At 70.6% G+C, this 43,965-nt stretch carries 34 protein-coding genes and 11 pseudogenes; 22 read left to right on the top strand and 23 right to left on the bottom strand.

What is annotated here, in order from left to right; all coding sequences use genetic code 11:
* Positions 1 to 220: 220 nt before the first annotated feature.
* Positions 221 to 328: pseudogene (locus tag IE273_RS35340) on the top strand (SDR family oxidoreductase); the annotation flags it as partial.
* 559 nt (positions 329 to 887) lie between these two features.
* Entirely contained in the window at positions 888 to 1,451 is a 564-nt protein-coding gene (locus IE273_RS35345; RefSeq protein WP_189819217.1) for a hypothetical protein, read from the top strand.
* Between the two features lie 502 nt (positions 1,452 to 1,953).
* Here the strand turns inward: IE273_RS35345 and IE273_RS35350 are convergent.
* The 5 genes from IE273_RS35350 to IE273_RS35370 form a co-directional block, all read right to left on the bottom strand.
* Entirely contained in the window at positions 1,954 to 4,881 is a 2,928-nt protein-coding gene (locus tag IE273_RS35350) for a glycoside hydrolase family 2 TIM barrel-domain containing protein (RefSeq protein ID WP_189819218.1), read from the bottom strand.
* Positions 4,878 to 5,741 carry a carbohydrate ABC transporter permease gene (locus tag IE273_RS35355; RefSeq protein WP_189819219.1) on the bottom strand — a complete coding sequence of 288 codons (864 nt, stop codon included), beginning with the start codon at positions 5,739 to 5,741 and terminating at the stop codon, positions 4,878 to 4,880. Before IE273_RS35355 ends, IE273_RS35350 begins: the two co-directional genes overlap by 4 nt.
* A 14-nt stretch (positions 5,742 to 5,755) precedes the next feature.
* Positions 5,756 to 6,712: a carbohydrate ABC transporter permease gene (locus tag IE273_RS35360; RefSeq protein ID WP_189819220.1), complete on the bottom strand. Its 957-nt coding sequence runs from the start codon at positions 6,710 to 6,712 to the stop codon at positions 5,756 to 5,758.
* Positions 6,712 to 7,998 (bottom strand): ABC transporter substrate-binding protein, encoded by a 1,287-nt coding sequence (locus IE273_RS35365; RefSeq protein ID WP_189819221.1) that lies wholly within the window; start codon positions 7,996 to 7,998, stop codon positions 6,712 to 6,714. Before IE273_RS35365 ends, IE273_RS35360 begins: the two co-directional genes overlap by 1 nt.
* Positions 7,999 to 8,059: 61 nt before the next feature.
* A complete protein-coding gene (locus IE273_RS35370; protein ID WP_189819222.1) occupies positions 8,060 to 9,082 on the bottom strand; it encodes a carbohydrate kinase family protein in 1,023 nt (340 codons plus the stop codon).
* 127 nt (positions 9,083 to 9,209) lie between these two features.
* Between IE273_RS35370 and IE273_RS35375 the strand changes: the two genes are divergently transcribed.
* The 9 genes and pseudogenes from IE273_RS35375 (at position 9,210) to IE273_RS35415 (ending at position 18,897) form a co-directional block, all read left to right on the top strand.
* Entirely contained in the window at positions 9,210 to 9,980 is a 771-nt protein-coding gene (locus tag IE273_RS35375; protein WP_189819223.1) for a DeoR/GlpR family DNA-binding transcription regulator, read from the top strand.
* Complete coding sequence (locus tag IE273_RS35380) at positions 9,977 to 11,314, top strand: 6-phospho-beta-glucosidase (protein WP_189819224.1); 1,338 nt, start codon at positions 9,977 to 9,979, stop codon at positions 11,312 to 11,314. Before IE273_RS35375 ends, IE273_RS35380 begins: the two co-directional genes overlap by 4 nt.
* 44 nt (positions 11,315 to 11,358) lie before the next feature.
* On the top strand, positions 11,359 to 14,403 hold the full coding sequence (locus tag IE273_RS35385) for an alpha-mannosidase (RefSeq protein WP_189819225.1): 3,045 nt from the start codon (positions 11,359 to 11,361) through the stop codon (positions 14,401 to 14,403).
* A 6-nt stretch (positions 14,404 to 14,409) separates the two neighbouring features.
* A pseudogene (locus tag IE273_RS35390) lies at positions 14,410 to 14,568 on the top strand (alpha-L-fucosidase); the annotation flags it as partial.
* A 433-nt stretch (positions 14,569 to 15,001) separates the two neighbouring features.
* A complete protein-coding gene (locus tag IE273_RS35395; RefSeq protein ID WP_189819226.1) occupies positions 15,002 to 15,646 on the top strand; it encodes an AAA family ATPase in 645 nt (214 codons plus the stop codon).
* Between the two features lie 292 nt (positions 15,647 to 15,938).
* A complete protein-coding gene (locus tag IE273_RS35400) occupies positions 15,939 to 16,157 on the top strand; it encodes a hypothetical protein (RefSeq protein WP_189819253.1) in 219 nt (72 codons plus the stop codon).
* Between the two features lie 441 nt (positions 16,158 to 16,598).
* A complete protein-coding gene (locus tag IE273_RS35405; protein WP_189819227.1) occupies positions 16,599 to 17,498 on the top strand; it encodes an aminoglycoside phosphotransferase family protein in 900 nt (299 codons plus the stop codon).
* Positions 17,499 to 17,921: 423 nt separating this feature from the next.
* Positions 17,922 to 18,131, top strand: a complete 210-nt coding sequence (locus IE273_RS35410) for a hypothetical protein (protein ID WP_189819228.1) — start codon at positions 17,922 to 17,924, stop codon at positions 18,129 to 18,131.
* Positions 18,132 to 18,207: 76 nt separating this feature from the next.
* On the top strand, positions 18,208 to 18,897 hold the full coding sequence (locus IE273_RS35415) for a restriction endonuclease (protein WP_229887860.1): 690 nt from the start codon (positions 18,208 to 18,210) through the stop codon (positions 18,895 to 18,897).
* A gap of 524 nt (positions 18,898 to 19,421) precedes the next feature.
* Here IE273_RS35415 and IE273_RS35420 read toward each other — a convergent pair.
* Together IE273_RS35420 and IE273_RS44090 are read right to left on the bottom strand one after the other, a co-directional pair.
* On the bottom strand, positions 19,422 to 19,976 hold the full coding sequence (locus IE273_RS35420) for a hypothetical protein (RefSeq protein WP_189819254.1): 555 nt from the start codon (positions 19,974 to 19,976) through the stop codon (positions 19,422 to 19,424).
* Between the two features lie 439 nt (positions 19,977 to 20,415).
* Positions 20,416 to 20,565: pseudogene (locus IE273_RS44090) on the bottom strand (HNH endonuclease); the annotation flags it as partial.
* 244 nt (positions 20,566 to 20,809) lie between these two features.
* Here IE273_RS44090 and IE273_RS35425 point away from each other — a divergent pair.
* Positions 20,810 to 21,571 carry a polysaccharide deacetylase family protein gene (locus IE273_RS35425; protein WP_189819229.1) on the top strand — a complete coding sequence of 254 codons (762 nt, stop codon included), beginning with the start codon at positions 20,810 to 20,812 and terminating at the stop codon, positions 21,569 to 21,571.
* Between the two features lie 3 nt (positions 21,572 to 21,574).
* Here IE273_RS35425 and IE273_RS35430 read toward each other — a convergent pair whose 3' ends face one another.
* The 4 genes from IE273_RS35430 to IE273_RS35445 form a co-directional block, all read right to left on the bottom strand.
* Complete coding sequence (locus IE273_RS35430) at positions 21,575 to 21,898, bottom strand: hypothetical protein (protein ID WP_229887861.1); 324 nt, start codon at positions 21,896 to 21,898, stop codon at positions 21,575 to 21,577.
* Positions 21,899 to 21,930: 32 nt separating this feature from the next.
* Entirely contained in the window at positions 21,931 to 22,224 is a 294-nt protein-coding gene (locus IE273_RS44095) for a hypothetical protein (protein WP_229887863.1), read from the bottom strand.
* 570 nt (positions 22,225 to 22,794) lie between these two features.
* Positions 22,795 to 23,532, bottom strand: a complete 738-nt coding sequence (locus IE273_RS35440) for a dienelactone hydrolase family protein (protein WP_189819230.1) — start codon at positions 23,530 to 23,532, stop codon at positions 22,795 to 22,797.
* A gap of 320 nt (positions 23,533 to 23,852) precedes the next feature.
* Complete coding sequence (locus IE273_RS35445) at positions 23,853 to 24,356, bottom strand: hypothetical protein (protein ID WP_229887865.1); 504 nt, start codon at positions 24,354 to 24,356, stop codon at positions 23,853 to 23,855.
* Positions 24,357 to 24,977: 621 nt separating this feature from the next.
* Between IE273_RS35445 and IE273_RS35450 the strand changes: the two genes are divergently transcribed.
* From IE273_RS35450 to IE273_RS35465, 4 genes and pseudogenes are all read left to right on the top strand, one after another.
* Positions 24,978 to 25,667 (top strand): hypothetical protein, encoded by a 690-nt coding sequence (locus IE273_RS35450; protein ID WP_189819231.1) that lies wholly within the window; start codon positions 24,978 to 24,980, stop codon positions 25,665 to 25,667.
* The gene (locus IE273_RS35455; RefSeq protein WP_189819232.1) at positions 25,664 to 27,793 is read left to right on the top strand and encodes a bifunctional serine/threonine-protein kinase/ABC transporter substrate-binding protein; all 2,130 of its coding nucleotides are present in this window, start codon (positions 25,664 to 25,666) and stop codon (positions 27,791 to 27,793) included. The genes IE273_RS35450 and IE273_RS35455 overlap by 4 nt, the downstream gene beginning before the upstream one ends.
* Before the next feature lie 2 nt (positions 27,794 to 27,795).
* The gene (locus IE273_RS35460) at positions 27,796 to 29,943 is read left to right on the top strand and encodes a bifunctional serine/threonine-protein kinase/ABC transporter substrate-binding protein (RefSeq protein ID WP_189819233.1); all 2,148 of its coding nucleotides are present in this window, start codon (positions 27,796 to 27,798) and stop codon (positions 29,941 to 29,943) included.
* Positions 29,944 to 30,104: 161 nt separating this feature from the next.
* Positions 30,105 to 31,005 (top strand): annotated as a pseudogene (locus IE273_RS35465) (IS701 family transposase); the annotation flags it as partial.
* Between the two features lie 79 nt (positions 31,006 to 31,084).
* Here the strand turns inward: IE273_RS35465 and IE273_RS35470 are convergent.
* The 3 genes and pseudogenes from IE273_RS35470 to IE273_RS35480 form a co-directional block, all read right to left on the bottom strand.
* Positions 31,085 to 31,247 (bottom strand): annotated as a pseudogene (locus IE273_RS35470) (IS701 family transposase); the annotation flags it as partial.
* On the bottom strand, positions 31,247 to 31,432 hold the full coding sequence (locus IE273_RS35475) for a hypothetical protein (RefSeq protein WP_189819235.1): 186 nt from the start codon (positions 31,430 to 31,432) through the stop codon (positions 31,247 to 31,249). The gene IE273_RS35475 and the pseudogene IE273_RS35470, both read right to left, overlap by 1 nt.
* A 353-nt stretch (positions 31,433 to 31,785) precedes the next feature.
* Positions 31,786 to 32,012 (bottom strand): annotated as a pseudogene (locus IE273_RS35480) (malate synthase A); the annotation flags it as partial.
* 81 nt (positions 32,013 to 32,093) lie between these two features.
* On the opposite strand from IE273_RS35480, the pseudogene IE273_RS44100 reads away from it, so the two are divergent.
* Positions 32,094 to 32,238, top strand: a pseudogene (locus IE273_RS44100) (IS5-like element IS4811 family transposase); the annotation flags it as partial.
* 2 nt (positions 32,239 to 32,240) lie between these two features.
* On the opposite strand, the gene IE273_RS35485 reads toward IE273_RS44100, so the two are convergent.
* Both IE273_RS35485 and IE273_RS44790 read right to left on the bottom strand, forming a co-directional pair.
* A complete protein-coding gene (locus IE273_RS35485) occupies positions 32,241 to 32,984 on the bottom strand; it encodes a class I SAM-dependent DNA methyltransferase (RefSeq protein ID WP_189819236.1) in 744 nt (247 codons plus the stop codon).
* A gap of 41 nt (positions 32,985 to 33,025) precedes the next feature.
* A complete protein-coding gene (locus IE273_RS44790; RefSeq protein WP_268257530.1) occupies positions 33,026 to 33,151 on the bottom strand; it encodes a hypothetical protein in 126 nt (41 codons plus the stop codon).
* Between the two features lie 136 nt (positions 33,152 to 33,287).
* Here IE273_RS44790 and IE273_RS35490 point away from each other — a divergent pair, with 136 nt between their 5' ends.
* Both IE273_RS35490 and IE273_RS35495 read left to right on the top strand, forming a co-directional pair.
* Positions 33,288 to 33,827 (top strand): GNAT family N-acetyltransferase, encoded by a 540-nt coding sequence (locus IE273_RS35490; RefSeq protein WP_189819237.1) that lies wholly within the window; start codon positions 33,288 to 33,290, stop codon positions 33,825 to 33,827.
* An 88-nt stretch (positions 33,828 to 33,915) separates the two neighbouring features.
* Positions 33,916 to 34,041 (top strand): annotated as a pseudogene (locus IE273_RS35495) (IS701 family transposase); the annotation flags it as partial.
* Between the two features lie 71 nt (positions 34,042 to 34,112).
* On the opposite strand, the gene IE273_RS35500 reads toward IE273_RS35495, so the two are convergent.
* The 7 genes and pseudogenes from IE273_RS35500 to IE273_RS35530 all read right to left on the bottom strand — a co-directional run bounded on the left by IE273_RS35500 (position 34,113) and on the right by IE273_RS35530 (position 40,001).
* A complete protein-coding gene (locus IE273_RS35500) occupies positions 34,113 to 34,781 on the bottom strand; it encodes a hypothetical protein (protein ID WP_189819238.1) in 669 nt (222 codons plus the stop codon).
* A gap of 710 nt (positions 34,782 to 35,491) precedes the next feature.
* Positions 35,492 to 35,752 (bottom strand): annotated as a pseudogene (locus IE273_RS35505) (snapalysin family zinc-dependent metalloprotease); the annotation flags it as partial.
* Between the two features lie 179 nt (positions 35,753 to 35,931).
* Positions 35,932 to 37,152 carry a cytochrome P450 gene (locus IE273_RS35510; protein ID WP_189819239.1) on the bottom strand — a complete coding sequence of 407 codons (1,221 nt, stop codon included), beginning with the start codon at positions 37,150 to 37,152 and terminating at the stop codon, positions 35,932 to 35,934.
* 46 nt (positions 37,153 to 37,198) lie between these two features.
* On the bottom strand, positions 37,199 to 38,554 hold the full coding sequence (locus IE273_RS35515; protein ID WP_189819240.1) for an NAD(P)/FAD-dependent oxidoreductase: 1,356 nt from the start codon (positions 38,552 to 38,554) through the stop codon (positions 37,199 to 37,201).
* A complete protein-coding gene (locus IE273_RS35520; protein ID WP_189819241.1) occupies positions 38,551 to 38,778 on the bottom strand; it encodes a ferredoxin in 228 nt (75 codons plus the stop codon). The genes IE273_RS35515 and IE273_RS35520 overlap by 4 nt, the downstream gene beginning before the upstream one ends.
* A gap of 271 nt (positions 38,779 to 39,049) precedes the next feature.
* Positions 39,050 to 39,642, bottom strand: a pseudogene (locus IE273_RS35525) (transposase); the annotation flags it as partial.
* Positions 39,643 to 39,662: 20 nt separating this feature from the next.
* Positions 39,663 to 40,001 (bottom strand): hypothetical protein, encoded by a 339-nt coding sequence (locus tag IE273_RS35530; RefSeq protein ID WP_189819255.1) that lies wholly within the window; start codon positions 39,999 to 40,001, stop codon positions 39,663 to 39,665.
* A gap of 1,182 nt (positions 40,002 to 41,183) precedes the next feature.
* On the opposite strand from IE273_RS35530, the gene IE273_RS45330 reads away from it, so the two are divergent.
* From IE273_RS45330 to IE273_RS35550, 3 genes and pseudogenes are all read left to right on the top strand, one after another.
* Positions 41,184 to 41,888, top strand: coding sequence for a hypothetical protein (locus tag IE273_RS45330; RefSeq protein WP_373309444.1), 705 nt, complete (start codon positions 41,184 to 41,186; stop codon positions 41,886 to 41,888).
* A gap of 395 nt (positions 41,889 to 42,283) precedes the next feature.
* Entirely contained in the window at positions 42,284 to 43,024 is a 741-nt protein-coding gene (locus IE273_RS35545; RefSeq protein ID WP_189819251.1) for a class I SAM-dependent methyltransferase, read from the top strand.
* 112 nt (positions 43,025 to 43,136) lie between these two features.
* Positions 43,137 to 43,965: pseudogene (locus IE273_RS35550) on the top strand (helix-turn-helix domain-containing protein); the annotation flags it as partial.

The raw sequence follows: 43,965 nt of genomic DNA on the forward strand, positions 1-43,965 counted from the left end.
GAAGAAGAACACAGGAAGCACACCCGTCACATGGGCGGCTCATCCGTCCAGCGCACCCCGGCCGTCAAACATCACGGGCCCCGGGAATATTGTGATGTAGATCACTTCTACTCGTGCGGGCGCCACCAGCGGTCGGGGCCTGGACGTCAGGGGGCTACGGCGTCGGTGTCTGCCCGGGGCCGGGTGCGTACCAAGAGCGGACGTGCACTCTGTACCAGCCGCCGACGCCGAGGAAATCGCCGAGGCCGCCCTCTTCCTGGCTTCGGACGCCTCCTCGTTCGTCACCGGCGCCGGACTCTTCGCCGACGGCGGCTACACCCGGGCCTGATCGACACCCTGCTCGCGGTAGTCGTGCCCGATCCGCCAGCGCCTCTTCGCGCATCGCACCAGGCCGACGATCGGGGTGGGGGGCAGGCAGGTTGGTCACCGGTAGCCGGTCGACTCGTCGGCTTCTTCGGGCTGTTCGGCCAGACCGGATCGAGGGGCTGGCCGCGCACCTGCGAGGCACCGAGACGACGGTGGTGACCGGCCTGCGCGGCAGCGCGAGGCCGGTGGTCCCCGCGCAGCGCGTACCCGGCCCGGCACGGGGCCGCGCCCCGGCGCCCGGCGACTGGCCCGGACGGGCGGGACACCACCGGCGCCGGCCGCACGGAGGCGCCCCGGAGGGCGGCTCGGGGCCGAGGTCCGTGCCCGGTTCCGGGCACCCGTGCCGCTGCCGGACACGGTCGACTACGGCGCGGACGGCGACGGGCGCTCCACCCTGCGGGGCCTGTCCGGCAGGCTCCACGCAGGCTCCACCTGTCCGGCGGGGTACGTCCGCTGTTCGTGAGCAACTTCCCGGGAAGAAAGCGGAGTTGAACCGCCCGATGGGCCGTACGCTGCCTTGTGTGACGAGACTTGTGCCAACGGGGACGGGAGCCGCCGTGCTGACGGCGGTGCTGCTGGGAGCACTTACCGGTTGCGGAAGCGACGGTCCGGACGCGCTGGAGAAGGAACTGGGCCGCAAATGCCAGGGCCGGGTGGCGGCCGACAGCGTGGATGTGAGGCTGGCCGAGGGAGTGACCGCCGAGGTCGTCTCCTCCTGGCATCCAGACGGCCAGGGCCAGTGCTGGGTGAACGCGAGGGGCAGGAGCAGCTTCTTCGAGCCGTTCGCCCTGGAGGTCACCGCCGCCACCGACGCCGCGGGCGCCGAGAAGGCCCGCCGCGAACTCTGCTCCACCATCCGCGCCGACGCCGACGCCTACCTGCTCTACGCCGGCAGTCGGGACCACTGCTCGGCCTACTCGCTGAAGACCGGCGAGTACGTGGCACACGGCGCGGTCGGCCGCTACAACGCCTCGATACACATCCTCGGGGTGCGCCCCGTCGACGGTGTCGACGCGCCCCAGAAGAAGGCGCGCGAGGAGTTCGAGCGGGTGATGGGCGACCTGCGTGAGCACTACCAGCGCTGACACCGGCCGCCCGCGCCGCCTGGAGCCAACGGGCGCCCTCTCCCGTGGTCGCGGCCGGCACAAAGATCGGACTTCGACGCGAGCGGGGCGTAGGCCGAACGGGACCGGGCCCGGCGCACCGGGGACTGCTGGAGCGAGGTCCGCCGGGTCCTGCTGACCCGCGAGCAGACCATCGAGTACGAGCTGCTGCCGGCCGAGGGCAAGCACGGCGACCCCGGATGGCTTGCCTTCGCCGCCCGCTGCGGCTTCGGCCCCCAGCACCCGGTGCAGGGGGAAGTTCGTCTCCGCTCGTGTCCGTCACGGCACGGCCGGCGCGATGGCCGGGCCGGGCCGGGTCGGCGCGGCGGGCGACAACGCTGCCTGGAGGGCTTCTTCGCACTACCGCGGAAGAACGTCCTCGACCGCCGCACCTGGGCCACCCGCCACGTCCGTCACCCCGGTCGGCTCGTCGACCGGGGTGACGATGACGTCGGTTGGGGTACCGCCGGAGACGTCGGGGGACTCACACCATGCGCAGGGTCCAGCTCCAGCGGTGCACCCCCGGTGTGACGAGGTAGGCGGGGAAGGTGTCGGGGCCGCAGGAGGCCGTACCGAGGCCCCGGTGTGCGGCGTCGATGTGAACCACGCAGCCGGTCCGCGGCGCGAGTTCGTCGTGGTGCGCGGCGGCGGTGAGGTCCTCGGCGCGGTAGCGGGTGACGGAGACCTGGCGGGGCTCGTCCAGCTCGACCGCGAGTCCGGTGGCGTCGGGCGACGACAGCGTGAACCGCCGTACGCCGTGCCGGCCGCCGCTTTCCTGGGGGCGCAGGTACGGGGTGAACAGGTCGTCGACGGGCAGTGCGTGGTGGCCGACCGGTGCCCCGGCGGCCCGGTCCGGGTACGACTCCCAGGGACCCTGTCCGAACCACTCCAGCAGACCGAGCCCGGCCACCGTCTCGAAGACCGAGCCGATCCGGGCCACGTCGTGGAACTCCTCGGGCAGCTCGGCCGACTCGTCGACCCGGACGCCGCCCTCGACGGGCGTGAACTCCTGCCGGTGCCGGACCACCCCGAGCGTGCACGCGTATTCAGCCTCCACGGTCACCCGTTCGCCGTCCCGGTGCACGGAGACCACCTCGCGCACCAGCCGGTCCAGGCCCCAGGCGCGCCAGCGCGTCGCCATCCCGCCCAGCTCGTCGTTGTCGGTGGGCGCACGCCACAGCGACAGCGTCGGGGCGGTGGTCAGCAGCGGGTGGCGCAGCAGGCCCTCGGCGTCCACGTCGACGGCCGGCCCGGCCACGACCGGCTGCCTCGGCGCGTCCGCCGCCCGCAACCGGATCTGGGGCGCGCACACCTCCGTACCGGCCGGTGCCCACGCCTGGTCCTCGGCGGTCGTCACCCGCAGCGTCAGCCACGCCTCGCCGCCGTCGGCCGGCACCGTGAACGGCAGCGGTACGGCCGCGGTCTCACCCGGCCGCAGATCGGGCAGTCCGGCCGGGCCGGTCAGGGTACGGCCGTCGGCCAGCGCCAGTTCCCAGGTGCCGGTCAGCCAGTCCAGGCCGCGGAAGTGCTGGTGGTTGGCGAGGACGATGCCCTCGTGCCCGAGGGATCGGATGCGGACCGGTGCCGCGATCTCCCGGTGCTCGTACATAGCGGGCTTGGGGGTGCGGTCGGGGAAGACGATCCCGTCCGCGACGAACGACCCGTCGTGCACGGTCTCGCCGAAGTCACCGCCGTACGCCCAACGGTGGCCGGGCGCGGCGACACCGTTGCCGTACAGTCCGGCGTCCGCGCGCCCGACCGGCCTGCCGTCGCTCACGCGCTGGAGGATTCCGTGGTCCCAGAACTCCCAGATGAACCCGCCCTGAAGGCCCTCGGTGGCCTCGATGGCGGCCCAGTGGTCGGCCAGCGTGCCGTTGCTGTTGCCCATCGCATGCGAGTACTCGCACTGGATCAGCGGCTTGGTCTGCTGCCCGGACAGCGCGTGGGCCAGGCAGTCCTCCAGCGGCGCGTACATGGGGCAGGCGATGTCGGACGCCACGCCCGGGTCCGCCCAGCCGCGCTTGGCCGCGCCCTCGTACTGGATCGGCCGGGTGGGATCGCGCCGGCGCACCCAGCCCGCCGCCGCGTCGTGGTTGGCGCCGTAGTCGGACTCGTTGCCCAGCGACCAGACGATGACCGAGGGGTGGTTCCTGTCGCGCAGCACCATGCGCGAGACGCGATCCACGAAGGCGTTCAGGTAGCGCGGGTCGTCGGCGATCTCATGGGCGTGGTCGTGGGACTCGATGTCCGCCTCGTCGACGACGTAGAAGCCCAGTTCGTCGGCGAGGTCGTACAGCCACGGGTCGTTCGGGTAGTGCGAGGTGCGGATCGCGTTGAAGCCGAACCGCTTCAGCAGCACCAGGTCCGCGCGCATGTCGTCGTACGACACCGTCCGCCCGGTCAGCGGATGGAAGTCGTGCCGGTTGACGCCGCGGATGAAGACCCGCTCGCCGTTGACCAGCAGGTCCCGGCCGACGATGTCGACGTCCCGGAAGCCGATGCGGTGGTGCGAGGAGTCGGCGACCGTGCCGTCCGGGCGGTGCAGCCGTACGGTCAGTCCGTACAGCTCGGGCTGCTCCGCGTTCCAGGTGCGCACCTCGGGCACGACGGCGCGGATACGGACCTCGCCCAGGAAGTCGGAGACCCGCTCGTCCTCGGCGTTGAGCCGGTCGAACTCGGTGTCCTGGGCCAGGAGTTCACCGTCCAGTTCGCCGGTGACGTACCAGCCCTCGGGCAGCGCCCGGTCGCCCGCCGCGTTGCGCACCAGGCAGTCCACGCGCAGGTCGCCGTCCTGGCGTGCCCGTACGGTCACGTCCGCGAGGTGCAGGGGGTCGGTCGTGTACAGCAGCACGGAACGGGTGATCCCGCCGTGCCACCACTGGTCCTGGTCCTCGATGTGCGTGGCGTCGGACCACTTGGCCACCGTCAGCCGTACGACCGACGGCTCACCGGGGCGCACCACGTCGGTCAGGTCGAACTCGGCGGCCAGGTGGGAGTCCTTGGAGATCCCGACGGGCCGTCCGTCGACGTGCACCAGCAGTACGCTCTCGGCTGCCCCGACGTGCAGGACGATCCGGCGGCCGGCCCAGTCGGCGGGGACGTCCACGTGTCGTTCGTACACACCGGTGGGATTGGCGGCGGGCGACTGCGGAGGGAATTCCGCGTACGGCATACGGACATTGGTGTACTGCGGCAGGTCGTCGGTGTCCTGCATGGTCCACGCGCCCGGGACGTGTGCCGTCGACCAAGTGCCGTGGACCGTCGCCTCCGGCGTCGGCAGGAGCTGGAAGCGCCAGTCGCCGTCCAGGGACAGGGCGCCGGAGCGCCGGTCGACGGCGTTCATGGGCAGCCGCCCCCAGGAGGTCACCTCGGGTGCCTGCCAGGGGCGCAGTGCCAGGAGCGGGTCCGTCAACGGATGGCTCCCTTGCCGAGGTCGCCGATGATCTGCTTGGCGCCGATCGCGAAGACGATCAGCAGCGGGACGAGGGCGAGGAGCGCGCCGGTCACGACGATTCCGTAGTCGGTGGTGCCGTGCGTGCCGTTGAGCTGGGACAGGGCCACCTGGAGGGTGACGTTGCGGGGGTTGGTGAGGGCGATCAGGGGCCAGGCGTAGTCGTTCCACTGGCCCATGAAGGTGAAGATGCCGAGGAAGGCCAGGCCGGGCCGGACCACCGGCAGGGCCACGTGCCAGTACTGGCGCAGGAAGTTCGCGCCGTCGATGCGGGAGGCGTCGAGGAGTTCGTCGTGGATGGCGCCCCTCATGTACTGGCGCATCCAGAAGATGCCGAACGCGTTGGCCGCGGCGGGCACGATCAGCGAGGTCATCGTGCCGATCCAGCCCAGCTTCGCCATGATCACGAACTGCGGGATGGCGGACAGCTGCGCCGGCACCATGAAGATGAGCATCAGCAGCGCGAACAGCACGTTCTTGCCGGGGAAGTCGAACTTGGCGAAGACGAAGGCCGCCAGCGAGTCGAAGAACAGGACCAGGAAGGTCACCGAGCCCGCCACCAGCAGCGAGTTCCCCATCGAGCCGAAGAAGGCGACGCTGTGGAAGAGGTTGCGGACGTTCTCCAGGAAGTGCGAGCCCGGCAGCAGCTTCGGGGGATAGGCGAAGATCTCCGACGACGTGTGCGTCGACATGATGACGGCCCAGTAGAACGGGAAGGCCGACAGCAGCAGACCGACGATGAGTACGGCGTGCAGCGCGATGCCCCGGGTGCGGGTTCCCCGGATGCGCCCGTGCCCGCGGGTTCCTTGGATGGATGCCATGGTGATCGGCCTTCCTAGTCTTCGCCCCGGCGCTGCACCAGGCGCCAGTTGATGATCGAGAAGAGGATGACGACGAGGAAGACGCCCCACGCCACGGCGGCTCCGTAGCCGAAGTCGTTGTTGTCGAAGGTCTGCTGGAAGAAGTAGAGGACCATCGTGCGGCCCGCGTGGCCGGGACCGCCGGAGAACGTGGACTCGTTGGCGGTGTTCTGGAGCAGCACCTGCGGTTCGGAGAAGCTCTGGAGGCCGGTCACCGTGGACACGACGAGCACGAACAGCAGCACCGGCCGCAGCATCGGCAGCGTGATCCGGAAGAAGGTCTGCACGGGACCGGCGCCGTCCATGCGGGCCGCCTCGTACAGCTCGCTCGGGATGGTCTGGAGGCCGGCCAGGAAGATGATCGCGTTGTAGCCGGTCCACTGCCAGGTCATCAGCGTGGCGATGGCGATCTTGATGCCCCACGGCGTGTTCAGCCACGCCACCTGATCGAGGCCGACCGCCTGCAAGAGGGCGTTCACCAGGCCGAAGTTGGTGGAGAAGACCGAGCCGAAGACGATCGCGACGGCCACCACCGAGGTGACGTTCGGCAGGAAGTAGGCGAAGCGGTAGACGTTCTTGAAGCGGACCGCCGAGTTGAGCATCACGGCCGTCACCATCGCCAGGAAGATCATGGGGAAGGTGGCCAGCGCCCAGATGACGATGGTGTTCCCGACCGACTGCCAGAAGTCGCTGTCGCTCAGCAGGTACCGGTACTGCGACAGGCCCGCCCACTCCATCGAGCCGAGGCCGTCCCAGCGGTGAAGGGAGACGTAGAGCGAGAAGCCGACCGGGATCAGGCCGAAACAGAGGAAGAGGAGGTAGAAGGGGGAGATCGCGGCGTAGAGGTGCCAGTACCTGCGCAGACCCGTGCGGGGGCGGCCGGCCGGGAGGCTCTCCACGGTCGGCGCGGGCTTCTCGAGTGCGGTGGCCATCAGTAGCTCACCCCCAGGTGCTTGGCGATCCGGCGGCACTTGCCCATGGCGTCACTCCAGGCCTTCTCCGGGTCCTTGCCGAGGACGCCGACGTTCTTGATCTCGTCGAGGATGGGCTGCGAGAGCGCCACGTCGTACGGGCTGTTGTAGGCGACCACGATCTTCTGCGCGGCGGGGCCGAAGACGTCGGTGGTGACCTGACCGCCGAAGAAGGGGTCCGGCTCCCGCAGTTGCCTCATGTCGTACGTGGCGGGCGTGGAGGGGAACAGACCCGCATCGACGTACCCCTGGGCCTGGTTGGCGGCGTTCAGGATCCAGGTGATGATCCGGAACGCCTGCTCGGGCTCCCGGCACGCCTTGGTGATCGACAGGAACGATCCGCCGTTGTTGGAGGGCCGGACCGGCATCTGCGCCACGCGCCACTTGCCCTTGGTCTTCGGCACCCCGCTCTTGAGGTCGTACGTCGCCCACGAGGCGCCGAGCTGGCTGGGCAGCTTGCCGTCCTGCACGGCCGACAGCTGGTCCGGTGTGCCGGTGACCAGGTCGGACACGATCCTCCGCTGCTTGGCCTCCACGGCCAGCGCCCAGGCGTCGCGTACATGTGCCTGGTCGCCGATGAAGTGCCGGTCCTTGTCGACGTACCGCTTGCTGCCTTGCTGCACGACGTTGGTGAAGACGGACGTGATGTCGGTGAGCAGGCAGGTCCCCGGGATCCGCCTCCTCAGCTGCTCGCCGGCCGCGAAGAACTTCTCCCAGGTGTTCAGCTCCCGGGAGACGTCGTCGGGTTCGTAGGGCAGCCCCGCCTTCTGGAAGACGCTGTACTGGTACAAGTGCGCGACCGGCCCGCAGTCGATCGGGAACCCGACCATCGTGCCGTCGTCGGCGAGACCCTGCTCCCACTTCCACGGCAGGTACCGGCTCTTGTACGTGTCGGCGCCCAAGGTCCTGAGGTCGACGAACTGGTCGGCGTCGGGCAGGTAGGACGCCATGTCCTCGCCCTTGAGGCCCGCGATGTCGGGAATGTGGGCGCGGCCGGTCATGGTGGTGAGCAGCTTCGACCGGTAGTAGCCGCCGATCTTGATGGCCTGCAGGTCGACGTGCGCTTCATACCGGGCCTTCGCCTTCCGGACGACCGTGTCGCCGAGCCCGCCGTCCCAGTACCACAGGACCATGTTCCGGCCGGTGGAACCGGTCGGGACGGCACAGCCGGACGCCAGGCCGCCGAGCGCCGTGGCGGCCGTGCCGGCCAGGCCCGCGCGCAGCAGGCCTCTACGTGAGAGCCGCACAGCTCCCACCGCCTTTCGGATCTTTTCGTGACTTCGCATGAGCGTGGGGGTGGGGGTGGAGTCAGCGCTGCGGTGCGGGGGGAGTGACGGGCGCGTACCGCACCGGTGGTCCGGGGTCGGCCGGCAGCCGGTCCGCGAGGAAGCCGTAGGCGCGCCTCAGGCCGGGGTCGGTGAGCGCGCGGCGCCACCAGCGGTCGACGCCGTACCAGCCGGGTGCGGCGAGTGCGCCGCCGTGGTGCTGGACGGACAGTCCGGCGGCGAGGACGGCGAACCGCAGCCGCTCCGCCAGCGGCCAGCCGCCCAGCGAGGCGGCGACGAAGCTCGCCCCGAAGACGTCCCCGGCGCCCGTCGCGTCGAGGACGTCCACGTCGAGGGCCGGGGCCTCCGCGTACTCGCCGGTCGTCTGGTCGACGGCCACCGCGCCGTGACCGCCGCGCGTCACCACCGCCACCGGGACCAGCTCCGCGAGGGCGCGCAGCGCGGCGGCAGCGGAGTCGGTGCGGGTGTACGCCATGGCCTCCTGCTCGTTGGGGAGGAAGGCGTGGCACAGCGCGAGCTGGTCGAGGAGGTCGCGGGACCACTGCTGGGTGGGGTCCCAGCCGACGTCCGCGTAGACGCGGGTGCCGTTCGCGGCGGCCTTCGCGATCCACTCGCGGGGCTCGGCCTCAAGGTGCACCAGGGCGGTGCGTGCCTCGGGCGGGTCGCCCATCAGGGCGTCCTGCGAGTACGGCGGCTCCTGGCCGTGGGTGACGAGGGCGCGGTCGCCGCCGTGTGCGAGGGAGACGGTGACCGGGGTGGGCCAGCCGTCCGCGGTGCGGGAGAGCGAGAGGTCGACGTCCTCCTGGTCGCGCAGGACGTCCCGGCAGTGCGCGCCGTAGAAGTCGTCGCCGAAGACCGTGGCCAGCGAGGTGCGCAGACCGAACCGGGACGCGGCCACCGCGAGGTTCGCGATCCCGCCGGGGCCGCAGCCCATGCCGGCCGTCCAGATCTCCTCGCCCGGTGTCGGCGGCTTCGCGAGCCCCGTGAGGACGAGGTCGTAGAAGAGCAGCCCGGTCAGCAGCACATCGGGCCTGTCGTCGTCCACACGCCACCCTCTCGTCAGAACCCGTCAATTTCGATGACGGGAATCGTGCGCCGCTCGCCGAGATTGGTCAATAGTCGAGCAGAAGTGAGCATGGATTTGATTGAAGATGAAGAGTACTGTTCACGGCGTGCTGGCAGAACGACGACATCAACTCATCCTGCGGGCCCTGCGCTCGGGTGGTCCCGCCGCCGTGACCGATCTCTCCGAGCAGCTGGGCGTGAGCCCCGCGACGATCCGGCGCGACCTGGTCAAGCTGGAGGAGGACGGGCTGCTCACGCGGGTGCACGGCGGCGCGGTCGTGGAGGAGGGCGACCAGCCCTTCGCCGAGGTCGCCGAGGTGCGCGTGACCGAGAAGGACGTCATAGCGGAGCGTGCCGCGGCCATGGTCGCCGACGGCCAGACGGTGCTGCTCGACATCGGCACCACCGCCTACCGGCTGGCCCGCCACTTGCACGGCCGCCGCCTCACGGTCATCACCAGCAACCTGGTGGTCTACGAGGAGCTCGCCGACGACGAGGGCATCGAACTGGTGCTGCTCGGCGGCATGGTCCGGCGCGAGTACCGGTCCCTGGTCGGCTTCCTCACCGAGGACAACCTGCGCCAGCTGCACGCCGACTGGCTGTTCCTGGGCACCAGCGGGGTCCGTCCGGGCGGACAGGTGATGGACACGACGGTCGTGGAGGTGCCGGTCAAGCGGGCCATGATCAACGCGAGCGACAAGGTCGTGCTGCTCGCCGACGCGGCCAAGTTCCCGGGTACGGGCATGGCGAAGGTATGCGATCCCGAGCACCTGGACATGGTGGTGACCAACGCTCCCATCGACCCGGCGACCCGGTCCTCCCTGGAGGAGGCCGGTGTCGAGGTGGTCATGGCAGGAGCAGGAAGGGTACGGACGTGAAACTGACGATCCTGGGCGGCGGCGGATTCCGGGTGCCGCTGGTGTACGGGGCACTGCTGACGGACCGCGGCGAAGGGCGGGTGACCGAGGTCGTCCTGCACGATCTCGACGACGGCCGACTGCGGGCGGTCGCCCGTGTGCTGGCCGAACAGGCGTCGACCGTGGACGACGCCCCGACCGTGACCGTCAGCACGTCCCTGGACGAGGCCCTGCGCGGTGCCGACTTCGTCTTCTCCGCCATCCGCGTCGGCGGCCTGGAGGGCCGCGCGAACGACGAGCGGGTCGCGCTGGACGAGGGCGTCCTCGGCCAGGAGACGGTCGGCGCGGGCGGTATCGCCTACGGTCTGCGGACGGTCCCCGTCGCCGTCGACATCGCCCAGCGGGTGGCCCGCGTCGCCCCCGACGCCTGGGTCATCAACTTCACCAACCCCGCCGGACTGGTCACCGAGGCCATGTCCCGCCACCTCGGCGACCGCGTCATCGGCATCTGCGACTCCCCGGTCGGCCTCGGCCGCCGCATCGCCCGGGTCCTCGGTGCCGATCCGCGGGAGGCCTGGATCGACTACGTCGGCCTCAACCACCTCGGCTGGGTACGCGGCCTGCGCATCGCGGGCCGGGACGAACTCCCGCGCCTGCTCGCCGACCCCGGCCTGCTCGGCTCCTTCGAGGAGGGCAAGCTCTTCGGCGCCGACTGGCTGCGGTCCCTCGGCGCGATCCCCAACGAATACCTGCACTACTACTACTTCAACCGCGAGGCCGTCCGCGCCTACCAGCAGGCCGAGAGGACCCGAGGCGCCTTCCTGCGCGACCAGCAGGCGCACTTCTACCAGCAGGTCAGGGACCCGGGCAGGAAGGCCCTGGACGTCTGGAACCGCACCCGCGCCGAGCGCGAGGCCACCTACATGGCCGAGAACCGCGAGACCGCGGGCGCCGGCGAACGCGACGCCGACGACCTCTCCGGCGGCTACGAGAAGGTCGCCCTCGCCCTGATGCGCGCCATCGCCCGCGACGAGCGCACCACCCTGATCCTCAACGTCCGCAACCGCTCCACCCTGTCGGTGCTCGACGGTGAGGCCGTCATCGAGGTGCCCTGCCTCGTCGACGCCAACGGCGCCCACCCGGTCGCCGTCGACCCGCTGCCCGACCACGCCACCGGGCTGGTCTGCGCGGTGAAGGCCGTCGAGCGCGAGGTGCTCGTGGCCGCCGAGTCCGGCTCCCGCGCGACGGCCGTGAAGGCGTTCGCGCTGCACCCACTGGTCGACTCGGTCAACGTCGCCCGCCGGCTGGTCGAAGGCTACACCGCGGTCCATCCCGGCCTGGCCTACCTCAGCTAGCCGGCCGTCCAGCAAGCGCTTCCAGCCCTCTTCTGGAGACCTCCATGCACGACGAACGCCGCCGGATCGAGGAGCGCGTAGAGCGCCTCCACAACCAGCGCATCAAGCCCGCGATCCACGCGGCCACCGTCCCCTTCGAGGTGGCGGCCTGGCAGGCCCCCGGGGAGCCGGTGCCCTTCGAGGAAGCCGCCGCCGCCCCGTACGAACCGTTCGCCCTGAACACCCCGTGGGGCCCGCCCTGGGGCACCACCTGGTTCCGGCTGCACGGCCGGGTGCCCGCCGAGTTCGCGGGTCGCCGCGTCGAGGCCGTCATCGACCTCGGCTTCGTGGGCGACTGGCCCGGCAACCAGGCCGAGGCCCTGGTCCACCTCACCGACGGGACCCCCCTGAAGGCGGTCAACCCGCTCAACCAGTACGTGCCGATCGCCAACCCGGCGACCGGCGGCGAGGTCATCGACTACCTGCTCGAAGCCGCCTCCAACCCCGACATCCTCGCGGGCGACTTCGCGGCCCCGACCCCGCTCGGCGACGTCCTGACGGCCGGCGACGAGCCGCTGTACACCTTCAAGCGCGCCGACATCGCCGTCCTCGACGAAGAGGTCTGGCACCTCGACCTGGACCTGCTGGTGCTCCGAGAGCTGATGCTGGAGCTGGGCGAGCACGACCCGCGCCGGCACGAGATCACCCACGCCCTCGACCACGCGATGGACCTGCTCGACCTGGACGACGTCTCCGGCTCGGCGCCCGCCGTCCGCGAGGCCCTGAAGCCGGTGCTGTCGAAGCCGGCGCACGCGAGCGCCCACCGCGTCTCCGGCGTGGGCCACGCACACATCGACTCGGCCTGGCTGTGGCCGATCCGCGAGACCAAGCGCAAGACCTCCCGGACCTTCTCCAACGTGACCTCGCTGGCGGACGAGTACGAGGAGTTCGTCTTCGCCTGCTCACAGGCCCAGCAGTACGAGTGGGTGCGCGACAACTACCCGCGCGTGTGGGCCCGCATCCAGGAGTCGGTCAAGAAGGGCCAGTGGGCGCCGGTCGGCGGCATGTGGGTGGAGGCCGACGGCAACCTGCCCGGCGGCGAGGCCGTCGCCCGCCAGTTCGTGCACGGCAAGCGGTTCTTCATCGAGCACTTCGGCGTGGAGACCAAGGGCGTCTGGCTGCCCGACTCCTTCGGCTACAACGCGGCCTACCCGCAGCTCGCCAAGCTGGCCGGCAACGAGTGGTTCCTCACCCAGAAGATCTCCTGGAACCAGACCAACAAGTTCCCCCACCACACCTTCTGGTGGGAGGGCATCGACGGCACCCGCATCTTCACCCACTTCCCGCCGGTCGACACCTACAACGCCTGCTTCAGCGGCGAGGAGATGTCCCGCGCGGTCCGCAACTACGCCGAGAAGGGCGCCGCGACCCGGTCGCTGGCCCCGTTCGGCTGGGGCGACGGCGGTGGCGGGCCCACCCGCGAGATCATGGAGCGGGCCCGGCGCCTGAGGAACCTGGAGGGCTCCCCGCGGGTCGAGATCGAGCACCCGGACGCCTTCTTCGCCAAGGCCCGTGCCGAGTACGAGGACGCGCCGGTCTGGGTCGGCGAACTCTACCTGGAGCTGCACCGCGCCACCTACACCTCCCAGGCCCGCACCAAGCAGGGCAACCGGCGCAGCGAACACAAGTTGCGCGAGGCCGAGTTGTGGGCCACGACGGCCGCCCTGCACGCGCCCGGCTACCGGTACCCGCACGAGCAGCTCGACCGGCTCTGGAAGACCGTCCTGCTCCACCAGTTCCACGACATCCTGCCGGGCTCCTCGATCGCCTGGGTGCACCGCGAGGCCGAGGCCGAATACGCGCGTGTCGCCGAGGAACTGGAGGCGCTGACCGCCGAGGCGATCGCCGCGCCGGGCACCGGCACCGCCCGGGTCTTCAACACCAGCCCCTACGCCCGCGCCGAGGTCGTCCGCGACGGCGCGGGTGCGCCGGTGTACGTCGAGGTCCCGGCGGGCGGCAGCGCGCCCCTGACCGGCGGCGCCAGGACTCCGCAGCTGGTGACGGTCGACGGCCGGGTCATCGACAACGGCCTGGTGCGCGTACGGATCGCGGACGACGGCACCCTGTCCTCCGTGTACGACCTGCGGGCGAACCGCGAGGTCCTCGCCGGCCAGGGCAACCTCCTGCGCCTGCACACCGACCTCCCGAACTACTGGGACGCCTGGGACGTCGACAAGCACTACAGGAACCGCTACACGGACCTGCTGGACCCCTCGGAGATCACGGTCGTCGAGCAGGACCCGCTCCTTGGCGCGATCCGGGTCAGCCGCTCCTTCGGCAACGGCTCGACGGTCACCCAGACGATCACGCTCCGGGCCGGCAGCCCCCGGATCGACTTCGAGACGGACATCGACTGGCACGAGGCCGAGAAGTTCCTCAAGGCCGGCTTCCCGGTGGACATCCGCGCCCCGCACTCCTCCGCCGAGATCCAGTTCGGCCACGTCCAACGGCCCACCCACACCAACACCAGCTGGGAGGCGGCCCGCTTCGAGGTCTCCGGCCACCGCTGGCTGCACATCGCGGAGCCCGGCTACGGCGTCGCCGTCATCAACGACTCGACGTACGGCCACGACGTCTCCCGCACGGTCCGCGAGGACGGCGGTACGACCACCACGGTCCGCCTCTCCCTGGTCCGCGCCCCGCGCATCCCGGACCCCGGGGCCGACCAGGGCCGGCACCGCCTGACCTACTCCCTCCTGCCCGGCGCGAGCATCGCGGACGCGGTCGCCGAGGGCTACGCCCTCAACCTGCCGCTGCGGGTCGCCGAGGCGGCGGGCGAGCCGCAGCCCGTGGTCTCGGTGGACGGCGAGGGAGTGACCGTCGAGGCGGTCAAGCTCGCCGACGACTCCTCCGGCGATGTCGTGGTCCGCCTCTACGAGTCCCGCGGCGGGCGCGCCCAGGGCCTCCTGCGCACCGGCTTCCCCCTCGCCGCCGCCCAGGTCACCGACCTGCTTGAGCGCCCCCTGGAGGACGCCGCCACCGACGGCGACACCGTGCCCGTCGAGCTGCGCCCCTTCCAGATCCTCACCCTCCGCCTGCGCAGGAGCTGACCGATGACCGAACTCCGCCACCGGGTGATCGGCGGACTCCACGAGGCGGTCGGGGTGCTGTGGATCGACCCGCCGGCTGAGTCCGACCTCGACCCGCACGCCACCGTCCTCGCCGTCGAACTGGACGGCGAACTGAAGCTGTACCGGGGGTCCGGCCGGTTCTGACCCCGGAGATGCCTGCCTTCCGGACGACGACGCACGGGACCCTCGTGGCCTCGGGCGGCTCCGCGGGCAGCGGCGGGGCGAACAGCCCCGTCCTGTACCCAGCCTGCGTACAGTGGGAAGTCGAAGGGCTGCGCCGCTCGGGCGCCCGGCCCTCCGACTGCCGAAGAGAGCGAAGTGGTGAGCGTCGGGACCCGTCCTCCCTGTTGGGAACTGGGAGGACGGGTCCCGACGCTTCCCGCACCGGAGGGCCTGAGTCAGGGCCAGCCAGTCTGGTCGGGATCCGCGACAACCTGCTTGATCGGATCGCCGAAGCTCGGCACGCGGGCTGGATCGGCGAGGTCGAGGGCTTGGAGATCAGCCCGGCCGGCGCCGAGGAGAAGCCGGCCCAGCTCGATCGGATGGGAGAAGGATGCAGCCCGGACAGTACGAAGAGATGGCCGACGCGGCAGAGCTTCCGGCACGGCTGCGGAACGTCTTCTGGATCGGTGGCGGGAGCGGTGCGGGCAAGTCGACCATCGCCCGCCGACTCGCCGATCGCCACGGGTGGCGTCTCTACGCGACCGACGACGTGATGCCTGATCACGCTGGGCGGACCACCCCCGAACAGGCCCCCCACCTGCACGAGTTCATCGCCATGGACATGGACGAGCGATGGGTGAACCGGACTCCGCAGGTCATGCTTGAGACCTTCCACTGGTATCAAGGCGAGGGCTTCGGCCTGATCATTGAAGATCTCCTTCGCCTGCCGCAGGAGCCATGCGTCATCGTCGAGGGATTCCGGCTGCTGCCGCACCTCGTGAAACCCCTGCTTGCTGTTCCTGAGCACGCCGTCTGGCTGCTTCCCACACCCGAGTTCCGCCAGGCCGCCATCCAGAGCCGGTCGCTACCAGGGGAAGGGTTCGTTTGGAAGACCAGCGATCCCGCGAAGGCCGGCCGCAACACCGCGGAACGTGACCACATGTTCACCAGGCGCCTCGCGGAGGAAACCGAGCGTCTCCACCTGCACACCATCCACGTCAACACCACGATGACGGAAGACGATCTCACGGAGCAGGTGACCACCGCGTTCGGACTCTGACGTCGGCGGCCCAACCCCCTGCGAGCTTCGGTTCGGAGAAGGCCCGCCGCGCCGGCTGTGCGGCAGGCCGACGCTGACTCGCCTCGACCGAGGCCGCGGGTCGGGCAAGCAGCCCAGCCGCGACCGGCGGAGGAGGGCCGGACGGGCGTGCGACTCCGCCCCGGGCACCAGAGACAGAGCCCGCGTGCACTGACGCAATGCCCTGCTGCTCCAACGGCGTTGATAATCTCGGCGCGCGCCGACCGGTGTGAACGTCGGTCGCCGGTTCCGGCCGCTCCTTCGAAGGGCTGACGTGATCAAACAGGTGCACCAGGCCGCGGTGGTCGTGGCGGCGGTCCTCGCCCTGAGCGGATGCGACGGCGCGGAACCGGGGAACGCGAGGCCGTCCGCGTCACCGGTGTCCACGCCGACCGGCGGCGCTGCGGACGGCACGCCCTCGGCTCAGGACACCGACGACAAGGTCGATGCCACCTTCACCGGCTCCTGGGCGTCCTTCTCGGCGAAGCATTGACGGGTTGAAGCGGCCCCGGTACGCGGAAGACGAGTCGGCCTGGCGCTCAACCTGGACCTGCCCTGCTCTGACCTGCGGCGACGATCCGCGGGCGTCCGTGCTTGTCCGCAGTTGTGCGTCGGCGTCGTCACGCAGTTCCGGGAGGGCTGCCACGGGAGACGCCGTTGCCTGGGACGACGTCTGTGACCTGTCTCGACTGACGGCCGGGAGCCGTTCATCTCGGTCGTCACATCCGCCATGGACCGCACGATGGTGTTGACGGCACTGGCCAATCGACCCTTGTGATACCGGTTCACGTGGTTGTTGATGCCCTCCGAGGCGTCCAGGTAGCAACAGCACAGCCGGCAGGCGCGCCACAAGTCCTTGGCCGCAGCGGTCCCGGCGACCGGGTTCGTGTCACAACGTGGTCGCCTCCGCGTGCGCCAAGTAGTGTGACCGCGCATGATCGAATCCGAGATCGAGATCAGCGAGGATCTGGTCCGCGACCTGTTGCGGGACCAGCATCCGGACTTGGCCGCGCTGCCCATCCGCGAGGTGGCGGGCGGCTGGGGCAACCAGATGTGGCGCCTCGGGGACGAGTTGGCGGTCCGGATGCAGCGGATGGACACCAACCCGGATCTCCAGCTCAAGGAGCGCCGGTGGCTGCCGACCCTGGCCTCGCGCCTGCCGCTGCCGATCCCGGTCCCCGTACGGGACGGTGCGCCGTCCGAGCGCTTCCCCAAGATCTGGACCGTCATGACATGGGTCGAGGGCACGCCGCTGGACCACGGCTCGATCACCCGCAGCGACCATGCGGCCGACAACCTTGCGGCCTTCCTCAAGGCACTGCATGTGGAGGCGCCCGCCGAAGCACCGGACGCCTCGGACCGCGGCGGCCACCCCAAGGAGTGCACGGAGGGCTTCGAGCGCTTCCTGCGGGCCGTGGACCTCGGCCACTTCGCCGAGGACGACATCCGGGCCGTGTGGGACGACGCGGTCGCGGCTCCCGGGTGGGAGGGCCCGCGAGTGTGGGTTCACGGTGACCTGCATCCCGCGAACGTCGTCGTCGCGGAGGGGACACTGGCAGGCGTCGTCGACTTCGGCGATGTCTTCGCCGGCGATCCGGCCTGGGACCTTGCCGCCGCCTGGGTGCTGCTCCCCGAGGGCGGCGCCTCGCGGTTCTTCGACAGCTATGCGCAGACGGACGAGGCGGCGGTCCGACGGGCGCGTGGGCTGGCCGCGATGAAGAGCCTGTTCCTGATGTTGATGGGCCAGAACGGCGACCGCGGCCTGCCGGGCGGCAAGCCGAACTGGGGGCCCGCAGGCCGGTCGGCGCTTGAGCGCGTCCTGACGGGCCTCTGACGTCGGCATCGATCGACCAACGCAGGATGCCCCCGGCCACTGGTGGGGCCGGGGCGGCTGCGCGAGGTGGTGAGTCAGCGGGCCTCAGGGTGGCGCGGGACGACGCTCGGAATTCCTTGAGGGCGCCTTTGAGCCAGGCGACTTCTTGACGACGTCGTTTCTCGACTTCGGGCACCTGCTCGGCGTGCGCCACCAACTCGGCGCACCGGGGAAACACGGCGGTGCCCCCGCAGACCTGTACGTGACCGCGCGCATCTTGGACTGGTAGCAGGCCGCGCGGTATTCGGCCAGGTCCGATGCCTTTGTGCCATTCGCGGGCGACCCGCCTCCCACATCACCGACGCCCGGCTACACAAGAAGGCTGGGGTGGCGTTCTGCCGTCCCGGTGCAGTGGTGGCCGGTCGGTGAGGGAGGTCTGGACGGTTGCTGACCATCAACGTGGCGGTGCTGCTCGCAGTCATCGTGTTCTTCCGGCTGCGGCGGCGTACGGAGGCCCGCAGCCGGAACGACGAGAAGCTGACCGTCGTCATCGTCCTGGCGCTGGGCGTGCTGATTGCACCCACCCCGGCAGGCCAGGGAATCCTGAACTTTCTGGAGCAGCTCGCGAGCGGCGTCACCCAGGCCAGCCGATGAGCCCCCGTACATGCCAAGATCCGACAGCGCCCGACGGCGCCCACTGCGGGCCACGGGTCTGGGAAGCGGGGGAGTGATGGCAGCACGTCGACGGCGCCGGCGCTTGAAGAAGCGGACGCGCAGGCAGTTGCAGGGCTGGTGTGCGGTGGGGGCGGCGGTCGCCGCGGTGTGGATGGCCGGGCACTGGTCGGTGGTGTGGCCCGTCCTGGTGGCCGTGCTTGCCGTGGCCGTGGTGGGCGGGGGCGGCTGGGCGCTGCTGCGGGCGCACCGACGTGCGGTCGGCCAGGACCGCGAGTGGCGGGCACAGGAGGAGGCCAAGGCGCGGGAGCTGTCGATGGCCGAGGTCGACGCGTTGTCGTGGCAGGAGTTCGAGGCGTACGTAGCCGATCTGTGCCGGCGCGACGGCTGCACGAGAGTCGTCGTCAGCGGCAAGAGCGGCGATCTGGGCGCGGATGTCGTCGGCTACCTGGCCGACGGCCGCAAGCTGGTCGTCCAGTGCAAGAAGTACGCGCCGCACCGCAGTGTGTCCTCGCAGGACATGCAGAAGTTCGTCGGCACCGCCCGCCCCGAACACGGCGCCGACGTCGCCCTGTTCGTCACCACCTGCCGCACGTTCACGAAGGCCGCGCTGGGCCTGGCGCTGCGCCAGGACATCGTGGCCCTGCACCGCGACCTGCTGGGCTCCTGGGTCAAGGGTGCTCGTCTGGAGACCCTGCTCCCGTTGAACGGAAGCGGCGGCGGCACCGGACGGCGCCCCTCTGCCTGAATGCCACCCCGGGAACCATGGCCGCCTGGCGGGGAGACCGGCTGAGTACCTCGGTCCTGAGCAGCGCCGACCGACCTCGCTGGAGGTGGTGAGTCTGTCGGCGTTGTACTGGACCGGCGTCAGGACGACCAGGACAGCGCCGTCAGCAGGACGACGCCGCTCACGAGGAGGAGCGCGGTCAGTGCGGGCCGTCGGGTGCGGCCTGGTCCGGCACCGACAGCGATCAGGGCGAGGGTGAACGGAGACCCGAACCTGCCCGGTCCGCGAGAACCCCTTCCAGGCCAAGACCACGGTCCGTACCCGCTACTGCTCAGCCGTCTGCCGCCGCGAAGCCGAGCACCGCCGCGACCGGGCCCTGGACGAGGAACGGGCCCGCCGCCTCGGTCAGGCACCACCCGCGCTGCCGGCCCGGATCGCGCTCCCTCCGCCGCCACCGGTCCGCACCGCCTCCCGGCAGCCCGCGGCCGTCCGTGACCCGCTGGAGCCGACCGCGACCCGGAACCGCCCCCACTGCCGGCAGCCCGTCACAATCGTCGCCCCGCTGGCGACCCCCGAGGCCGCCCGTCCGACAATGCCGCACCACCGCACCGAGGTCGTCCCACTGCGGAGGACCCCATGACCAACTCCTTCACTCTCGCGCAGATCGACGACTTGGTCACCCGCAGCCGCAGCGACGGCACCCGCACCCGCGTGTTCTCGACCACCGTGGACCAGCCCGACAGCGTCTGCCGAGCCGACGACAAGACCTCGCCCCCGACGCCACGGGCCCGGTCGGCGTGGGAGAGGTGGTCGCGCAGCGCCGCACGGTCGGCGGTCAGCAGCCGCACGGGATCTGCCAGTACACCGTCAAGATCGTCAGTCATGCGGCCATGCTGCCAGCCGGCGCCGACAGCCGGGCGCGCCCCCGTCCTCGAACCCCTCCCCGCGCGCTTCCGGCGGGGTTCCATGGTGGCGCGGCGGCGGGCCAGGCGGTGGGTGCGGCGGATCGGCCCCGGGTCGCCGCCGTGGTCGACGTCGCCCCGGCGGCCGTCGACGTCGCCGCGACGGTGTTCGTGATGAACGAGGGATGCCGCTTCCACCGCGGCACCTGCTCAACGAGGGCGGCCCCCCTTCCACCGCAGGCACCTGCTCGCCGAATCCCGCGCCCGCCGCCACCTCGCCCACGTCCTGCGCGGCCACCGCCGCGACCCCGGCCTGGACGACCGGATCGTGGCCACCGCCATCGCCACGCACTGCCTGGACATCAGCGAACCGAGGACCTCACGCGGTCTGGAGCCCGGCTACCGCCTCTACACCGCCCGGTGGGGCCCTGCCCGGCCTCCCCGCCCGCCGCCCACCCACCCCCGCGCCCGGCCCGGACCGGCAACCCGTGCCCGGCCCGGCCCGGACCGGCACCCCCCGGCCGACCCCGGCGCGCCGACCGCGCCCCGGCACCCGGGCCCGACAGCGGGGGAGTGGGAGATACCTCGCCTCCTGCTGAACTACGACCGGGCCACCCTCGCCCGGCGGCAGCTACGCGGACGGGTCCTGGTCGGCTTTGGACCGGTTCGAGGCCGCCGACACCGCGATCAGGGCGCGTTCGTCGCCAAGGTCGTTGGCGTACGCCTCACGTTCCTTCGTACTCCAGGCGAAGGAGTCGGAGTCCCCGGCCTCGGTGAGTGGAACCAGGGCGACAAGAGACCGATGGCGGCCTCACGGAGGGCCCGGATCGGCGTCGCTGTCGTTGCGATCCTGCCCGCGTGGATCGGGCCGCACTGCCGCACGCGAGGACCGGCCGGCAACCGGGTCCCGTCGAGGTGAGCGGGTGCACGTGCACAACCGGAACGCGCCACCGGTCGAACTGCGCGCCCGCCTGTCGCCGAACACTCTCAAACCGCCCGCGACACGTTGAGGACGGAGATACGCTTGAGGCATGCGGGTGGGTAGGCTTTACCGCTTAAAACGTGCCGCCTCATGGCACAGTTCATGGTTGATTTCCTCAACCATGGCAGCGGTCCTGCTCACCCTGCCGGGCACGCCGACTGCCGCCTCCGCGCCCGCTGATCACGCTCCGGACTGTTTCGTCCTCCGGTGCGTGGCGCTGACATTCGACGACGGCCCCACTCAGTACACCCCCTCGATTCTGCGGCTGCTGGAGAAACATCACGCAACGGCAACGTTCTTCGTGATCGGCCCTCACGCTCTGCAACATCCGACCACTGTCCTGCGCGAACAGCGCGACGGTGACGCTATCGGCGACCACACGGTTACTCACCCACATCTCACAGCAGTCTCCTCCGCGAGGGTCCGGTTCGAACTCGACCGGGCAGCCCATGACATCGCCTCGGTCACCGGCCACCGGCCGACGCTGCTGAGGCCGCCATTCGGCGCCTACGACTCGCGAACAAGGGCCCTGGCCGGACAGAGCGGACTGGCCGTGGTGATGTGGAGCCTGGACCCCCAGGACTGGCGCCACATCTCGCCCGGAACCATCGACCGGCGTCTCCTCAACCACGTGCGTGCCGGTGACATCGTCTCCCTGCACGACCGGTACGCACGCACCCTCACAGCGCTACCACGCATCCTCACCGGCCTGGCCTCCAGCGGCTTCGCCTTCGTCACCGTTCCCCAGATGCTCGCCGCAAGCGGTGGAACACATCCGGGCATGCTCTACCACCACGGTCCGAGAACCTGAACCTCACGCGTTACTTCCACGAACAGCCCCATCCCCGAAGAAGATTTCCTTGACCTCGCGCAGCGCGTAGTAGACGTGCACGTACCCGGCGGCCGGGCAGCACGGCGGCGGCCGGCAGGCCGTCGACCAGGGTGACTCGGTGCCTTCCGTTTTCAGCAGCGGGTCGTCCAACGCGGTACCGGTGCGTGCGGTGCCGGTGCGTGCCTCGTCGGCGGCGAGCGCGGACATCACCGCGGCCGTCACGGCGGTCCAGCCGATACCCAGTGGCGAGTGGTGGGGTCGGAAGCCGCCAGCCATTATGCAGGTGGACTGCACCAGCAGGGACACGGTCAGTAGTCCGAAGCCGACACCGCTCAGCCTCAGCGCACGGCGCTGGCGGTCCTCTTTCGTACCTTGCCACCCGACGGCGCGATTACCGTCAGTGACGGCAGACAGAGGTGCTCGCGTCGGCCAGTGGCAGACCCCCCCTCGAAGATCTCCTCGGCGCGGCGGGCGATGAGGCGGGGCAGGAGCTGGGCGGTGCCGGACTGCCAGTGAATCCACTCGGTCGCGCCGCCCTTGGCGGTGATCTTCCCGCGCTTGTCCTGCGGGTAGATGCCTTCCACATTGAGGCACAGCACCTCGTCGGCCCGGGCGGCGGACTCGTAGAGCATCTTCCACTGCGTCTTCTCCCGCAGTGCGACGTCGACGCAGCGCGGGGTCGTCGATCGCGGTGACGGGAAAGACGGGCGGCTTCGCGCCTCGGCGGGTGGGTCCGGTGGGCGCCGGTGCGCCGGCGAGCATCCACTCCCAGGTCGTCAACGAGATCCGGTGGATCCGGGCGGAGGACTTCGCGATGCCCGCGCCGGTGAGGTACCGCTCGACCGCCGCGGTGTACGACGACGGCGGGGCGGACAGGGGCACGACCCGAGCGTGCGGCAACCGAAGTGCGCCCCCGCTCCCGCGTTCGGCCGCCGGTTCGATGGTCACGCTGCCCCCACCCTTCCGGCACTGCCGCAGTAAATGCGTACACCTCGCCCCGGCGGCCGGAGCGGCCCGCCGCAGGTCGCGGTGATCACGGTAGGGGCTCTGCCGCAGTGAATCCGGCATCTACGGCGGCCGTCGCGAACGCGTCTCCGCGATCGAGCACCCGCCCGAACGCGGTTCTGCTGTGCGGACCCCAGGGGAGGGGACGGTCAGTGTCCGACGCCGACCAGACCCGGAGCCCAGCATGCTTACCTGGGTCATGCCCCCAGGTCCTCCGTCACGGGCAAGCACTCGGCGAGCAGGTCGACGACGTCGCGCCAGGCGCGCTGCGCGTGCCGTGGGTGGTAGCCGACGCCGGGGACTGCGGGGTGGTCGACCGGCGGGTGGTGGAAGGCGTGCAAGGCGCCGCCGTAGACCGTGAGGCGCCAGTCGACGCCCGCGGCCCGCATCTCGGTGGTGAACGCGTTCCGTTGCGCGGGCGGCATGATCGGGTCTTCCGACCCGACCCCGGCCCACACCGGGCAGCGGATGCGCGCCGCCTCACCCGGTCGGCCCGTGGTCAGTGCGTTGACTGTCCCGATCGCGCGCAGGCTGACGCCATCACGCCCCAGTTCCAGCCCGATGGCGCCCCCGGTGCCGTAACCTACGGCGGCGATCCGGTCGGGGTCGGTCCGCGGTTCGGCGCGCAACACGTCGAGCGCCGCATGGCCGATGCCCCGCATCCGGTCGGGATCAGCGAGCAGGGGCATGCAACGGGCCAGCATCTCCTCGGGGTCACCCAAATAGCGCCCGCCGTGAAGGTCGAAGGCCAGCGCTACATATCCCAGCTCGGCGAGAGCATCGGCCCGGCGGCGCTCGACGTCGCTGAGCCCCATGCCCTCTGGTCCGAGCAGCACCGCGGGCCGGCGGTCGACACCGGCCGGGAGCGCGAGGTGCCCGATCATCGTCAAACCGTCGGCCGGGTACTCGACCGTACGCGTCGTAATCGTCGTCATGAGGCTGGACTGTAGTGATCGTCAAGCCCGGTCCGGCCGCTGTTCTGCCGCGGGCAGAGCAGCGCGGGTGTCCCTCTGAAATACGGCGAGGGCTGACAAGAATCGTCACACCCCCGTTCCCACGGCGGCACTGTCGCCTCGCCTGCCCAGGCCACTGTGTTGGAGGCTGACCCTCGCGGCAGAATTCGGCTGCACCCCACTGGTGTTCTTCAGTGTCCGAGACGTGGTGGTAGGCGATGCCGTGTGCCGAGCGCCCTCGTACGGGCCCATGTCGGTGCCCTTGACGAACGTGACGATCACGTAGCGGCCCAAGGGGTCGGTCAGTCGACGCGGTCGCTCAGGCCCAGCACCTCCGGGTCGTCGCCGGGGAAGTTCCTGGGCATGCCCGGCACGTCGAGGGTGCGCCCGTACACGCCGGCCAGGAACTCGACGGCACCGACGGGGAACTCGATCCAGTCGGCGTTGTCCGTGCGGACGACCACCGGCCACGCGTCCGGATCGGCAGGGCTCGTCCTCCAGTAGAAGATGTCCCCCGAATTGGACGACGCCCAGGAAATCAGACCTCCCGGCTGCGGGTAGGGAACGTACTCCTCGGTGTCGCCCATCTCGTACAGATCCTGAAGGATCTCGTCGTCCCTGGACGCGGACGCCCATGACGCCTCGGCGCCGGGCGCCGGAAGGGACACCATGAGGAAATCATCGATGACAAGCACCGGGTACGCCTCCGCCAGACAGCGGAAGTCCGAGGGCAGCGCCGTCCCGAGGCCGGCCTCAAGGGCGGCCCAGTCCACGCTGCGTCCGCCCGGCGCACGCCACCGTGTCATCGAAGGCAGCGCGGCCTCCAGCTCTTCGACCCTCACCATGTCGTCCGCCAATCCGGGGAGTTCTCGACCGCGACGGTCTCGAACACTACTCCGCCCTCGATGCGGGCGGACGCGGCGACATAACCCTCGAAGAGTCACCAACTGCCCTCTCGGATACCTCGCACCCCGCCCGCCGGATACCAAGAGGTCGTGTGTCACAACGACCTGGCGCCCAAGAACACCGTCTGTCAGCTCCGCGGCGGCGAGCCGCGGCCGACGATGTTCATCGACCGGGACCTTGCTGCGCCGGGTGCGCGAGTAGTTGGTTCCCGTAGGACCGCGCCGGTCCGCCACCCCCGCTCACGCGGTCGCCGGGTGACTCACCGGCGCACTTGAGGGCCGTCACATGGCTGCACCAACCGCTCCCCGCGCGAGGTGAGTTGACCGATGTCCCCTACACTCGCTCCGGTCGCACACTGGCACAGACGCATGGTGAGTGGGGGCTTCATGACGTACGCGGCGACGCGGACACGCACAGGGCGGGGATACGTGGTGCCGGCCGTGTGCGGGGTACTGCTCGCGGGCTGTTCCGGCTTGGGCGACGGCGGGCACCGGACCGGTCCGAGCGCCTCCCCCTCCGCCGTGAGCTCACCGGCCGGACAGCGCGGGACGGGTGACACCACCGCGCGCATCACGGTCGACCCCATGCGCGTCCCCACCACGCCGTCCGCCGCCCTCGACCTGGTCCGCGCCATCACCGCGGGCCCGGACAGCTATGGCCCGGGCTACGTCAAGAGCCCTCCGTACGAGAGCGACCCGGCCGCCTGGCCCGTTCTCGGCACCGACTGTGTCTGGCGGCAGGAGTCCCTGCCCGGCGACGTCCTCGCCACCCTCACCCGCTACAGCCGGCTGCCCGCGGCCGGCTCGAAGGGCGAGGTCCGCACCGCCGCCACCGTCACCCTGCACCGCACCGTCGCGCAGGCCGACCAGGAGATGGCCGAGACGCTGGAGGAGGCGCTGCGCTGCCCCGACCAGCAACTGCGCGCCACCGAGCGGATCACCGGCCTGAACTCGATGGGCTCCGGCTACGGCACGAACGGCAACACCACCGCCGACGACTACCTCATCGAGATGGGCACGTACGACAATCCGGCGCTCGGCAAGGGGTCGACGTACTACATCTGGAACCAGGTCCGGCTCGGTCCGGTGACGATCGCCGTCGTCGTCGAGGGCGGCAAGGGCTTCGGCCAAGGCGACCTGCTGACCGTCCAGGCACGGGCGGTGGCCGGGATGGAGACCAAGGTGCGCACCGGACTGGGGGCCCAGAAGTGACCCACCGCTCCCTGCGCCCGTCCGACCCGTCGTTCGTCGGCGGCCACCGCCTGCTCGCCCGGCTGGGCGAGGGCGGCATGGGCGTCGTCTACCTCGGCCGTACGGAGTCGGGCGCGCTCGCCGCCGTCAAGGTGATCCAGGCCGGGTACGCGCACGACGAGGCCTTCCGCGCCCGTTTCCGCCGCGAGGCGAACGCCGCGCGACGCGTGGACAGCCCGTGGGTGGTCGAGGTCACCGGTGCCGACCCCGCCGCCGAACAGCCCTGGCTGGCCACCGCCTTCGAGCCCGGCCCGTCCCTCGCCGACGCGGTCGGCCGGCACGGCCCGCTGCCCGTGCGGACGGTACGCCTGCTCGGCAAGATGCTGGCCCGCGCGCTCGCCGCCGTGCACGACGCCGGTCTGGTGCACCGGGACGTCAAACCGGGGAACATCCTGCTCGCCGCCGACGGCCCCCGCCTCATCGACTTCGGGATCGCCCGCTCCCTGGACGACACCGCGATCACCTCCGCGGACCTCGTCGTCGGCACCCCCGGCTTCCTGTCCCCGGAGCAGGCCACGGCCCGCGGCGGGCGCCTCGGGCCCGCGAGCGACGTCTTCTCGCTGGGCTGCGTCCTCGCCTACGCGGCGACCGGCCGGCCGCCCTTCGGCGGCGGCGCCGTCGACGCCCTGCTCTACCGCACCGTCCACGACAGCCCCGACCTGGACGGCGTGGACGAGGAGGTGGAGGCCGTCCTGCTGCGCTGTCTGGCCAAGGACCCCGCCGATCGGCCCACCGCGGCCGAACTGGACGCCGCCCTGGTGGAGGACGCGTCCCCGGGCACCGCCGAGTGGCTGCCCGCCGACGTCGTCCGCATGGTCGCCGAACGCTCGGCCGCGATGCTGGCCCTGCCCGACATCGAGGCCACGCTCGCCGAGGCGCCGACCCGGCCCGCCCCCTCGCGCCGCAGGTTCCTCGCCGTCGCCTCCGGCGGTGCCGCCGTGCTCGCCGCCGGCGGGGGCGTGGCCGCCTGGGCCGCGCTGCGCCACAACGGAGGCACCGGGAAGAAGCAGGCCGCCGCACCTGGTTGGGCGCTCGGTGTGCAGGCCGACCTCAGCGGTGCCGGCCGGGCTGCCGGGCGGGCCCAGGAGCAGGGGGCACGGCTCGCGGTGGAAGAGTTCAACGCCCGCCGCGACAAGCCGTTCACGCTCAAGCTGAAGACCTCGGACGACGTGGGCCTGGCCGACCGTGCCGCCGCCGCGGCCCAGCGGCTCGTCGACGACCCGGACGTGCTGGCCGTGCTCGGATCGAGCACCGACGAGACGACCCAGGCCGCGCTGCCCGTCTACGACACGGCCCTGCTGCCCCTGATCAGCATGTCCGCCGGGCAGAACCTGTACCAGAACATCCGCTCCTTCGTACGGGGTCGCCCCCTGCACGGCACCGTCGCCATGAAGCTGGCCTTCCAGCTGGAAGCGACCAGTGCGGCCAGCCCCGTCGGCATCCTGCTGGACCGCACCGCCGGTGACGTGTCCTGGCAGACCGTCCAGATGGTCAACTTCATCGTCCGGAAGTACGGCGACGCCACCCACCCCCGCGTCGTCCCCGCCGGAACGGCCGACTTCGGGCCCGTCCTGGAGGAGATGCGCGGCGCCGGCATCAAGGCGTTCGTCTACGCGGGGCCGTTGGAGGGGGCGATCCGGGCGGCCAAGGGGCTGGCCGGCTTCGACGGGCCGAAGTACGCGGCCGAACCCGCGCTCGACCCCCGGTTCGCCGCCGAGGAGAGCGCGGCGGGCTGGACGGTCGTGGCCGGGGCGATCGGGCCCGGCGCGGCTCAGGTCCGCTCCTTCGCCCAGGCGTTCCGCAAGCGGTACGGCCGCCCGCCCGGATTCTGGGCGGCCGAGGGCTACGACGCGGCGAACCTGCTGATACGGCAGCTCACCGCCACCAAGGGCAAGCGCCCGGCGCGCAAGGCGCTGGTCGCTCCGCTGAAGACCGCCACATACCAGGGCATCACCCGGAACTTCGCCTTCGACCCGAAGCTCCTGCAGCTCAGCACCCCCGCCAGCTTCGTCCACCAGGTACGCGACGGTGCCTTCCACTACCTGGGACCCGCCCCGGACAAGGCACCGCAGCCGAAAGGGAAGTGACGGTGCGTCCGCTCACCGCCCAGGACCCGGAGTCGGTCGGCGGGTACCGCCTGCTCGCGCGGATCGGCGCGGGCGGCATGGGCGTCGTCTATCTCGCCCGTTCCGAGGGCGGTGCCCTGGCCGCCCTGAAGGTGATCCGCGCCGGGCACGCCGCAGATCCGGGCTTCCGAGCCCGTTTCCGCCGCGAAGCACAGGCCGCCGCGCGGGTCGACGGCCGCTGGACCGCGCCCGTCACGGCCGCCGACCCCGAGGCGGCCGAACCCTGGATCGCGACCGCCTTCGTCCCCGGGCCCTCGCTCGCCGAGACCGTCGCAGGGCACGGACCGCTGCCCCCGGACACCGTACGGGCGCTGGGGGCGCGGCTCGCCGAGGCGCTCGCGGCCGTCCACGCGGCCGGACTGGTGCACCGTGACATCAAGCCGGGCAATGTGCTGCTCGCCCTCGACGGGCCCCGCCTCATCGACTTCGGCATCGCCCGCGCCGGCGGAGCCACCGCCCTGACCGCGACCGACGCGGTGATCGGCACGCCCGGCTACCTCTCGCCGGAACAGGCCCGCGCCCGCGACGAGGAGGTGGGCCCGCCCAGCGACGTCTTCTCCCTGGGCTGCGTCCTCGCCTACGCGGCGACAGGCCGGCCGCCCTTCGGCGGCGGAACGGCGCCCGCCGTCATCTACCGCACCGTCCACGAGAACCCCGACCTCGACGCCATCACGGAGGACGGCCTGCGGATCCTGGTCGCCCGCTGTCTCGCCAAGGACCCGGCCGCCCGCCCGACCGTGCCGGAACTGCGCGCCGAGCTCGGCGACTTCGGCACCGACGACTGGCTGCCGCCCGGGCTGCCCGCGGTGATCGCCGCACGCTCGGCCCAGGTGCTGCGCCTGCCCGAGCCCGAGCGGCCCACGGCGCCCGGGACGCTGGTGGACGAGTCGCCCGCGCCGAGCCGCCGGCACCTGCTGGTCCTGGGCGGTGCGGCTGCCGTCGTGCTGGCCGCCGGCGGCTCCACGGCCGCCTGGCTGACCGGCCGCAGCGACGAGGCGTCCACCGCCACCCCCCGCCGGCGCCGTGCCATCGCCGTGCAGGCCGACCTCTCCGGTTCCGGCAAGACGCTCGGTACCTCGGTCGAGCGCGGCGTCCGGCTGGCGGTGGAACAGCACAACGCGCGCGCGGACCGTCGCTTCGACCTGGTCCTCACGGTCCTCGACGACGCGGGAGACGCCGACCGGGCCAAGGAGGTGGCCCGGCGCCTCGTCATGGACGGCCGCGTGTGCGCGGTGATCGGCCCGACGTCCGACGCCACGGCCCTGGCGGCCCAGGACCGGTACAAGAAGGCGTTGCTGCCGATGGTGACGGCCTGGGCGGGCTCGGACACCCTGTACGCCGCCGTGGACCTGCGGAACCCCACGTCGTCCGTGTTCCAGCTGAGCCCCTCCGACACCGCGATCGGCGCGCCCCTGGTCCGCTATCTCACCAGCCTGCGCCCCGCCCACCGCACCTTCCTCGTCGAGGACCAGGCGGCCCGGGACTACAGCTGGCTGATCGCCCACACCCTGGTCGCGAACCCTCCGTCCCACGGCACGGTCACCCGGCACCAGGTCGCCGCCGACACCGGCGACTTCGGCCCCGCCGTCGCCGCCGCCCTGGCCTCACGCGCACAGGCCGTCGTCTACTGCGGTGACTCCTCGCGGCGCGCCGCCTCCTGCGCACGGGCGCTACGGGCGGCGGGGTTCACCGGCACCCCCGCCGCGACCCAGGCCGTCCTCACACCCGAGTTCCTGCGGGCGGCCGGCGCGGCGGCAGAGGGGTGGGTCTTCTCGGCGACGTTCGTGGACCCGGCCCGTCTGACGCGGGCCGCCGGATTCGTACGGTCGTTCAAGAAGCGGTACGGCGTCCAGAGCGTCGGTTGGGGCGCGGCCGAGGCCTACGACGCCCTCGGTCTCGTCGCGCACGTTCTCGACACCGTGGGAACGGGCCCTGTGGACCGGAGCAACCTCACCCGACGGCTGCGGACCGTGTCGTACCGGGGCATCACCCGGACGATCGCCTTCCGAACGCACACTGGGGAGGTGGAGGAGGAACCGGGGCTGTTCCTGTGGCGGGTGGAGCGCGGGACGCCGCTCTTCCTGGGCCAGTACCAGGAGGCGAGGGTCTAGTACCCCAGCAGCGTTTCGCTGTCTTGCCTGGTCAGAGGCAGTGTCGGGAGTGTAGTGGGCTGCTGGCACGGCAGGGACGGTCTTGGCGGACCCCTCCGACGAATGACATCGAGAACTGTCCGCGCGGTGACGAGGGCAGCCTCCCCGCGTGAGGGACGACCTTGCCGAGGCGACCCTGGGACCGTGAACCCGACGACCTCTTCCTGCGCATCGGCCACCGCCTCGGCCGCGCCGACCTGCGACGCCGCATGCGTGACCACGTCCGCGCCCTGCTCGGCCCCGTCGGCCGCGAAAGCGGCTGACAACTGGCCGAACACGCAGGCCACCGCACCGAAGGGCACCACCTCCGCGGGGATGCAGCGCCGGTACTCCGGCACCGCCGGCCGCACCGAGAAGTGTCAGATCGGCGTCTTCGCCGCCTACGCCACCACCCGCGCAGGCGCCCTGGTGGACCGCGAGCTGTATCCACCCAAGTCCTGGACGGACGCCCGCGAACGCTGCGGCGCCGCCAAGATTCCTGACGAGAGGGGTTTCGCCACCAGACCCGAGCCGGTCAGGGCCATGGTGCTGCGCGCACTCGCCTCCCCGCTGCCGATCGCCTGGATGACCGAGGATGCCGCCTACGGCCAGGAGCGGCGCCTTCGCCGGATGCTGGAAGGAGCCACAGTCGGCTACGTGCTCGCCGTGCCGAAGTCCGAGCCGGTGCCCCGCTTAGGCCGGACCGACCCTCTCTTCAGCCAGGCACCGGATGAGGCATGGGAGCGACGTTCGTGCGCCGATGGCGCCAAGGGCCCGCGCGTCCATGACTGGGGGGACCGTCCAGCTCCGGTGATCGAGGACTTCGACGCTGAGCGGCCCGCCCATCACGGCTGGACGCTGGCCCGGCGCAGTATCGACAGACCTGAACAGACCGCGTACTACCTCGCATAGCCGCCGGTGGGCACCGACATCGACCGGCTCGTGCACGCTGCCGGGCTCCGGTGGGCGATCGAGGAACGCGTCCAGGCCGCGAAGAACGAGCGTGGCCTGGACCAGTACGAAGCCCGCCGCTACGTCGGCTGGAGGGTCATGTCATGTGGCGGTGCCATCCGGGATGGCGGCGGACCTGGTGGTCGTCCAGGCCACATTCCTGCTGGCGAGGGAGGACCTCAACGGCGTCCCAGTCGATCCGGTTCAGCATCCGCTGGATAACTACGGTCCGGGCCCGCATGGCCGACCTCCTCCGCCAGCGTCCAGCCCCTATGCGCGGGCTGATCGCTGAAACGGAAGACGAACGGCTCATGCACCGAGTCCAGTTCAGGCACTACATGCCGGTGGTGAAGTTCACGGGGACCGGCGGCGGCGTCGGGACGTAGTGGCGAGCGAGGTCGGCATCGCGGTTGTGGAGTCCGTGCCGACGGGCCTCCGGGTCGCCGTACTCCTTGACATCCTGGCGCCCGGACATGACGTCCCGAACGTGCATCACGATACGGCCGAACAAGGTCTTCATCGGTGTTCCCCCTGGTGTGTGTGGTCTTATGGAGGAGGATGCACCGCTCGCCGGGGCGACTCCAGCGAGTTGAGCCGTTCTTGAGCCTCGGCCGGTCCTCCAGTGGATGGTCAGCGGCGCTCCTTCAGGATGAGCAGCCCGGCCGAGCACCCGTACGGGAGCGCGGTGCGCGGCTCGCGTTTCTTCGCTCGCCCTAGGACGTCAGGCGGGCCGGGGACTACAGGTTGTGCACGAACCGGCGCCGCGTCCTCACGGCCGGGACGAGCCGAGCGCACTGGCTGCGCCGCGCCGGCTCAGCGTGGACGACCACATGTTCACCGCCCCGGGGTTGCCGGGGAGGTTCCGGCTGCAGCGCCGAGGATGTTGTCGAGGGCGTCCCAGCAGACCCGAACCAGTCCGGGGTGGGCGACCCAAGAGCCGTCGAAGCCGTCCTCCGCCTCACGCTCCTTGTAGAGCCGCACCGTGGCGAGCACCGTCTCGTTCGCGTCCGGGGCCTTGGCGGGCACTTGGGCGGCCATGCCGCCGATGGCTTGTGCGCCGCGCCAGTGGCAGGTGCGGCGCGGAGTTCGGTGTAGGCCCGCTCCTCGGCGAGCCGGATGGGCGGACCTCCTCAGGCCCGCCGACCGGCGCCGCCCCGGCCGCCGGAAGGGGGGCTGAGTTGATCCGGCACCGCTGCTGCCCGTGCGACACCTACGACGAGGAATGGGCCCTCATCGACCCCACTCCTTTCGCCGTCGGCCTGTCAGTCCCCCAAGAGCGGTTGCCTGGAGAAGCACCCGCGCCGGGAGATCGTTGACGCGATGCGGAGCTACCCCGCGGGCGGGATCCGGTAGACGGAGACATGCGAACGCGACTCGGCGGTGAATTCGGCGCCGGCCCAGTCCGCATGCCTGGTCTCCAGTTCGAATCCGGCCAGCTGGGCCATGAGGTCGAGTTCGGCAGGCCAGACGTAGCGATGAGGGCTGCGGAACAACCGCGCCTGCTGGGTTTCATCGAAGCGGAAGTGGTGCGATACGACGTGCTGGTGGAGCACGTCGTAGGTGTCCAGCCCGATATAGCCGGGTTCGGACTGCCAGACGGTGGCCGTCTGGCCCGGCGGGAGCTTGCGCAACTCGGGTACCCAGAGTTCGACCACGAACCGGCCACCAGGTGTGAGGTGGCGGGCCGCGTTGCGGAAGCACTGCACCTGCTCGTCCTGGGTGAGCAGGTTGGAGATCGTGTTGTAGACGAGGTAGACGAGGGTGTACTTCCCAGGAGCGACGGTGCTGGCCATGTCACCAACGATCACCGGGATAGTCGCTTCATCGGCCTTGGTTCGCAGTTGCTCCACCATCGGGAGCGACAGCTCGATGCCGGTGACAGGGACTCCTCGCTCCGCGAGCGGAACGGCTATGCGGCCGGTCCCGATGGCAAACTCAAGCGCTTCTCCGCCCCCTGCGAGCTGGGCGAGACGGTCCACGGCCGGTTCCAGGACCTCGGGTGCGAACATTCCGGAACCGGGCGTGTCATAACGCTGGGCGGTATCGGCGTCCCAGATCTCCTCCTGCTGCATTCCGTCAACGCTCGCCGCTGGCCCGTGCGATGTCCAGCGAGTTATTCCAGGGACGTGATGAACAACGTCACGTCCTTGACGCCACTGTCCAGGTCCACCTTGGGCCGCCGCCCCATCCCCTTGGCCATGGCCACAACCCTGCTCAGCATCTGATCGGGTCGCGTCACGCACTCTCAAAGCGGCTCGGACCATAAAGAACAAGCTGATGCCCCAGCCGTAGATCGCTATATGCCTTGCTCGCGGCCGTCTGCCGCTGGAGGAAAACCAGGTGGGCTCGGCGCACCGTCTGGGTAGAGTCGGGCAATGCCCGAGTTGCAGCGACTGCATGCCGGCCATGCCCCGGCGGTCCTGGCCTTCGAGCTGGCGAACCGTGCCTACTTCGCTGCCTCGGTCCCCGACCGCGGCGACGACTTCTTCGACCAGTTCACCGACCGGTACAACGCTTTGTTGGCTGAGCAGGAGGCTGGCATCTGCGCCTTCCACGTGCTCGTCGCCGAGGACGGCTCGGTACTCGGCAGGTTCAACCTGGTCGACATCGAAGACCACACTGCGGAACTCGGATACCGGGTCGCGCAGGACGTCGCCGGCCGAGGCGTGGCGACCGCAACCGTCCGGGAGCTGTGCCAACTGGCGGCGGCCCAGTACCGGTTGCGCACGCTGCGAGCGGCCACCGTCCGCCAGAACGCGGCGTCCCAAAGGGTGCTGACCAAAGCTGGGTTCGTCCCTGTCGGCCCCGCTGACCCGGCCCACCTCGGCGGTGAGCCGGGCACTTGGTATCAGCGTGACCTGGTGCACGCGATCTCGCCGGTGGACCGGCTGCGGGAAGGCCGCGGCCACCGTTGATCATCGGTGTGTGAAGACCAACGATCACGCGGTGGCCGCGGGTCACGGCGTAGATCCTGCCCGCTGGCAGGAGGCGTTCGAGGCCGTCATGTCCCGGACAGCGAGCCGGCTCGCTCGGGTCGAGCCCCGGCGCCGGGTGAAGTACTTCGTGCTGGGGCTGTTGTCGGACCTGCCGCGCAAGAACTGCTGGACGATCGCGGAGTGGGCCGGGGAGAATCACTGGTTCACGCGCGACCGTGCTCCACGACCTGGAGTCGGCCTCCTGTCGCAGGACACCGCCCAAGGTCACGGCAGGCGGATGTTGTCGTACCTGGTGTTCGGCTCCCCGTTGGCGTACACGCGTGGGGAGGTGAACACCCCGACCAGCTCCTCACCGACAATCGTTCTGCGGGGAAGGCTCAGCCCGTAGTGCTCGCCCATCAGCCGGTACACGTCCTGGATGTCCGGGACATGCAGCCTCCACTTGTCCGACTCGTCGGGCGAGTCAGGGTTCGGGGTGACGCTGCCGAGTCCGATCTCGGCGGTCATCCGCTGGGTGAGGGGATGGTCCGCCCTGATCGCCTCGTGAACCTCGCCGTCGAAGTAACTCCAGTCCAGCTTTCCGTCCACGGTCACACCGATGACGGGTGGATCCATGGTGGTGTCCATGATGGTCAGCCATGTGCGGCCCTCCCACAAGTGCTTCACGAGGTCAGGGCGCTGCATGTAGAAGCCGTCGTCGCCCCCGCACAGGGCGAAGGCCCACCCCGCGTGCTCGCCCAACCTGGCCCAGTCCGGGACGTTGCTGGAGCGGTCCAACGCCGTGTTGAACACGTCAGGAGACATGATGCCGAGGCCGGGATCCGCCCCCCGCATCGCCGCCAGCTCCTCGACGTTCACGCCTTTGACCATCTCCAGGTAGAAGCCCCAGGAGGCGAGGTCTTGTTGTATCCACTCGAATCCCTCATCGCTCATGGCCGCAAGTGTGGCAGCGGCGTCCGACAGCCTGGCCCGGGACCGTGATCTGTGTCGCGCGACGCCATGCCGACTGCCGTGTCGTGAGAGCTGATGTCCTGCGCCGGACACCCATCGGCGGTTCCGTGACACTGACCATGCCGGATCCCGCCCGCCGGCCAAGTTCGTGCCGACCGTCCGCAGCGCCGCCCGAACGACTCACCCACACGGGCCCCTTCGCGGGCGAGTTGAAGTGCTGAACCACTGTCGTGCCGCGTCGTGCAGACCGCAGACGTGGACAACACGACTGGCGCCACGGCGGCGACCACCGCGGTGACGACCGGCACCGCGGCGGGCGCATGGTGCGGGCCGCGGGTGACACCCCTTGCGAAGAAACAGCCGGCCAGGAAGAAGAGCGCGGGCCGGTGGCCTCGCAGCGGCTGAGGTCAGGGGCCCGCGCACTGCCCCGGTGCGGTCCGTCGGCACGCGGATGGGGCTGGGATGACGGGAGGCCGCGGAGGCGGAAGCGTCCAGCCCGCGGGCTCAACGACTGGCCTGCGATCCTGCCGTGGTGGGGCAAGCACCGCCGAGGACGACCTGAAGGCGGGCCAACGAGATCCTGAGGGCCGGGGCGGATTTCCTCGCGGCTGACAAGAACACTCAGACGACCGTCTTGGGTATGTGGCTGAAGCCGTCCGCGACAGCGAGCCGCTGCCCACTTGGGAACGTGATCAACTCCAGGGCGTACCGTGGAGCGGACGCCACGGACCGTTGCCCGGCGTCACCATCCGTACCGGCGGTGGAGCGCTCGGGTCCCCAGCAGGCTGGTTACCCGTGCCCGGGGCCTGCGCGAGTCCGTTGGCCCACAGCTGGTCGACACGCGCGCGTTCGGTGGCGTTCGGGTAGCGGTTGGTGCAGGACGGGCCGGGGCCGCCGCCCGACATCAGCTCACTGCACGGCCCGACAAGGCACTCCCGTTTCCCGGTGACGTGTCGTGATCAAAAGCGGACGGCGGTGCCAGTGGTTTTCCATTTCGGCTGAGGCCGCCAAGGCGACGGGCGGGGCAGGGAGGGTCTTTTCAGCCCACTGGGCTTGGCGCTGCTGATCGGTGAGTGTGCGATGAAGGCGAGCGGAACGCGGCACGACCTTGCCACCGGCCTCGGCTGCCGCGTCAACCATCACCTTGCTCGACGTCCAGATGCATCGGACCCCGAAGAACGGGGCTGGGCCGGTACGGCGGCGGGTCGGCGACCAGCCTGGGGCGGACGAGTCGGCGTACCAGTTCGGTCAGCGCGATCTGGGTTTCCCGCCGGGCCAGCGCGCCGCCGAAGCACGAGTGGATGCCGCTGCCGAACCCCAGGTGCTGGTTGTCACGCCGATCCGGGTCGAAGCGGTCGGGATCGTGGAAGCGCTTCGGATCGCGACTGCCCGAGGCCAGCATGAGCATGATCTGCGAGCCCTTCGGGATGACGGTGTCGGCTACGGTGATGTCGCTGTACGCCGCCCGCCAGGGAATGATGTGCACGGAGGGCTCGTAGCGCAGCAGCTCCTCGACCAGCGGCGCGACGAGGTCGGGTTCGTGGCGCAGCCGCTCAAGCACCTGCGGGTGGCGCAGCAGCGTCAGCATGCCGTTGGCGATGAGGTTGACGACGGTCTCATGGCCGGCGATGAGCAGCAGTTTGGCGGTGGCGACGATTTCTTCGTCGGTCATCCGGCCGTCGGGCCCGTCATCGTTGGCCAGCCGGGCCAACAGATCGTCGCCCGGCCGGCCGTGGCGCTGTTCCACCAGCCCGCCGAGGTTCCGGCGCAAGTCCTTGCGGGCCTGTACGCCCTTGTCCAGCTTCTCCCTCGGGTCGGTCTCGGGGTCGTAGTCGACCGAGTTCATGATGTCGTTCACCCAGACGTGGAACCGCGGTTCCTCCTCGCGTGGAACGCCGAGCAAGTGGCAGGTCACGGTTACAGGGAACGGGCAGGCGAAATCGTCGACGACGTCGATCCGCTCCTTGCCCGCGAAATCGTCGATCAGACTGCCGACGGCGGCGGTCAGGTCGCTTTCCATGCCGGCCACCAACCCCGGGGAGTGCGGGGGGCCGAAGTGGCGCATCGCCATACGCCGCAGGCGATCGTGCTCGGGCGGGTCCCTCTTGATGAACGCCGTCGTGACGCCGTCCTCCAGTGCGGGCATCGGACGCGACAGACTGCGCACGTCGGAGCTCAGGTGCGGGTCATGCAGGATGTCTGTGATCTCGCGATAGGTGCTGATGACGTAGCTGCCGTCCTCCTGAAGAGCCACCGGTGTCTCGCGCAATTCGGCATACAGCGGGTACGGGTCGGCCCGGGCGGAGTAGTCGAAGATCCGTCGCAGCGTGCCGGGCGTCTCGGTCGTGGTCATCCGACCCTCCTCCTACCGATGCTGGTGCACGGCCGTGACGCGGCGCTCACCGGGTCCGGCCGGTGACGACCGCGGTGGCGCCCTGAGCGAGCAGGCTTGGGCCGGGGAGGCCGACGGGTGCCGGGTGTACGTCGGTCGGCTGGTCCGGCGTGGGGCAGCGTGGCGGGAAAGGGGCGGCCGTCTCGATCAACCGCCGGTAGTGGCGCAGCCACTTGGCGTTGTCGAAGCTCACGGCAGCCGTGACGCGGCCCCGATAGCCGTATGCGGCGACGAAACGGTGGTCGTCCAGCGATCCCTGGGTGACGACCACCTCGTCGGCGAAGGTCGGCACGCCGACGGACTTGATGTTGACGCCGAACTGGATCGACCAGAACAGCGGTGTCGACAGGTGTGGCCAGTGGTCCGCCTGGGGGCTGACCATGTTGTGTGCCGCGACCTCGGCCTGCTCCACGGCGTTGGCCCAGTGCTCCAGTGAGATGAGCCGGTATTCGTAGAGGGGGTGGGGGCAACGTGCCACGTCTCCCGCGGCGAAGACGTCGTCGTTGGCTCGGCCGTTGATGTCGAGGGCGTGGCAGCCTGAGTCGCAGGCGATTCCCCACACACCCGCCGCCAGTCCCGACTCCCGTAGCCACTCGGTGTTGCGGATGCTCCCGAGTGCCACTACCGCCACCTCGGCGTCGATCGTGCCGCCGTCGTCGAAGTGAGCACGGCGGAACCGCCCCTGCGCGTCGCCCTCGAGTCGGGTGACCTTGACACCGCACCGCAGGTCGACGCCGTGAGTGCGCTGCAAGTCCGCCGCGACCTCACCGATCACGGCACCTAGCGCCCCGGCCAGCGGGGCCGCTCCGAGTTCGGCGACGGTCACCGGCAGTTCCCGTGCCCGGCAGGCGGAGGCGATTTCGGAGCCGGTGAATCCTGCCCCGACGATCAGAACGCGGGAAGGCCCGGCGGCGAGGGCTCGCCGCAGGCTCTCGGCATGCTCGCGCGTACGCACGACGAACACTCTGTTCAGAGCCGCCTCGGACTCGACGAACCAAGGCCGGGCCCGTACCCCGGTAGCGATCAGTAGCCGGTCGAAGGGAACCTCGCGTCCGTCGGCCAGTCGCACGTGGTTCGTCGCGAGGTCCAGCCCGCTGGCGGGCACGCCCAGCAGCCACTCCGCATCGATGACACGACGGCGGGGCAACGTGGTGTTTCCGGCCGGCACCCACCCGGTCAGTACCTGCTTGGACAGGGGAGGCCGGTCATAGGGCTCGCCCAGCTCGTCACCGATCATGGTCAACGATCCTGTGAAACCCTCGGCGCGCAGAGCCTCCGCAGCCCTCAGTCCCGCCAGCGACGCCCCGACGACCACGATGCGGCCATCGCGCTTGAACGCCCGCAGAGTGTCGGCACTGGTCATGGCGCCGACGCCTCCACCGGGGCGTTCCGTCCTTCCAGCCAGTCGACCAGAATCGCTTGGACCGGGCAGGCCGCCGCGGCGCGTAGCACCAGGCTGCGCTGGGCGTCGTCGGGGTTCGGGTCGTACATCAGCGCCTCCTCACCGTGCATCCGGAAGACCTCCGGAGCCAGGAACGCGCACTGTGCATACCCTTCGCATCGGGAAAGATCTACGACAACTCTCATCCCGGTCTCCACGGGGAGTGCGAACTCCAGACCCTCGAACCGGCACCGCTCCGGCCCGAGACAAGCCGCGAAAGGGCTATTCGATCGCCGCCTACTCCTGCGAAGTGCGAGTGGCACCGCGCTCGCCGGTCCCCATGGAAATGCTTGATCGTCGCAGTTAAGGCGATTCGGTGTTCAGGAATATCTATAGGGCTCATGTTATGGCCCAGAACCCTGACCGCGCGCACATCACACGCAAGAAAGGGCGGCCTGCTGACTGGTGCCTGATCGATCATTTCAGAAGCGCTTGACCAGAAGTGTCGGCTCTTGCGGCTCGCATAGGCTGGCCGGTCTCATCCGACATGAGGCTGTGTGCCAGTTCGAGCAGGCCCTGATGGAGGTCGGCACGTCTTTCGTGACGGATGCGGAGTCGTTCGAACTGGTGAAGCCGGGCGAGGCGCGCTCGACCACCCAGCGGACCGTGCCCGGTCCGGAGCCGTGGGCGGCACCGCGTCGGGCGATCACGGGTTTGATGCCGCGTTTCCACAGCAGGCGTTTCCACAGCAGGCGGCGGTGCTTGCCGAAGTCGTAGCCCCGGTCGGCGTGCAGGCGCCGGGGCTTGCGTCGAGAGCGCCCCCGCAGGCCCCGGATCGGGGGAACCGCGTTCAGCAGGGGCAGGAGCTGGGTGACATCGTGCGGTTGCCGCCGGTGAGCGCGACGGCGAGCGGGGTTCCGTGCCGGTCGACGATCAGATGGTGCGCGGAGCCGGGGCGGCCCCGGTCGACCGGTGAGGGACCGACGTGGTCCCTTCCTTTTGAGCACCTCGATGTGCGAGCCGTCCACGGCACAGTCGTCCCGATCCAGCAGGTCGGCACGACGCGGCTCGCCCCTGTCCGGTGGCGCCGTCAGGCATCGGCCGGGTGCGGCGCGAGCACTCCGCTCCTGCGGATACCGGAGCCGGAACGGACGGCTGCCGTGCTGGACCTGAGGGCCGCGCCACAGGAATCGGTGTCGAAGGCGAAGGCCTCCCGGGGAGAGCACGCCGCCCCGTCGAGGTGCACGAGCAGCCGCAGGCGAAGAAGGCCGCCATCGATCAGCCAGCGGGTCGCGTCGTCGATCTGCTGCCACCAGCGCTCGCGCTCGCCGGCCGGCCGCTCGCGCATGACGGGGGTCCAGCCCGGCTCGTCGTCCGCCGGAAGCCGCAGCCTGTTCAGCAGCGCGCACGCCGAGACGATCCGTGTCATGTTCGCACTGAAGGTGTCCCGACTGGTGTGGATCCCTCGGCCGCCGGACCGACGGTGGGAGCAAACGATCAGCTCTCAGGCCCCGGCAGCAACGCCGAGGCGAAGGTCGCAGTGGCGAGACCTCGGCGGTGACGTCGGCAACCATATGACCGTGCTCGATCGTCCTTCGGTTATGCCACCCTGGAGCCCCGAACCCTCCCCAGCCCGGCCGGCCTGGCCTCACTGCGGCCACACCACCACCCTGGAGGACCCGGTCGGGTGCCGCGGTATCCACGTTCCTGGCCACAGCGCATGCCTCGCCCACCTGGCTGACACCGACCGCGATGCCTACCTGGCCAGCCTGGCTCCCGGCACTGACATCGACCACCGCGGCACCCGTTTCGACGAGTCCCTTCTCCGACTGCTGCTCCAAGCCCTCCGGGACCCCAGAACCGGACACCCTTGCCTAGGCCACACCCGGTTCGAGGCGGCGATCTTCACCGGTAGCGCCCGGTTCGGCTCGGCGACCTTCGAAAGCAATGCCTGGTTCCGGGGCGGCGACCTTCAAGAGCGAGGCCGAATTCGCCTCGGCGGTCTTCAAGAGCGAGGCCGAGTTCGCGTCGGCGACCTTCGAACGCGACGCCCGATTCGACTCGGCGACCTTCGAGAGGGCGTTGAGCCTCGGGCCCCTGGTATGTGCCGAGCGGATCCAGCTGTCTGGAGCAGTGTTCAGCGGCCCGGTGACCCTCTCGTTCGTCGCGCGTCACCTGGAATGCCGGCGGACCCGCTGGTCCTCGACGGCCGAACTGCGTCTGCGTCACGCCACCGTGGACTTCGCCCACGCCGTCTTCGAATATCCCCTCACGATCGCCAGGGAAATGGACCCGTTCGTGCTCCCCAATGGCGAACCGCTGACCGAACAGCCGTTCACCAGCATGCCCGACGCCGCGGTGCGGGTGGCCTCGTTGCGCGGGGTGGACGCCGCACACCTGGTCCTCGCTGCCGTCGACCTGTCGGGGTGCCTGTTCACCGGGACCGTGCACTTGGACCAGGTGCGGCTGGAGGGCGCCTGCTCATTCGACACGGTCCCTCCACCCGGTGGGGTTCACCCGACGTCGCACGCTCGCCGAGGAGCACCATTGGCGGGCGAGGCAACCGGCCGCGGCCCCGGGCTGGAACGCGGCCACGTCCGGCGCCGGGCACGTGGGGCCGACGCAGTTGGCGCCGGTGTACCGGGCGCTACGCAAGGCGTTCGAAGACGGCGCGAACGAGCCCGGAGCGGCGGACTTCTACTACGGCGAAATGGAGATGCGCCGACACGACCGTACCGGTACCACCCGCGCCGAACGGGGTCTGCTGCACGGTTACTGGATGCTGTCCGGCTACGGATTGCGCGCCTCACGGGCGCTGGGCTGGCTCGCCGCCGCCATGCTCGTCACCATCATGCTGCTGATGGGCTTCGGGCTGCCCAGGGATGACCCGAAGCAGGTGGCGACCGGCATCGTGCCGCCCGGCGGCGGAAGGGTGACCTTCGAGATCGGCAAGGAGGATCCGCGCGACCCCACCGGGAACCGGTTCACGGGCGAGCGCTTCGAAAAGGCCTTGAACGTCACCCTCAACTCGGTGATCTTCCGCGCTGCCGACCAGGACCTGACCACCACCGGCACCTACGTCCAGATGACCTCCCGGGTGACTGAGCCCGTCCTCTTGGGTCTGGCGGTCCTCGCCGTCCGCAACCGTGTCAAAGCTGACCCCGATCGCGGCGTGCAGACGTCGAAGTTCCCCTCGGTCCACGCGCTCGACCAACTCCTCGACGGCCTCGACGTCGGCGCGGCTCGTCGGCGTCAGCTGGTACATGGCGCGCGAGGAGTTGGAACGGGCGCGTGGACCGGGGCGCTCTGCCGGTAGGTGCCCGGCGCAGCCCGCAGCGGCTCCTGGACGAAGAGGTGTCCGCCCGTACCCCACTCTTTACGGGTTCAGTCCCGGCCGGGGCTGTCTCCTGCCCGGGGCCAGGGCGCGTGACCGGGGTGGGGCGCGGAGCGTTGCCACGGTCGGTGGACGGCTACCTGGACCTGGACCTGGACCTGGACCTGAACTTGGACCTGGACCTGGACCTGGACCTGGACCTGGACCTTGACGAGATCGAGTTCGCGCCGATGGAGACAGCGGGCGAACGACTGCCGCAGCTCACGCTTCATGAGGCGCATGACCTGCTGAACTGGCTGCGCCGTGTCACGGCCGAGTGCGGGGCCCATGCCCTAATCGCGTTGACGGCCCCCGGCAGGCAGTGCTGGAGTCGGCACGTGGACAGCATCCCCGCCAACCGGCGGTTCTGGAACCAGATCAGCAGCGCCTACCAGAAGGAGCACGACCCGCAAATCGGCGCCACACCCCGGCTGTGGGGCATGTACTCCATCCCCGACGCGCACCTGCACGCCCTGGGCGACGTCACCGGCAAGCGCGTCCTCGAACTCGGCTGCGGCGCCGGCCAGTGGTCCAGGGCGCTCGCCGCCGAGGGCGCCACCGTGGTCGGGCTCGACCTGTCCGAAGCCCAACTCGCCGCAGCGGCCAGCGCGATGGGAGCGGCCCGCTACCCGCTGGTGCAAGGCGCCGCCGAACAACTCCCCTTCGCCGCCGACAGCTTCGACCTGGTGTTCTGTGACTTCGGCGGGCTCAGCTGGGCGCCCCCGCACCTGGCCGTCCCGCAGGCCGCACGCGTCTTGGGCCGAGGCGGGCGCCTGGTGTTCAACGTCGCCAGCCCATGGTTCGAAGCTTGTTACGACGAAGCCGCCAGCCGCGTGACCACGACGCTGCAGCAGGACTACTTCGGGCTGAACACCATCGCCGAAGACGACGGCGCGACCAGCTACCAGCTCACCTACGGCGGCTGGGTCAAGGTCCTGCGCGGCGCGGGTCTCATCATCGACGACCTCATCGAGCCGCGGCCCGAACTCGGAACACCCAACGGCTACAACGAAACCGACCCACCCGACTGGGCACACCGCTGGCCGGCGGAACTGCTCTGGGTAACCCACAAGCCGTAAGTTCCGCCGCGCCGAGACGTGAAGGCATCCCTTCGCCGGGCATGCCTACTGAGCGTGCAGCTGTGTTGTCGTAGGGGCTGACAGGTCGTGATCGTCGCGGTATGCCGTGTGTATGAGGTATCCGCAGGGTGGTGGGTTCACGGCGGAGCGGCGGGCCTTTCGCGAGCGGATTCGTCTGGAGGCGGCCGAGCGGTTCGCCGTCGGAGACGCGAGTTCGCTGATCGCCAAGGCGTTACGGGTCAGCGTGCGTTCCGTGCAGCGCTGGCGCCGGTCCTGGCAGGAGGGCGGCCAGGCTGCCTTGCGCTCCAAGGGGCCGGCGTCGTTGCCCAAGCTCAGCCCGGAGCTGTTCGCCGTGCTGGAGCAGGAGCTCGACAAGGGCGCGGTGGCGCATGGCTGGCCGGATCAGACCTGGACGCTCTCGCGGATCAAGACGCTGATCGGCAGGCGGTTCCACAAGAGCATCACGCTGTCGGGGATCTCCCAGATGCTGCGGCGCAACGGGTGGAGCCACCAGGTGCCCGACCGGCGCGCGCTGGAGCGTCACGAGCAGGCCGTGGCCGGCTGGGTGAAGGAGACCTGGCCGCAGGTGGAAGCACGGCGGCGGCGCTCGATGCCTGGATCGTCTTCGAGGACGAGGCCGGGTTCTCGATGACGCCGCCGACCGCACGCACCTGGGCCCGCCGGGGCCGCACCCCGACGATCCGGGTCCGCGGCCGCTCACGCCGCCGCCCTGGCCTGCTACAAGCCCGGCCATCCGTCCCGGCTGGTCTACCGGCCCCGCGCCGACACCCGGCCCGACGGGCGCAAGAGCTTTGCCTGGACCGACTACCGCGACCTGATCCAGGCCGCTCACCAGCAGCTCGGCGGCCCGATCGTGCTCGTGTGGGACAACTGTGAGACTCATGGGGCGCCGTTCGGAGCCATGGGCCTGACCCGTGGGA

Origin of the sequence: Streptomyces olivaceoviridis (assembly GCF_014650115.1) — a bacterium.
GTDB classification, from domain to species: Bacteria; Actinomycetota; Actinomycetes; order Streptomycetales; family Streptomycetaceae; genus Streptomyces; species Streptomyces olivaceoviridis.

Bases quoted from the DNA above. Each gene is read 5' to 3' on its own strand.
- IE273_RS35395 (WP_189819226.1), top strand. From the start codon at position 15,002: ATGGCCGACGCGGCAGAGCTTCCGGCACGGCTGCGGAACGTCTTCTGG.
- IE273_RS35440 (WP_189819230.1), bottom strand. From the start codon at position 23,532: ATGACGACGATTACGACGCGTACGGTCGAGTACCCGGCCGACGGTTTG.
- IE273_RS35515 (WP_189819240.1), bottom strand. From the start codon at position 38,554: ATGACCAGTGCCGACACTCTGCGGGCGTTCAAGCGCGATGGCCGCATC.
- IE273_RS35490 (WP_189819237.1), top strand. From the start codon at position 33,288: ATGCCCGAGTTGCAGCGACTGCATGCCGGCCATGCCCCGGCGGTCCTG.
- IE273_RS35425 (WP_189819229.1), top strand. From the start codon at position 20,810: ATGCGGGTGGGTAGGCTTTACCGCTTAAAACGTGCCGCCTCATGGCAC.
- IE273_RS35510 (WP_189819239.1), bottom strand. From the start codon at position 37,152: ATGACCACGACCGAGACGCCCGGCACGCTGCGACGGATCTTCGACTAC.
- IE273_RS35485 (WP_189819236.1), bottom strand. From the start codon at position 32,984: ATGCAGCAGGAGGAGATCTGGGACGCCGATACCGCCCAGCGTTATGAC.
- IE273_RS35405 (WP_189819227.1), top strand. From the start codon at position 16,599: ATGATCGAATCCGAGATCGAGATCAGCGAGGATCTGGTCCGCGACCTG.
- IE273_RS35360 (WP_189819220.1), bottom strand. From the start codon at position 6,712: ATGGCCACCGCACTCGAGAAGCCCGCGCCGACCGTGGAGAGCCTCCCG.
- IE273_RS35355 (WP_189819219.1), bottom strand. From the start codon at position 5,741: ATGGCATCCATCCAAGGAACCCGCGGGCACGGGCGCATCCGGGGAACC.
- IE273_RS35415 (WP_229887860.1), top strand. From the start codon at position 18,208: ATGGCAGCACGTCGACGGCGCCGGCGCTTGAAGAAGCGGACGCGCAGG.
- IE273_RS44095 (WP_229887863.1), bottom strand. From the start codon at position 22,224: ATGCTCTACGAGTCCGCCGCCCGGGCCGACGAGGTGCTGTGCCTCAAT.
- IE273_RS35385 (WP_189819225.1), top strand. From the start codon at position 11,359: ATGCACGACGAACGCCGCCGGATCGAGGAGCGCGTAGAGCGCCTCCAC.
- IE273_RS35520 (WP_189819241.1), bottom strand. From the start codon at position 38,778: ATGAGAGTTGTCGTAGATCTTTCCCGATGCGAAGGGTATGCACAGTGC.
- IE273_RS35475 (WP_189819235.1), bottom strand. From the start codon at position 31,432: ATGAAGACCTTGTTCGGCCGTATCGTGATGCACGTTCGGGACGTCATG.
- IE273_RS35445 (WP_229887865.1), bottom strand. From the start codon at position 24,356: ATGACACGGTGGCGTGCGCCGGGCGGACGCAGCGTGGACTGGGCCGCC.
- IE273_RS35530 (WP_189819255.1), bottom strand. From the start codon at position 40,001: ATGACACGGATCGTCTCGGCGTGCGCGCTGCTGAACAGGCTGCGGCTT.
- IE273_RS35500 (WP_189819238.1), bottom strand. From the start codon at position 34,781: ATGAGCGATGAGGGATTCGAGTGGATACAACAAGACCTCGCCTCCTGG.